General features: G+C 71.0%; 27 protein-coding genes and 3 pseudogenes (1 of these 30 running past the window's edge). 13 read left to right on the top strand and 17 right to left on the bottom strand.

Going from position 1 to position 57,671, the window contains the following annotated elements:
• A protein-coding gene (gene fadD8 / locus EBN03_RS00150) for a fatty-acid--CoA ligase FadD8 (RefSeq protein ID WP_122185808.1) crosses the window boundary here: on the top strand, positions 1-540 show its 3' end. The gene continues 1,068 nt to the left of window position 1, outside the view; only the last 540 of its 1,608 coding nucleotides appear in the window; the start codon falls outside the window, past its left edge; its stop codon occupies positions 538-540.
• A 40-nt stretch (positions 541-580) separates the two neighbouring features.
• On the opposite strand, the gene EBN03_RS00145 is transcribed toward fadD8, so the two are convergent.
• Entirely contained in the window at positions 581-895 is a 315-nt protein-coding gene (locus tag EBN03_RS00145; RefSeq protein WP_122185807.1) for a hypothetical protein, read from the bottom strand.
• Positions 892-2,064, bottom strand: coding sequence for a hypothetical protein (locus tag EBN03_RS00140; protein ID WP_147471416.1), 1,173 nt, complete (start codon positions 2,062-2,064; stop codon positions 892-894). The genes EBN03_RS00145 and EBN03_RS00140 overlap by 4 nt, the downstream gene beginning before the upstream one ends.
• A gap of 150 nt (positions 2,065-2,214) precedes the next feature.
• Here EBN03_RS00140 and EBN03_RS00135 point away from each other — a divergent pair, with 150 nt between their 5' ends.
• Positions 2,215-3,594, top strand: a complete 1,380-nt coding sequence (locus EBN03_RS00135) for a serine hydrolase domain-containing protein (RefSeq protein WP_122185805.1) — start codon at positions 2,215-2,217, stop codon at positions 3,592-3,594.
• A 108-nt stretch (positions 3,595-3,702) separates the two neighbouring features.
• Here EBN03_RS00135 and EBN03_RS34795 read toward each other — a convergent pair whose 3' ends face one another.
• On the bottom strand, positions 3,703-4,761 hold the full coding sequence (locus EBN03_RS34795) for a GNAT family N-acetyltransferase (RefSeq protein WP_233608004.1): 1,059 nt from the start codon (positions 4,759-4,761) through the stop codon (positions 3,703-3,705).
• 64 nt (positions 4,762-4,825) lie between these two features.
• Here EBN03_RS34795 and EBN03_RS00125 point away from each other — a divergent pair, with 64 nt between their 5' ends.
• Complete coding sequence (locus tag EBN03_RS00125; RefSeq protein ID WP_122185804.1) at positions 4,826-5,833, top strand: crotonase/enoyl-CoA hydratase family protein; 1,008 nt, start codon at positions 4,826-4,828, stop codon at positions 5,831-5,833.
• Positions 5,834-5,973: 140 nt separating this feature from the next.
• A complete protein-coding gene (locus EBN03_RS00120) occupies positions 5,974-7,014 on the top strand; it encodes an extracellular catalytic domain type 1 short-chain-length polyhydroxyalkanoate depolymerase (RefSeq protein WP_122185803.1) in 1,041 nt (346 codons plus the stop codon).
• A gap of 18 nt (positions 7,015-7,032) precedes the next feature.
• Here the strand turns inward: EBN03_RS00120 and EBN03_RS00115 are convergent, their stop codons facing one another.
• Together EBN03_RS00115 and EBN03_RS00110 are read right to left on the bottom strand one after the other, a co-directional pair.
• Entirely contained in the window at positions 7,033-7,515 is a 483-nt protein-coding gene (locus EBN03_RS00115) for a hypothetical protein (protein WP_122185802.1), read from the bottom strand.
• Positions 7,516-7,654: 139 nt separating this feature from the next.
• A complete protein-coding gene (locus EBN03_RS00110) occupies positions 7,655-8,179 on the bottom strand; it encodes a VOC family protein (RefSeq protein ID WP_122185801.1) in 525 nt (174 codons plus the stop codon).
• A 93-nt stretch (positions 8,180-8,272) separates the two neighbouring features.
• Between EBN03_RS00110 and EBN03_RS00105 the strand changes: the two genes are divergently transcribed.
• Positions 8,273-9,241, top strand: coding sequence for a helix-turn-helix transcriptional regulator (locus EBN03_RS00105; RefSeq protein WP_122185800.1), 969 nt, complete (start codon positions 8,273-8,275; stop codon positions 9,239-9,241).
• Here the strand turns inward: EBN03_RS00105 and EBN03_RS00100 are convergent.
• A complete protein-coding gene (locus tag EBN03_RS00100; protein WP_122185799.1) occupies positions 9,238-12,324 on the bottom strand; it encodes an AfsR/SARP family transcriptional regulator in 3,087 nt (1,028 codons plus the stop codon). The genes EBN03_RS00105 and EBN03_RS00100 overlap by 4 nt on opposite strands.
• Positions 12,325-12,440: 116 nt before the next feature.
• On the opposite strand from EBN03_RS00100, the gene EBN03_RS00095 reads away from it, so the two are divergent.
• From EBN03_RS00095 to EBN03_RS00085, 3 genes are all read left to right on the top strand, one after another.
• Complete coding sequence (locus EBN03_RS00095) at positions 12,441-12,719, top strand: hypothetical protein (RefSeq protein WP_122185798.1); 279 nt, start codon at positions 12,441-12,443, stop codon at positions 12,717-12,719.
• Positions 12,720-12,804: 85 nt separating this feature from the next.
• Positions 12,805-14,586, top strand: coding sequence for an ABC transporter substrate-binding protein/permease (locus EBN03_RS00090; RefSeq protein ID WP_122185797.1), 1,782 nt, complete (start codon positions 12,805-12,807; stop codon positions 14,584-14,586).
• 2 nt (positions 14,587-14,588) lie between these two features.
• Positions 14,589-15,314, top strand: a complete 726-nt coding sequence (locus tag EBN03_RS00085) for an amino acid ABC transporter ATP-binding protein (protein ID WP_122185796.1) — start codon at positions 14,589-14,591, stop codon at positions 15,312-15,314.
• Between the two features lie 43 nt (positions 15,315-15,357).
• Here the strand turns inward: EBN03_RS00085 and EBN03_RS00080 are convergent, their stop codons facing one another.
• Positions 15,358-16,008: a DUF3304 domain-containing protein gene (locus tag EBN03_RS00080; protein WP_122185795.1), complete on the bottom strand. Its 651-nt coding sequence runs from the start codon at positions 16,006-16,008 to the stop codon at positions 15,358-15,360.
• Positions 16,009-16,192: 184 nt separating this feature from the next.
• Between EBN03_RS00080 and EBN03_RS00075 the strand changes: the two genes are divergently transcribed.
• Both EBN03_RS00075 and EBN03_RS00070 read left to right on the top strand, forming a co-directional pair.
• Complete coding sequence (locus EBN03_RS00075; protein WP_233608146.1) at positions 16,193-16,906, top strand: DsbA family oxidoreductase; 714 nt, start codon at positions 16,193-16,195, stop codon at positions 16,904-16,906.
• Positions 16,907-17,068: 162 nt separating this feature from the next.
• Positions 17,069-18,301, top strand: a pseudogene (locus EBN03_RS00070) (permease); the annotation flags it as partial.
• A gap of 337 nt (positions 18,302-18,638) precedes the next feature.
• Here the strand turns inward: EBN03_RS00070 and car are convergent.
• The 4 genes from car to EBN03_RS00050 all read right to left on the bottom strand — a co-directional run bounded on the left by car (position 18,639) and on the right by EBN03_RS00050 (position 25,099).
• Positions 18,639-22,091 (bottom strand): carboxylic acid reductase, encoded by a 3,453-nt coding sequence (gene car / locus EBN03_RS00065; RefSeq protein ID WP_122185793.1) that lies wholly within the window; start codon positions 22,089-22,091, stop codon positions 18,639-18,641.
• Positions 22,092-22,208: 117 nt separating this feature from the next.
• Positions 22,209-24,281, bottom strand: a complete 2,073-nt coding sequence (locus EBN03_RS00060) for a WD40 repeat domain-containing serine/threonine protein kinase (protein ID WP_147471415.1) — start codon at positions 24,279-24,281, stop codon at positions 22,209-22,211.
• A 126-nt stretch (positions 24,282-24,407) separates the two neighbouring features.
• Positions 24,408-24,773: a DUF5313 family protein gene (locus EBN03_RS00055; protein WP_122185791.1), complete on the bottom strand. Its 366-nt coding sequence runs from the start codon at positions 24,771-24,773 to the stop codon at positions 24,408-24,410.
• The gene (locus EBN03_RS00050) at positions 24,770-25,099 is read right to left on the bottom strand and encodes an ArsR/SmtB family transcription factor (protein WP_122185790.1); all 330 of its coding nucleotides are present in this window, start codon (positions 25,097-25,099) and stop codon (positions 24,770-24,772) included. The genes EBN03_RS00055 and EBN03_RS00050 overlap by 4 nt, the downstream gene beginning before the upstream one ends.
• 147 nt (positions 25,100-25,246) lie before the next feature.
• Here EBN03_RS00050 and EBN03_RS00045 point away from each other — a divergent pair, with 147 nt between their 5' ends.
• On the top strand, positions 25,247-26,278 hold the full coding sequence (locus EBN03_RS00045) for a zinc-binding dehydrogenase (protein WP_233608003.1): 1,032 nt from the start codon (positions 25,247-25,249) through the stop codon (positions 26,276-26,278).
• A gap of 60 nt (positions 26,279-26,338) precedes the next feature.
• Here the strand turns inward: EBN03_RS00045 and EBN03_RS00040 are convergent, their stop codons facing one another.
• Both EBN03_RS00040 and EBN03_RS00035 read right to left on the bottom strand, forming a co-directional pair.
• Positions 26,339-27,505 (bottom strand): acyl-CoA dehydrogenase family protein, encoded by a 1,167-nt coding sequence (locus EBN03_RS00040; RefSeq protein WP_122185789.1) that lies wholly within the window; start codon positions 27,503-27,505, stop codon positions 26,339-26,341.
• 10 nt (positions 27,506-27,515) lie between these two features.
• The gene (locus EBN03_RS00035) at positions 27,516-28,700 is read right to left on the bottom strand and encodes an acyl-CoA dehydrogenase family protein (RefSeq protein WP_122185788.1); all 1,185 of its coding nucleotides are present in this window, start codon (positions 28,698-28,700) and stop codon (positions 27,516-27,518) included.
• A gap of 350 nt (positions 28,701-29,050) precedes the next feature.
• Between EBN03_RS00035 and EBN03_RS00030 the strand changes: the two genes are divergently transcribed.
• The gene (locus tag EBN03_RS00030) at positions 29,051-30,040 is read left to right on the top strand and encodes an AurF N-oxygenase family protein (protein ID WP_122186652.1); all 990 of its coding nucleotides are present in this window, start codon (positions 29,051-29,053) and stop codon (positions 30,038-30,040) included.
• 48 nt (positions 30,041-30,088) lie between these two features.
• A complete protein-coding gene (locus EBN03_RS00025) occupies positions 30,089-30,550 on the top strand; it encodes a hypothetical protein (protein WP_122185787.1) in 462 nt (153 codons plus the stop codon).
• A 4-nt stretch (positions 30,551-30,554) separates the two neighbouring features.
• Here the strand turns inward: EBN03_RS00025 and EBN03_RS00020 are convergent, their stop codons facing one another.
• The 4 genes and pseudogenes from EBN03_RS00020 to EBN03_RS00005 form a co-directional block, all read right to left on the bottom strand.
• Positions 30,555-31,511: a DNA polymerase domain-containing protein gene (locus EBN03_RS00020; RefSeq protein WP_122185786.1), complete on the bottom strand. Its 957-nt coding sequence runs from the start codon at positions 31,509-31,511 to the stop codon at positions 30,555-30,557.
• 68 nt (positions 31,512-31,579) lie between these two features.
• The gene (locus EBN03_RS00015) at positions 31,580-32,335 is read right to left on the bottom strand and encodes a thioesterase II family protein (protein WP_122185785.1); all 756 of its coding nucleotides are present in this window, start codon (positions 32,333-32,335) and stop codon (positions 31,580-31,582) included.
• A gap of 268 nt (positions 32,336-32,603) precedes the next feature.
• Positions 32,604-37,259: pseudogene (locus EBN03_RS00010) on the bottom strand (beta-ketoacyl synthase N-terminal-like domain-containing protein); the annotation flags it as partial.
• A 322-nt stretch (positions 37,260-37,581) separates the two neighbouring features.
• Positions 37,582-57,666: pseudogene (locus tag EBN03_RS00005) on the bottom strand (SDR family NAD(P)-dependent oxidoreductase); the annotation flags it as partial.
• Between the last annotated feature and the right edge of the window lie 5 nt (positions 57,667-57,671).

Below are 57,671 nucleotides of genomic sequence, written 5' to 3'. Positions count from 1 at the left end.
TCGTTGCGCGACAACGAGGACAACGAGGTGGCGCCCGGTGAGGTCGGCGAGATCTGTGTCTCCGGACCGCTGTTGGCCGCCGGCTACCTGAACCTGCCGGAGGTCACCGCCGACACCTTCAAGAACGGCTGGCTGCGCACCGGCGACCTGGCCCGCCAGGACGAGGACGGCTTCCTGTTCATCGTCGGCCGGTCCAAGGACATGGTCGTCACCGGCGGCTTCAACGTGTTCCCGCGCGAGGTGGAAGACGTTGTGTCCGAACACCCGAAGGTGCTCACGGTCGCCGTGGTCGGTGTGCCGGACGCGCAGTGGGGCGAGGCCGTCACCGCGGTGCTGGTGCTCGAGGCGGAGACCGCCGCCGACCCGGCCGCGGTCGAGGTGGTCACCGCCGAGATCCAGGCCGCGGTCAAGCAGCGCAAGGGTTCGGTCCAGGTCCCCAAGCACGTGGTGATCATCGAGGAGCTGCCGCTGACCGGCCTCGGCAAGCCGGACAAGAAGGCGATCCGCGTCATCGCCCAGGAGCGCCTGGGTATCGCGTGACGACTACCGGGTGCGGCCGAGATCGTCGGCCGTACCCGGTTCACGATCTCTGATTTTGTTGTACGACAGGGCTTTTCGGGTCGTGCTTCGATGGTCGCGACAGGAACCGGCCGACCGCCCAGGAAGCGAGCCGATAGGCGACGACCGCCGGAACCACGATCAGCAGTAGTCCCCGCAGCGCCGACACCATTGCCGCGACCGCCAGGAAGGCCAGGGTCGGGCCGTCCGGAGAACCGAACCCGGCTCGCGCCGACAGTGCCGTGAGGACCGCGCGCAGCACGACATACCCCACCACCGCCATCGCAAGGCCGCTGAGCAGCCACTTGCGCGCGGAAACCCATGCGGTGAAGGTCATTTCGCCACCTCCGGGCCCGAGGTCAGAAACGCCAGCAGCAGCGCGTTCCCGATCACCCCGCCGTTCGCGAACCGGACCCGGGATCCGCTCGACACCGGCAGACCGAACAGGTCGGTGGTCCGGAACAGGCCGGTGAACAGATCGCGGTTGCCGAAGACGCGGGCGGGTGCGAACGCGAAAGCGGTGGCCGACACCGAGATTCCCAGGACGACCGGTCCGCTGTCCATATCACCGGAGCCGTCGTAGCCGTGGCCGTACTCGTGGATGGCGGCGAACCCGGCGATGTCGCGCTCCTGGCCGAACAGCGCGGTCGCCAGCTGGCGGGCGACGGACCGGTCGGCGAAACCCGCGAAATAGGCGGCCAATCCGGTCCCGGACGCCCGCGGGGCGTCGTGGGCGTGCCCGTCGATTCCCATCCGCTGCACCACGAGCCCGGTGCCGGGATCGATCTGGATCGCGCGCACCTGCCGTGCCCAATGCGCCAGGGCCGCCGCATGATCGGTGCCGGTGGCGCGGCCGTGCACCGCGATCGCGCCGGCGACGGCCGCCACATCGGTCGGATATGCCTCGCCGGGATAGGTTTCCAGCAACGCGGTCGGCGCGGCGAGCAGCCGTCGCTCGAGTGTAGCGATCAGCGCGTCGTGTGTGGCGGCCAGGTCGGGCGGGAACGCCGGATCGACCAGGCGCGCCATCCCCAGTGCCAGTGCGGGATACGACAGGTACGCGTGTCCGTGCGAGCTCTCCGGCACCGCCGCGCCGTCCTCGTGCCAGGCGGTGGTGAACACCTCACGCAGTTCGGGCCGCAGGCTCTTGGCGGCCGCGCGGGTCGCGACCGGCGCGAGCTGGTTCCGCCACTCGGGGTGCGCCAGGCACACCTGCGCGAGCCCCAGCGCCGTCATCTGATGGGCGAGCAGCCCCCACATGCCGGTGAGCTCGTGGCCGGAACCGTCGGCTCGCTGCCGATCGTCGTCGGCTTCGAAGGCCACCAGTTCCGCGGCGAGCCCGTGCACCCGGGCGGGATCACCGGTGTACCAGGCCGAGGCGTCCCGCCCGCACCACCAGGCGGGCAGGAGCGCGACGACCACCACCGCGGCCACCACTGCCGCGACGATCGCCGTCAGCCGCCGCCACTGTCGCGGTCGGTCCCCCATCTCCGTCGATCTCCCCACTCCTAGAACGTACCGGCCACCACAGAGATATCCAGACCGATTCCACATTCGTGCTTGACCTTGCCCCAAGGGCAGGGTTCGAAACTTTGTTTCAGCACAGCGGAACGGACCACACCGCAGCCGCCGAGAACACACCCGGAGGGAAACATCATGTCCGACAACACCATCGCACTCGCCGAGTTCGTCCGGGCCACAGCAGCCGAGTTCGACGTTCCCGGCGTCGCGGTCGGGATCTGGTCCGGCGGCGCGGAGATCTACGTGTCGCACGGTGTGAACAGCATCGTGGACCCCGAGCCGGTCGACCGCGACACGGTCTTCGTGCTGGGCTCGCTCGCCAAGCCGTTCACCGCGACTGCCCTGATGCGGCTGGTCGCCGACGGCCGGGTGGAGCTGGACGCGCCGGTGCGCCGGTACCTGCCGGAGTTCACGCTCCCGGACGAGCAGGCCGCCGCGGAAATCACTGTGCGGCAACTGCTCAACCACACCGCCGGCCTGGACTGGCGGCTGCGCGACGACACCGGCGAGGGTGACGACGCCCTCGCGAGCTACGTCGCGAAGCTGGCCGACCTGGCGCTGATCGGCAAGCCCGGCGAGCAGGCGTCCTACAGCCAGATCGGCTTCAACCTCGCCGGCCGCATCATCGAGAAGGTCACCGGCGAGACCTTCGAGAACGCCGTCGGGTCGCTGTTGCTCGAACCGGCCGGCCTGGCCCACACCACCTACGCCGACCTGCCCGCCGTCACCCACCGAGTGTCGAAGGGCCACAACCGAAACGAGGACGGCACCCTCTCCGACGCGGGCCGCTGGAAGGACTCCCGCGCCAACAACGCCGGCGGCGCCGCCGCGTCCTCGGTCGCCGATGTCCTGCGCCTGGCCCGGCTGCACCTGCGCGACGGCCGCACCGACGACGGCGTGCGGCTGCTGCCCGCCGACCTGGTCCGGCAGATGCGGGAGCCCACCGTCGAGGTGCCGAACAGCTCGCTCGCCGACGCCTTCGGTATCTGCTGGTTCCTGAAGGAGATCGCCGGCACCGCCACCTTCGGTCACGGCGGCTCGACCAACGGCCAGTTCACCGACCTGCTGATCGTGCCCGGCCACGACTTCGCGATCACGGTGGCCACCAACGAGGGCCCCGACGGCGGCATGGCGGTGATCAAGGCGGTCACCGCCTGGGCCCTCGAGCACTACCTGGGCCTGGTCGACGTCGCCCCGGAGCCGATCCCCTTCGACCCGGCCCGCGCCGCCGAGATCGTCGGCACCTACGGCAACGACGTGATGACCGTCGACATCGCCACCGACGGCACCGGCCTCACGATCGAATGCATGATCAGGCCCGAGATCCGCGCCGCCGCCGGCGCCGAGGTCCCCGCCGACCTCCCCGCTGCCCCCATGGGCCTGCTTCCCGGCGACACCGACGAATACATCGTCACCGCAGGCGGTCTCGAAGGCCAGCGCGGCCGCTTCAGCCGTGCGGCCGACGGCACCGTCACCGGCTTCGGCCTCGCCGGTCGCGCCTTCACCCGCCGGTAGTCTCCGCCGCTCCGACCGTGCCGGCCGCCCCGCACCGAGGCGTGCCCGGCTTACCGCGCTCCGCTTCGCCCCAGCTTCCCGCCCGGATACAGTGTCGAGCTGCGCAATTCAGTCGCCGAGAGCGCGAGTCATGAAGACGCTGTGCGGGTCCGGGCGGTAGTTGCCGAAGGGTTCGCAGTAGTCGAAGCCGTGTTTCAGGTAGAGGCGCTGGGCGGGGGCGTAGAAGTCGCGGGAGCCGGTTTCCAGGCTGATGCGGGTGAAGCCGCGGGCCTTCGCCTCGGACAGGATGTGGCTCAGCAGCTTCGAGGCCAGGCCCGAGCGGGTGCGGGTGCGGGCGGTGCGCATGGATTTGAGTTCGGCGTGGCCGGCGCCCAGGTCGGAGATCGCGCCGCAGGCTACCAATTCGCCGGCCTGCCAAGCGGTCCAGAAGGTCACACCCGGGGCGCGGAGGGCATCGAGGTCGAGGGCGTGCATGCTGCCTGCGGGCGAGTTGGCCGCCATTTCGGTGACGTGTTCGCGCAGGAAGGTGGCGATCTCGGGGCCGGAGAGATCGTCGACGCGGATGTGGAGTTCGCCGGTGTCCGCCAGCAGGATTCGAACGACCGCCGCCCAGCGGTCGAGGGTGAGCCGTTCGGCGTGGGCGGTGGTGCGCAGCGGGCGGGCGGCCGCGATGCCGCGCAACATCGTGACGGTGAGGTCGCGGACCGCCGGATAGCCGGGATGGGCGGTGAGCTCGGCGCCGAACAGCTCGTCCACCACGCGCAGCAGGTCCCGGCCCGCGCGGCGTTCGGCGGAGCGCAGGACACGGGCCAGGTCGGGATCGGTGCGGGCCGCCGCCCACAGCTCCTGTTCGGCCTGGGCCGACGGCGCGGACATGGCCGCGTCGAGCGCGGTGAGCGCGCGGTGGACGGGGTCGGCTGCCGGGCCGAGCCGAGTTACCACACTGCGGGTTTCGGCTTCGTTGCGCTCGACCAGGTGCGCGACCAACGCGGTGGTCAGCTCGTTCGTCGTCGGGAAATGGTGCAGCAGCGCACCGCGGCTGAGCCCGGCGGCGTCCTGCACCGCGACCGTGGTCAGCGCGGAGTAGCCGCGGCCGGCCAGCAGCTCGGCCGCGGCGTCCAGAATGCGCAACCGGGTCGCCCGGCGTTGTTCGTCGCGCTTGGTCATCGTCGCTCCCTTATTTTCACAGTCAACCTTGACTGTGAAGCGGGCTCGAGTCAAGCTCGGCAGCATGACCGAACACGATGGCCAGCGTCCCGCGGCCTGGTACGAGAACTGGACGGAAGCACCCGGCTCCCCGCTCGCCGGGCGCGGCGAACCCGCGGCGGACCGCGAGTACCGGACGCTGACCTACGAGCGCGACGGCCGCATCGCCCGCATCACCTTCGACCGGCCCGAGCACGGCAACGCCATCACCAACGACACCCCGCTCGACCTGGCCCACGCGGTCGAGCGGGCAGATCTCGATCCCCGCGTCCACGTCATCCTGGTGTCCGGCCGCGGCAAGGGCTTCTGCGGCGGCTACGACCTCGGCGCCTTCGCCGAGCAGGGCGGCGCCGGACAACGGGCGGACGAGATCACCGGCACGGTGCTGGACCCGATCGCCCAGGCGGCCAACCACAATCCCTGGGGCACTTGGGATCCGATGGTCGACTACGCGATGATGAGCCGCTTCAACCGCGGCTTCGCGAGCCTCATGCACGCGAACAAGCCGACGGTCGCCAAACTGCACGGCTTCTGCGTGGCCGGCGGCACCGATATCGCGCTCTACAGCGACCAGATCATCTGCGCCGACGACACCAAGATCGGCTACCCGCCCACCCGGGTGTGGGGAATCCCGGCCGCCGGCATGTGGGCGCACCGCCTCGGCGACCAGCGCGCCAAGCGGCTGCTGTTCACGGGCGACTGCATCAGCGGCAAGCAGGCCGCCGAATGGGGCTTGGCCGTGGAGTCCTGGCCCGCAGCCGAACTCGACGACCGCACCGAGGAACTGGTGGCGCGGATCGCGCGCATGCCGGTGAACCAGCTGATGATGGCGAAACTCGCCCTCAACTCGGCCCTGCACTCCCAGGGGGTCACCAACTCGGCGATGATCAGCACCGTGTTCGACGGCATCTCCCGGCACACGCGCGAGGGCTACGCCTTCCAATTGCGCGCGGCCACAGCCGGATTCCGGGAAGCGGTGCGCGAGCGCGACGAGCCGTTCGGCGACCACAAGCGCGCCGCCTTCCAGGAGTGAGCCCCGGATCACGACCAGCTGCCCGAACCGTGCCCCCACCGACCGCGAGTCGTTAGCCGCGCGCAGCACGGTGCCGCGACAATTCTCGGTACCGAGGTCGTCGCCCCGGATCCGACTGCCTCCGCCGCGAAGGAGGACCCGTGTCGCGCTCCCGTCGATCGCTGCTGATCACCGCCCTGGCCGGCCTGCTGGTCGCCACCGCGACCACGGCAGCCGCCGATCCCCCGGCGGATCAGGTGGTCGACGACAGCTTCACCGCGAACGACACGACCTACACCTTCCGCGCGGTGGTGCCGGCGACGGTCTCGGAGCATCCGGCCATGGTCGTGGTGGTCCACGGCTGCCAGACCACGGCGGTTCAGCAGGAGCAGTCCATCGAGCTCGACCCGATCGCCCGGCGGGACGGGTTCGTGGTGCTGTACGTGGACGGCAGCCCGCTCGATACCCGGCAGAACCGCTGCTGGTCGGGAATGCTGAATCCCGATGGCGAGTCACGTGATTCGGGTGACGCCGCCGCCGTCGCGGGCATGACCCGGCTGGCCGCCGACCGCTACGGCGTCGACCCGGATCGCATCTACGCCGTCGGAATGTCCTCGGGCGCATACGAAACCGCACTACTAGGCGGCTGGTTCCCCGACCTGTACGCCGCCATCGGGATCCACTCCGGCGCCCCCTTCGCACACGGCGCGCTCGGCTGCCTGAACCTCTACCTGCCCACCATGTCTCCGGAACAACTCGCCGCGCAGGCCTTCTCGGCTCAGGGTGCGAACACTCGGGTGCTGCCGGTCGTCGACTTCCAGGGCGACGCCGACACCACCGTCCCGCAGCGCTGCGCACAGGACACGGTCGAACAGTGGCGGCTCACCGACAATCTCGCCCTCGCCGCCCACGACGACCCGGACCGCATCCCCGCGCTACCCGCCGACACCCACGACGGTGTCGCCGACACCCCCGGCGGACACCCGTTCACCGTGTCCACCTGGACCCTGGCGGACCGGGATTGTCCTGTCCTGCAAGCCTGGACGATCCACGGCATGGACCACTTCTGGTCGGGTGGCTCTCCCGCCCCGGACGCCGCGCCCTTCACGGATCCGCGCGGCCCGAACGCCGCGGCGCTGGCCTGGGACTTCTTCTCCCGCGTCCAGCGCACCGGCGACGGCTACCGGTGCCTGCCCGGGTAGCCGCCGCCTCGCGTCGGATCAGTTGTAACCGGTGGTGAATCCGAAGCTGAAGTTGTGCTGTCCCGAGGAACACGACACCTCGCCCCGGAATCCGCTGACCACACAGGTCGATCCGCCGTAGCTGATGCTGGCGTCGGGACCGTAAGCCTGACCGGGACCGGGCTGACCGGGCGCCAGCACCTGGCTGTCCTGCCCGTGTGTGCCGAGTGGGCCGACGGCCGGGTGCGGCGGCAGGAACGGCAGGTCGATGCCGATGTTGTTCACCTGGAAGCCGTACCAGTTCATGGGCACACCGACGATGTCGCAGCCGACGTAGCCGTTCGGGCGCATCGCGCAGTTACCCAGGTTGGGGGCGGTGAAGTACACCGTGTCACCCACCAGGTAGCTCGCCGGGTCCACCGCGAAGCTGTCGGCGTTCGCGGCGGGGGTGAAGGCCGACACGGTGGCGGCGGCCAGAACTGCACCGGCGAAGACGGTTCCGGTGCGGACACGTGAGGTCATGCTGCTCCTTTGACTTTTCCGGCCGCCGCGAGCGTGCGGCAACCGGCACCTATCGATAGAGTCGCGCGCCTCCACCGTAGGCGCCGGTCCGCCGGAGGTCGACGCCGGTACAGCTCCCAGACCGGGGAAGCCCGGCGGCTCAGCGCACGGGAGCGCTGCTGCGCCCCCGATCCCGCCCGCTGAGTTCGGCGTCGAGCGTCTCCTGCGCGACGGCCATCTGCGCGGCGTAGCCGGGGTCCTGAAGCCGTTGCCACATCACATCTTCCGGCACGTCCTCGACGTCGCTCACAACCCACCAGATATTGCCGAACGGGTCCTTCAGGCGCCCGCCGCGCTGTCCGAAGGCGCTGTTGTCGATCTCGGTCACCACGGTCGCGCCGGCGGCGAGCGCGGCCGCGAACGCCGCGTCCGCGTCGGGCACCCACACCCGCAGCAGGCTCGGCAGCACCGGCCATTCCGGTCGTCGGTCGAACGCCAGCACGACGGTGTCGCCGACCCGGATCTCACCGTGACCGATCGAGCCGTCCGCCGTGGCGACGCGCGCGAGCTCCTCCCCGTCGAATACCCGCGCAATGAAGTCGAGCAGGGCGCCGGTGTCGTCGGTGACGACCCACGGCGCCACGGTCGTGTATCCGGCGGGGGTGGTGGGCTTCGGGGCGGTCATAGTGGGCTCCTTCTCGACGGGTTGCGCTGTCGTCGGCGACCGTACGCACGATGTAGGACCGTTCCTGTCCTACTTTCGGCGCAGAATGACAACATGCCCGGACCCACCGCACGCCTGCTCAGCCTGCTGTCCCTACTGCAGACCCCGCGGACCTGGGCCGGCAGCGAACTCGCGGATCGACTCGACGTCACCCAGCGCACGGTCCGCCGGGACGTCGATCGCCTCCGGGAGCTCGGCTATCCCGTCGAATCGGACCTCGGCACGCACGGCGGTTACCGGCTCGTCGCCGGGACCGCGATGCCGCCGCTGCTGTTCGAGGACGATGAGGCGGTGGCCGCGGCAATCGGCTTGCGTGCCATAGCCGTTCAGGGGATTCCCGAACTCGAGGATGCCGGTGTTCGTGCACTCGCGAAGCTGAGCCGGTCGCTTCCGGCCCGCCTGCGCCACCGCGTGCGCGTTCTCGGGGCGAGCACGATGACCTGGCGGGCACCGGTCGCCGGGCACGTGGATCCGGATGTCCTCACCGCCCTTGCCGCCGCGGCCGCGAACCGGGAGCGCGTACGGATGGAGTACACGCGCCGCGACGGCACGCGAGGACCACGACATGTCGAACCCTGCAAGCTGGTCAGCACGCGCACCCGCTGGTATCTGGTAGCTTTCGATGTCGATCGACAGGCATGGCGCACCTTCCGTGCGGACCGGATCCACCAGCCGCGGCCGACCGGGTCGGCCGCGCGGCACCACCTCGCCGATCCCGAGATCTACACGCAGCTGCAGGAATCCGAGAGCGCGCTGGCCGCGACCTATCGCGCGGACGTCACGCTGCACCTGCCCCTGGCCACCGCACGGGAACGGCTCCGCGATCATCTCGGCGACGGCGAGCTCACCGCCGACGCCGGCGGTACGCGTTGGCACAGCGCCGAGGACACCGCCGAATGGCTCGCGATCCGGTTGCTGCTGCTCGACTGCCACTTCACTGTGCACGGCCCGCCCGTGCTGCGCGAATACCTCGCGAGTATCCACGAGCGAACCGCCGTGCGGCCGAACAGGTCCGATCGCTAGCTCCCGTCCGGCACCGGGGTCCGCACCGGTGCCCCGTGCGGCTGCGGCAGCCGCGCCGCGCGCTCAGCGAGCAGGTCGTCCCAGGCGTGCTCCCCGGTCAGATCGGCGAGAACCCGTGCCCGGGAGAGCAATTCGTGGGCCTGCTCCGGACGCCCGTGATACGCCTCGATATCCGCGAGCAGGGCGAGGAAGAAGGCCGTCATCACGGTGCTGCCGTCCTCGGTGATGGCCTCGTACGCGGCGTAGGCGGCGGCCGGGTCCACCCCCGCGCCGCAGAGCGTATGCGCCCACACCGCAACGACTTCCGCGCACGCCGCCCACTGTTGCGCACCGGCGGCCGCGAGCGCGGCCGCGACCGAGTCGGCGGCCGGACCGGTGCCCGCGCAGATGCCCAGGACCGCGTCGGCCTCGACCATGCTCAGGCGCGCGGCCAGGAGGTTGAAGACGTCGCCGCGCGAATGCGCCAGCTCCATCGCGATCCGCAGATTCTCCTGTGCCGCAACCCGATCGCCGCGCAACGCCGCCATCAGTCCCATCCAGCAGTACACCCGGGGATGAAAGAAGTGCATCGGATCGGCGACGGTCTCGGGCGCCGGGAACGTCGCGAGCATGGCGCGGGCGACATCGAACATGGCCTCGGACCGGCCGCGCAACGCGTGGATCATGATCTGCACGAAGTGACCCGCGACGCCGACATCCGGATCACCGCACGCCGCATAGCGATCCGCGAGCCCCGCGCAGATCAGTTCGGCCTCGTCGAGCCGGCCGCGCCCGCACAGCATCATGGCCTGCATGGCCATGGCGCCGTAGAACTCGCGGCCCTTGGCCTGCCCGCCCAACTCGAACGCGCGGTCCACCGCGGCCGCGGCCGCCGCACTCACCTGCCCGTGCAGAATCCCGCGGCTGCCGGCCAGATGCAGCCACAGCGTCGCCTCCCGTTCCAGCAGTTCGGGTTCCGCGGGCAACCTCCGGCAGATCTGTACCGCGTGCTCGACCAGCACCACCACGTCGGCGTAGGCCGAGCGGGTCAGCGCCCGCGCGATCACCGCTTCGTGGATCCGCAGCGCCACGGCGGGATCGAGTTCGGTTCCCGCGTTCCAGGCGTGCCCGGCGGCGGCGATCGTGTCCTCGTAGGGCGCGGTGTCGAGCGTGTCAGCGGCCGCGGCCGCGACGGCCGCGTGGATGGTCGTCCGGTCGGTCCCGGAGATCTGCGCCAGCACCGCGTCGCGCACCAGCCCGTGGCTGAAGCGGTAGCTGCCGGGCCGGCCGGGATGCCGGTCGAGCAACCCGGTCTCGTACGCCGGCCGCAGCCGCTCCCGCGCGATGGTCGACGGCTCGCCGAGGATGGAAGCCAGTTCCGGCACCTCGAATTCCGGCCCGAGCACCGCCGCGGCGGCCAGAGTCCGCCGGCTCGGGCCGTCCAGCGCCTCGAGCCGGCTGCCCACCACGCCCGCGATCGCATCCGGCACGGCGTCGAGACCGGGCACGTCGGTGCCCTGCAACCGACCGTCGACGTCGAAGGCGCGCACCAGCTCCCGCACGAAGAACGGATTACCGCCGGCGTGTGCCCACAGGTAGTCCACGATCGCGGGATTCACCGCCGCGCCCGACAGGTCGGCGGCCAGCCGCGCCACCGCGCCCGCGTCGATTCCGCGCAGCCGGATCGTCGTGGTGCCGCCGCTGCGGACCAGCCGATCGAATTCCTGCCGGTTGACGGGCCGGTCGGCACCGAACAGTGTCCAGTTGGCGACCACCTGGACCGGCAGCAGGGGCAGCGCGCCCGAGAGCAGTCCCAGGACCTGCGCGGACATCGTGTCGGCCAGATGCAGATCGTCGAGAACCAGCAGCAGCGGACGCACGGCAGCCAGCTCGACAACCGCGTCGACCACCCCCTGGACGAGCTGAAAGCCCGATGCCGCAACCACATTCGCGCCGACCGCGTCGGCGGTGTGCCATTCCGGCACCAGCGCCTCGACCACGCCCGGCGCCGCCCGCCGCACCCGTTCCCGGCCGGGTGCGCCCAGTTCGCGGCCCAGCCGGCGCAGGATCTGGATCCAGGTCCACAGCCGTGGCACTCGGATCCCGCTGGAATGGGTCGCCCAGGCCACCGTGAGCCCGGCCGGCTCGGCCCGATCCGCGACGACCGCGGTCAGCGACGTCTTGCCGATTCCGCTGTCGCCGGTGATCACCAGCAGGCTCCCGGCGCCGGCCCGCGCCCGCGCCACCATCGCGGCGGCGGTATCCAGCTCCGCGGCCCGGCCGATCACGGTCGGGGGCACGGCGGCCGAGCCGGTGGCGGGCAGCCGGGCCGGTACCGGCGTACCGAGTTCGGCGTCGTGCTCGAGGATCTGCAGGTGCAGCCCCTGCAGGTCGGCACCCGGCCGGGCGCCGATCTCGCGGTCCAGGGCCGCGGCGGCCCGCTCGTAGGCGCGCAGCGCGTCTCCGGTACGCCCGGCCCGGTACAGCGCCAGCATCAGCTGGCCCCACAGCCGCTCCTGCAACGGCTGCCCGCCGAGCGCGACCTCGATCTCGGGAATCAGGGCCGTGCTGTCGCCGCGGCGCAGTCCCGCGTCGAACCGGGCCACCGTCGCCTCGTGCAGCAGCGATTCGCAGCGCAGCACGTCGTTGCGGGCGAACTCCCGGTCGGCGAACGCACCGAAGGGGGTGCCACGCCACAGCGCCAGCGCGTCGGTCAGCAGGTCGAACGCCGCGTACGCGTCGTCGCCGGCCAGGGCCGCGCGGCCGTTCTTGACCAGTTCCTCGAAGCGCAGCAGGTCGACCCGGTCGCCGTCGAGCAGTTCGAGCCGGTAGCCGGGCGAGCGGCTGGTGAGCCGCACGGCCGCGGCGGGGCTCGCGTCGGCCAGGCAGCGGCGCAGGTTGGCGACGTAGGAGCGCACCGACACCAGGGCCTTGGCGGGCGGATCGGCGGGCCAGATCGCGTCGATGAGCCGGTCGGCGCTGACCACGGTGCCGTGTCCGGCCAGCAGGACGGCCAGCGCACAGCGCTGTTTGGGGCCGCCGAGCGCGGCGGGCGCACCGTCGACGCGCGCCTCGACGCCGCCGAAAAGGTAATACTCGACCATCCCACCTACCAGTTGGAGATCGCGATACCGACGATCCAGCGTACCCAGCCCACTACCGGGAACCTGCCGAAATCCGGCGCGATCTTCGCGTCGCTCACCCCCTGTCTGGAGATCCGATGTGCGAAGAGGTCTATCGCGAGCGGGCGCACCTGGTCGCTCACCTGTCCGCGATCTATCCGAGCGTGCGAGTCGACGACCCGGGCGAACCGGAGGCGCCGACCGTGGTGACGGTGTTCCTGCCGACCGGGCCGGTGGGGTGGCATGTGAAGGACCGCGACCTGGCGCTGTTCGCGCACGTGCCTTACGGCGAGAACCACTACGACGGTTACGACACCGCGGAGAAGTACCGCCGCCTCGACGCGGCCACCCGCGACCTCGCCGCGCGACGCGAGTAGGTCCGGCGCGAGTAGGCCCGGGCGGGTATGCGTCGCAGTGCGTCAAATCCTCGGCAGTGGCGCGCGGCGCCGATAGGGTCGAGTCATGGGTGGAACTGGCGCCGCGCCGCGCGGCCCGATCTCGGCACTGGTTCTGGTCGCGCTGCTCGGCATCCTGCTCGGCAGTTTCGCCGGGCCGGCCGCGGCGGCACCGCGCACCGATCTGTGTTCCCCGCCGGGCGTCGCGACGGCCTCGGCCGCGCCGACGAACCTGGCCGCCGCCTCGAGCGGCGGCTCGGACAAGTACACGACCGCGAATACGTTGCCGCTGAATCAAATCGACACCGGTCGACTGGGCCTGGCGAATCCCGGCACGATCAGTGTCGGCACGCTCTCCGACGCCCCGCCGAGCATCTGCGTGAACTCCGCGGGCAGTTTCACCGGATTCGACAACGAGCTGTTGAAGGCCGTGGCCGCGAAGCTGGGACTGCGAATCCAATTCTCCGGCATCGAATTCGCGAGCCTGCTGTCCAATGTGGCGAGCCGGCGGTTCGATGTCGGGTCGTCCTCGATCACCACCACCGAGGATCGCCGCCGGACGGTCGGCTTCACCAACGGCTACGACTTCGGCTACTTCTCGCTGGTGGTGCCGACCGGCAGTTCGGTGCACGGGTTCGGAGATCTCAACGGGGGCACGCGAATCGGCGTGGTGCAGGGCACGGTGCAGGACGACTACGTCACCAATACGCTGCACTTGAACGCGGTGAAGTTCCCCGACTTCAACACCGCCTACGCGAATCTGCGGACCGGGCAGATCGAGGCGTGGGTGGCGCCGTCGCAGCAGGCGATCGGCGCGATCAAGCCCGGCGATCCCGCCGCGGTCGTCCAGAACACCTTCAGCCTGGACAATTTCGTCGGTTACGCCGTGGCCAAGGACAATCAGCCGCTGATCGATGCCCTGAACTCCGGGCTGGACGCGGTGATCGCCGACGGCACCTACGCCAAGCTCTACTCCGACTGGGTACCCAGACAGTTGCCGCCGGGCTGGAAGCCCGGCTCCAAAGCCGCACCGGCACCGCAACTCCCGGATTTCGCCGCCATCGCCAAGGAGCACGCGAGCAGCACTCCGGCACCGTCCGCCGCCCAGCCCTCGACCTTCGCGCAGCTGCGCGCCACCTTCTTCGACTGGTCGTTGTACCGCAAGGCCTTTCCCGATCTGCTGCGCACCGGCCTGCCCAATACCTTGATCCTGGCGTTCGTTTCGGGCGTCGTCGGCACGGCCCTGGGCATGCTGCTCGCGGTGGCGGGCATCTCGCGCACCCGCTGGTTGCGCTGGCCGGCCCGGGTCTACACCGACATCTTCCGCGGCCTGCCGGCGGTGGTGATCATCCTGATCATCGGGTTGGGCATCGGGCCGGTAGTCCGCAACATCACGCACAACAACCCGTACTGGCTGGGTGCGCTCGCGCTGGCGCTCTTGGCTTCCGCCTACATCGGGGAGATCTTCCGCTCCGGGATCCAGAGCGTGGAACCCGGGCAGCTGGAGGCGGCGCGGGCGATCGGGTTCGGCTACCGGCAGGCGATGACGCTGGTGGTCGTGCCGCAGGGGGTGCGCCGGGTGCTGCCGGCCCTGATGAATCAGTTCATCGCGCTGATCAAGGATTCCGCGCTGATCTACTTCCTCGGCCTGCTCGCCTCGCAACGCGAATTGTTCGCGGTCGGACGGGATCTCAATGCCCAGACCGGTAACTTGTCGCCGCTGGTCGCGGCCGGGCTGTGCTATCTGGCACTGACGGTGCCGCTCACCCATCTGGTGAACTACATCGACCACCGGCTGCGGACCGGCAAGACCACACCGGTCGCGCCGCCCGTGGTCGAGGAGGGCTGATCATGGCAGTCTCGTTGACCGGCACCGATATCCACCTCGCCTTCGGCGCGACCCAGGTGCTGCGCGGCGTGGACATCCACGTCGACGCGGGCAAGACCACCACGGTGATCGGCCCGTCCGGTTCCGGGAAGTCGACCCTGCTGCGCGCGCTGAACCGACTGCACGAACCGCAGCGTGGCGACATCCTGATCGACGGCCGCTCGGTGCTGGCCGACGACCCGGACCTGCTGCGCCGCCGGATCGGCATGGTGTTCCAGCACTTCAACCTGTTCCCGCACAAGACGGTTGCCGAGAACGTCGCGCTGGGTCCGCGCAAACTGCGCAAGCTGAGCAAGGACGCGGCGCGCGAGCTCGCGCTGCGCCAACTGGAGCAGGTGGGCCTGGCCGCCAAGGCCGATGTCCGGCCGGGTTCGCTGTCGGGTGGTCAGCAGCAGCGGGTCGCGATCGCCCGGGCGCTGGCCATGCAGCCGGAGATCATGTTCTTCGACGAGGCCACCTCGGCCCTGGATCCGGAACTGGTGAAGGGTGTCCTGGCGCTGATGAGCGATCTCGCCGCCGGCGGCCTGTCCATGATCGTGGTGACGCACGAGATGGCGTTCGCCCGCAACGTCTCCGACACGGTGGTGTTCATGGACCACGGGAAGGTCGTGGAGACCGCCGCCCCGGACCGGCTCTTCGATGCGCCGGAAAGCCCACGCCTGCAACAGTTCCTGTCCCAGGTGCTGTAACCGCGAGTCGGTCGCCGCCGCGGGTGGCCGGACCGCCGCGGACTCACAACTCGCGGCCGCCCACCGCCAGAATGCGCAGCCGGGCGCCGAAGCGTTGGGCGGCATCGACATTCGACAACTGCCAGCGCTGCCGTAGGCCGGGACCGGCGATCTGTAGCTCGGCATCGCCGCCGGCCGTCGGGGTGACGGTGACCGTGAGCTCGTCGTAGCGCCAGGCCGCGAAGCGCCGATCCGATTGCACCAGAACCTGATCCGGCAGGAAGTGCACCCAGCAGCCGGGAGTCTGCAGGCCCGGCACGACCACGTTGGCGGCCAGCCACTTCGGGCCGCGCAGCGTAGGCCGGACCTCCAGCACGCCCGACGAGCCGACCAGCCAGCGATCACCGGTACCGATCAGGCCGCGGAAGGCCGTGACCAGGCTCTCGAAGGCGCGACCGCGGGCATCGGCGAGGTCGTAGCGGACCGGCACCCGGTTGTATCCCGGCCACAGCGAACCCTGGCGCGCGACGTAGTTGAGATCGTCCACCACGGTCGGCGGCGAGGCATGGTCGAGATCGAGCACGGTGGCCGTGCGGCGCAGCACGGTGGCCGTGCGGCGTGACGACAGGCCGCCGCGCCCCATGGGCCGGTGTCGCCGCCGCAGCGCGCCGGAACCGGACAGATCGAACCGGAACGGTCCGGCCGATACGCTCATCCGAGAGAAACCCACCGCAACCCCCTGGCGTTGCACGGAAGGCACGCCACCGCGGGTGTGAGCCGCAAACAGCAGCGCCGCAACGGATCCTACGCCGCAGGCCGCCGCGCTGCGAGCCTTTCCGGGCCACCGGAACAATCCCGGTGACCACAATGTTGCTATACGGGAGAAATCAGACGAGAGGATCCCTGTGCAGGTAGAAATCTGGACCGATATCAACTGTCCCTTCTGTTACCTCGGTAAACAGCGTTTCGAGACCGCGCTGGCCGACTTCGAGCACCGCGACGACGTGCGCGTGGTGCATCGTTCGTTCGAACTGGACCCCACCCTCGCCCCCGGCGACACCGGGGCCGTCATTCCCAAGATCGCCCGCAAGTACGGGATGAGTGTCGAGCAGGCCGCGGCCAACGAGCGCGCCCTCGGCGCCCAGGCCGAAGCCATGGGGCTGCCGTATCTCACCGAGGGCCGCGACTACGGCAGCTCGTTCGACATGCACCGGCTGCTGCACTGGGCGCTCGCGCGCGGCGAGCAGGAGAAGCTGCTCGACGCGCTGTATCACGCCAATTTCGCCGACGAACGGCCCGCATTCGGCGACCGGGAACGCCTGGTGACGATCGCCACCGACGCCGGATTCGACCCCGAGGCGGTGCGTGCGGTCCTCGACGACCCCGCGGCGTACGCCGATGCGGTCCGGGCCGACGAGCAGGCCGCCGCCGACCTGGGCATCACCGGAGTGCCGTTCTACGTCCTCGACGGCAAATACGCCGTCTCGGGCGCCCAGCCGGCCGAGGTGTTCGGGCAGGCGCTGGCCACCGCGTGGGCGAACCGTGCGCCCGCTGTTCAGCTGGTCGGCTCCGGCGACACCTGCGGACCCGACGGGTGCGAGCTGCCGCAATAGGCGCTCGCGTACGCCGCCGATCGGGCTTTGCCAGCCCAGCCGGATACTCTCCCGCCGACGCGCTCACCTTTGACGACAGGGTCACGGCGGTCCGCCGACGGCGACCGCCCGGACGCCCGTCCGCCGCGCCTCTTCGCGGCTTGACCAATACCCCCCAGGGGTATATCTTCGACCCCGACAAGGCGGCGATCCGCCGCCCGCATCGGCTCGAGGGGGCCAACGATGAACGCAATCGGTCACGCGCTCGCACTGACCGGGTCCATGACCTGGGAGATCCTGTGGGCGCTGATCCTCGGATTCGCCCTGTCCGCCGTGGTCCAGGCCGTGGTGCACAAATCGACCATCGTCCGGCTGCTCGGTGACGACCGGCCGCGCACGCTGGCTGTCGCCTCCGTGCTCGGCGCGGCCTCCTCCTCGTGCTCCTACGCGGCCGTCGCCCTGGCCCGCTCGCTGTTCCGCAAGGGTGCGTCGTTCGTGGCGGCCATGGCCTTCGAGATCGGGTCCACCAACCTGGTGCTGGAACTCGGCATCATCCTGACCCTGCTCATGGGATGGCAGTTCACCGCCGCCGAATTCATCGGCGGGCCCATCATGATCGTGCTGGTCGCGGTGCTGTTCCGGATCTTCGTGCGGCGCAAGCTGATCGACGAGGCCCGCGAACAGGCCGATCGGGGTCTGGCCGGTTCCATGGAGGGCCATGCGGCGATGGACATGTCGGTCGCCGACGGCGGCTCGTTCCTGCAACGACTCGGGTCGGCGCGCGGATTCACCGCTGTCGCACACGTTTTCGTCATGGAATGGGCCGCCATCCTGCGCGACCTGGTGATCGGGCTGTTCATCGCCGGCGCCATCGCCGCCTGGGTGCCGGACAGCTTCTGGCAGAGCTTCTTCCTCGCCGATCACCCACTGCTGTCAGCGATCTGGGGTCCGATCGTGGGCCCGCTGGTGGCCATCGCCAGCTTCGTCTGCTCGATCGGCAACGTGCCGCTGGCGGCCGTGCTGTGGACCGGTGGTATCAGCTTCGGCGGCGTGACCTCGTTCATCTTCGCGGACCTGCTGATCCTGCCGATCCTGGCCATCTACCGCCGCTACTACGGCACCCGGATGATGCTGACTATCCTCGGCACCTTCTACGCCGCCATGGTCGGCGCCGGCTACGCGGTCGAGATCCTGTTCGGCACAACCGGTCTCATACCGCGCAGCCGCAGCACCATGGTCATGCAGGAGGGCATCAGCTGGAACTACACCACCTGGCTGAACCTCGCATTCCTCCTGCTGGCCGCGGTCCTGGTGATCCGCTTCTTCCGCACCGGCGGCCTGCCCATGCTGCGCATGATGGGCGGCTCCCCGGACGCGGACCACAGCGGACACGAAGGGCACGGGCACGGCGGCCACGAGGGCCACGAGGGCCACGAGGGCCACGAGGGCCACGAGGGCCACGAGGGCCACGAGCATGGTGGGCACGACCACGGTGCGCACGGAGGTCACGACCAGCACGCCGGTCACAGTGAGCATGCGGCACACGGCAACCCGGCCCACGCCGGTCACAACCACGGTGGCGGCAATGGGCATGCCGACCACGACCAGCACGTGGGTCACAACGAGCACGCCGGTCACGACCATAACGCTCACCACGACGGGAATGCCTGAGCCGCAATCCATCCCGATCATCTGAAAACCCAGCGCGGTCCATCCGTTCGGCCCCCGAGCCGAACGGATGGACCGCACTCGGTTACAGCAACTGCAGCAGCCGCAGATCGGATACGTACTTGTCGATCAGGGCCCGGTTCAGGTGCGGAATCCCCGACCCCGAACGCTCCACGGCCGCACGGAAATTGGCGGTCGGCAGTTCGGATCCACAGCGGGGCTCCGCCGGATCTCGGTACGCGTGCAGCAGCGGCAGCACCGACGCCTTGGCCTGCCACTCCGGCAATTCATGCAGTGCCGCTTCAAATTTCGCGAACCAGTCGGGATAGTCGTCGATGCGTTCGATCGGGTGCCCGGCCTCGATCAGCCAGTCCACGAACTGGTCCAGCGACAGTCCGTCGTCGTGCGGGTTGAACACGTCGAAGGTGGTGTCGCCGGCGGTCGTGCCCGCCCCCAGCTTGGTGATCGCCGCCGCGGTGAAATCGGCGGGCAGGCCGTCGTAGTGCGAACGTTGCCGCTGCCCGAGGGAATCCAAGCGGTAGAACGACTTCGGCGCCAGATGGGTGGCGAGCACGCTGAGGATCAATCGGGTGAAGGCATCGGGCACGTTCAGCTGGCCGGCGTAGTAGCTGTGCGCCAGGATCATGTCCGAACGGAACACCGTCACCGGTAATCCGTACTGCTCGTTGGCTTCCCGCAGCAGGACCTCCCCGGCCCACTTGCTGCCGCTGTAGCCGTTGGCGTAGTCGTCGCCCAGCCTCCAGCGCGGAATCATGGTCCGCACATCGGCGTTCTCGTCGAAGTCCGCGGGGTCGGTCTGCGACGCCACCCCCACCGAAGACAAGTAGGTCACCGGTTTGCGGCGCTCGGTGAGCGCCAGCCGGATGAGCTCGGCGGTGCCCGCGACATTGGGCCCGAACAGCTGGTCGTAGGGCAGCACATGGTTCACCAGCGCCGCCGGGTGCACGATCAGGTCGACCTGCCCGGCCAGCTCCCGCCACTGTTCTTGCGGCAGGCCGAGTTCCGGTTCGCCGATGTCACCGGCCAGCACGCGCAGCCGGCGGCCGGCGAGGCCGCGGTACCGTGCCAGCAGTGTGGCGTCACCGGAGTCGAAGGCCGCGTCCAGTCGGCTGCGGGCGTCGGCGGCGTCGCGGCCACGCACGATGCAGACGAGCTGCCCGCCGACCGCGTCCAGCCGATCCAGCCACTCCAGGCACAGGAACCGCCCGAGGTACCCGTTCGCGCCGGTGAGCAGCACGGTGCGCGGCGGTGAGGTGGCCGCCGGAATCGAATGCGCCGCAACCAGGGTCAGGGCGTCGATGAATTTGTCGAGCGTGAGGTCGGCGGCCTGCAACGGTCCGCTGCCGTGCACCGAGCGTGCGGTCGGTCCGCCGCCGGACGTCATCGCCCGCTCGACGTGGTCGGCGAGCCCGCGCAGATCGACGGCGGGGCTGACGATGTCGCCGACCGGGACCGACACCCCGTAGATCTCCTCCAGCAGCGTCGACAGCGACAGCGCCGACAGTGAGTCCCCGCCCAGGTCACCGAAGCGGGCCTGCGGCGACACCTCGGCCCCGTCCGCACCGAGCAGGGCCGCCGCGGCCCGGCGGACGGTCTCCAGCGGTGGCAGTCCCGCACCGTCGCGGCGCAGCGTGCTCAGTTCGCCGGCCTGCTGGGTCTCCATCGCCTCGTACAGCTGCTCGAGCCGCTCGGCGTACTTCGCCTTCAACTGCGGGCGGGCGAGTTTGCCTACCCCGGAAAGCAATCCGTTCTCCCGGGTGAACGGCTCGGTCTCGATGAGGAAGTCGCGCGGAATCTCGTACGGCGGACGCTCGGCCTCCCGGGCCACTCGCTGCAGTTCGGCGGCGATCGCCTGCTTGGGGTCCCCCGATCGCGCCGCGTCGGTGGGCACCACCACCGCGAGCACGGCGGACCGCGCGCTGGACCCGTAGACGTAGATCTGCCGGATCAGCGGGCTCGTCCCGTACAGCGCCTCCAGCTGCGCCACCGCGACGAACTCGCCCTGCGACAGTTTCAGCACATTGTTGCGCCGGTCGACGTACACCAGCCGGTCCGGGCCGACCTGCGCCATCACGTCACCGGTGCGGAAGTAGCCGTCGGAGTCGAACACTTCGGCGGTGATATCGGGCCGGCGGTAGTAGCCGGCGAACATGTTCTCCGTCTTGACCAGCAGTTCGCCGCGCGGATACGGCCGGTCGGTGCCGAAGTAGCCGAGTTCGGGCACGTCGGCCAGCTTGTAGTCGATCACCTGCGGCCGTTTGATCACATTGTCGGCCAGCACCCCGCCGGCCTCGGTCGACCCGTACCCGTCGTGCAGCGGCAGCCCGAGCACGGACTCCATGAAGGTCCGCATGGCCGCCGACAGCGGCGCCGCACCGCACACGACATAGTCGAGCCGGCCGCCCAGGGTCTGCGTTCGCAGCTCGGTGCGGACCTGCTCCTCGGCCACGGCACGATCGATCCCCGTGGCGAGCAGCCCGTCGACCCGGCTGTGGAACATCTGGTGGATCAGCTCACAGACCCGCGGCACGAACATGATCACGGTCGGGCGGGTCAGCTCGAAATCTTCGAACAGCGAGGACATGTCACTGCTCGCAGCGAACATGCAGCTACCACCGTTGACCAGGGCCGACACCAGCTGGCCGCGACCCGCGAGGTGACTGAGCGGCAGATAGGACAGCGTGCGCACCGGGCCGGTCCGCTCGTCGCCCGGATCGAACACCAACGGCGCCAGCCATTGACCGCACATCAGTTCGTCGGTATACATCACGCCCTTGGGCGTGCCGGTACTTCCCGAGGTATACAGCAGCTGCGCCAAGGAGTCCGCCCGGACTCCCGGCACCGGCACCTCGGGCGCGGGCAGCGACACACCCCGTTCGTCGTCGGTCTGCAGCAACGACACCGTGATCGGGCTGTCGGCCAGGCGCTCGCGGGCGGCCGCGACCGCCGCCAAGTGGGTGTCGTCGTCGGCGTGGGCGCCCAGTACCACCAGGTGCGGTGGCCGGAATCCGGCCCGCACGGCGTCGACGACACTGTCCAGCAGTTCCACGCCGGTGGCCACCAGCTGCGGTTCGATGTCGGCCATGATCTCGGTCCACTGCTGCGGCGGCGCACCGGCCTGCAGCGGGACGGTGACCGCGCCGAGCCGCACGGCGGCCAGCTCGGCGGTGTAGAGGTCCGCGCCGGTGGAGCCGACCAGCGCCACGAAATCGCCGGCCCGCACCGGCTGCGGGTCGTCCCGCCAGGCGGCGGCGATCCGTCCGGCCTGCGCCCACAGCTCGCCGTAGGTGACGATGTCGTAGGCGGGCAGCGGCCGCCGGACCCGGCGACCACCCTGGTCGGTGACCACTTCGGTGGCCCGGACCCCGAGTGCCGGCCGGTCGGCGTATCCGGTCATGATCGTGTCGATGATGCGGCACAGCCGCATCCCGGGCTGCCGAATCGCGGCGGTGACCTGCGGTGACGGGCCCATCGTGATCCCGCTTCGGTCCGCGTCCAGCTGCGCCTGCTCCGCCATACCGCCTCCTGCGTCGATCGGACTGGTGTCACCCCCCACGCATCGAGCAAACTTTCAGCATGCTCAGGTTATCGCGCGTCCGATCTGTCCGGATAACGGCTTGTGGTCAGACCCGCCTCACCAGTCGGCTTTCCACAGATACAGCGAGCCGTGGGTTCCACCGGAGGCGAGCAGCCGCCCGTCCGGGCTGAACGCGGCCGCGGTGACCAGCGTGCGGTCCGGAATCACCAGCGGCTCCCGCGCGGCCCGCCGGTCCGACACGTTCCACAACCAGATCCGGCCGGCCCCCGACGACACCGTGTTGTCACCACCGAAACTGGCCAGAACCGAGCCGCTGCTGTTGAACACGAGGTTCGCCGCCTCGACCCCGGGCATCTGCATCGACCCGACCTCGGCGCCGGTCCTGGTGTCCCACAACCGGATCGCGCCCTCGGAGTCGCCGGTGGCCAGGATGCTGCTCGACGGCTGGAAGGCAGCGCAGTACACCCCGGCCGAGCCCGCGATCTCCCACTCGCTGATCACATTGCGGGAGTGGACGTCCCAGATGGTCACCACGTTGCGGCCACCGTCGGTGCGCGGCAGCACACCCGCCAGCTGCCCGCCGTCGGGGCTGAACGATAAGCGAGATGCCTTCTGCCCGAACGGATCCCCGAACGGGTGCAGATCCGTCGAGTCGTACAACTGCACCGAGCCGTTGGCCACCACCGCCAGCACCGACCCGTCCGGGCTCGCGGCGACCCGCGAGACCGCGGCCTTGGTGAACGCCTGATCTCCGACCGGCTGCAGCACGCCGCCCTGAATTCCCCAGTGGCGCACCGTGCCCAGGATGTCGCAGGCGGTCAGCCGGTCACCCGCCGCCGAATAGCCCAGGGAGGCGATCGTGCCGCCCTCCGGCGGGACCTCGGTCCGCTGCCGGTCCCGCACCCCGAAGATCTGCAGGACGCCCATGTCCGCGCCGACCGCCAGCTGCGTACCGTCCGGACTGTAAGCCAGCGCGCGAATCCCTTGCGTACGACCGGTATCCAGCTTCACCGGGGCGAGCGCCGGCGCGGTCGACACCGGCTCGGTCCCGGCGGAAGACTTGCCGCGCACCACGATCGCGCCCACCCCGCCGACCGCGGCGATCGCCCCCGCGGCCAGCGCCGCCCGCAGCAGATTGCGCCGGCCCAGCTGGGAGCGATGCCGGCCCCCCTCCGGCGGCCGGCTGCGGGTGCGCTCGGCCGACACCCGCGTCCGCTCGGACCGCAGCACTTCCACCCCGCTCGGCACGTCGAATCCCCCGGGCGGCAGCAGATATCGGCCGGTGTCACCACCCGTGTTCGGCCGAATCGGCGGGCTGCCGGTCACTTCCGGCGACGGCGTGACGGCTTCCAGTACAGCCCGGGCCATTTCGCCACAGCTGGCGAACCGGTCCAGCGGATCCTTGGCGAGCGCGGTGACGATCACCTCGGTCAGCCCCACCGGCAGCTCCGGCCACAGATCGCACAGTCGCGGCGGCGACTCCTGCAGATGAGCCGCCATCAGCGCCGCCTGATCCACATAGGTGTACGGCAACTCGCCGGTGAGCAACTGATAGAGCGTGACACCGAGCGAGTAGACGTCCGACCGCTGATCGACGATCTCGCCGCGGAACCGCTCGGGTGCGGTGTAGGCGAAGGAACCGCCGATCGAGGAGGCGGTGGCCGCGGCGTGCAGACTGGTGGCGAGACCGAAATCGCTGACCAGCGCCCGCTCCACGCCGTCAGGGTCGACGGTGACGAGAATGTTGGCGGGCTTGACATCTCGGTGGATCACACCCATCCGATGGGCGTGGTCGAGGCCGCGCGCGGCCTGCTCGATCAGGTCGGCCGCGCGGGCCGGGTCCATGCCGCCGCAGCCGGGCGGCACCAGCGCCGCGGCGTCGCAGCCGTCGACGAAAGGCATGGACAGCCAGAGATATTCGTCCTCGGGGCTGTTACGGTCCAGGACCGCAACGATATTGGGGTGTTCCAGCCGGGCCGCGACCGCGGCTTCGCGGTCGAATCGGGCCCGGGCGGCCGGTTCGGCGGCCAGACTCTCGTTGAGGACCTTCAGCGCCACCCATTTCTCGAGCCGTGGATGCTGCGCCAGATACACCACGCCCATGCCGCCCACCCCGAGCAGCCGTTCGATCCTGTACCCGGCGAATGCCGAGCCCGGCGCCAGCCGCACCACGCCTCCTGATCCGACGCCCGGGCAACGCCGTTCGAAACCCGGCTACCGCCGGCCCCCAGCCGTATCCACTTCTGCAGTAGCGCTCCGCATGATATACAGCTCGACGGCGACGTGCGAGCGGATCTACCGGCCGTGACGCCGCTCATAAGCGGCGCGCTCGGCGGCGGCGCGCTCGCGTTCCCGGGCGTCCGCCAGAGCCGGATCCAGACCGTGCGCCACGAGCCGATGCCGGCGGTACACGTACATCAGGGCCACCGCGAAATAGATCAGCGGCAGATACAGCAGCGCCATCATGGCCAGGCCCATCCACAGCGGACCCGGGATCAGCAGGAACAGGCACAACGGCGCGAGAATCGGGATGAGCAGCCGCATCAGGTACCGCCGGGCGGCACCCGGGCCGGTGAGGTCGCGCAGGACCCAGTCCGACATCGAGGCCGGCAGGGTCCCGCCGCAGATGTAGCGGATGCGCTGCGGCAGTGACGGCTTCATGCCGGGCTGCCCAGCGCCTCGGCCCGGCCGGCGACGACGCCGGTCAGGATCGTGCGCGCGGTGGCGAGCAGTTCGGCGACCTCGGGCGAGGTGAGCTCGTAGGTCACCGACAACCCGTCCCGGTGCGCGATCACCAGGCCGGCGCGGCGCAGCACCGACAGTTGCTGGGACAGATTCGCGGCCTCGATCTCGATGTCACCGAGCATCTCGGACACCGCGTGTGGCCGCCGGCTGAGCAGTTCGAGGACCCGGATGCGCACCGGATGCCCCAGCGTCTTGAAGAACTCGGCCTTCATGCGATACAGCGGCTGTTGCGACGACGGCATCTCACTCCTCCCGCCGGACCCGTGCCCGAATAGCGTACTTGCATAGATTAGCAAGCAGGCGACGCAGCCGCGCCGCCGGGAATGCCGGGGCACCGGCCGCGGGTTGATCTCCGCTGACCGACCCTGCCACCCGGGAAGAAGGCCGCCATGCCCACGCCCACCACGATGCGCGCCGTCCAGCTCACCGCGCCCGGACCCGTCACCAACCTGCGACCGACCACGCTGCCCGTCCCGCCGGACCGGGACGGCTGGGTCCGCATCCGTGTCGAGGCGTTCGGCCTCAACCGCTCCGAACTGAAGCTGCGACTCGGCGTCAGCGTGGGCGTCACCTTCCCGCGGGTGCCGGGCATCGAGGCGGCGGGCGTCGTCGACGCGGCGCCCGCCGGCAGCGGACTCGCCGTCGGGCAGCGCGTCGTCGCCATGATGGGCGACATGGGCCGCACCTACGACGGCGGCTACGCCGAATACACCTCGGTACCGCTGTCCCAGGTCATCCCCGTCGATACCGATCTGCCGTGGGAAGTGTTGGGCGCCTTGCCCGAAATGGTGCAGACCGCTTACGGCTCGCTCACCGTCGGCCTCGATCTGCGGCCCGGCCAGACCGTCCTGATCCGTGGCGGCACGTCCTCGGTGGGTCTGGCCGCCGCCGCCCTCGCCCGCTGGCGCGGCGCCACGGTCCTGGCCACCACCCGGCGGCCCGAGCGGCTGCAGACGCTGCGCGAGCACGGCGTCGACCATCCCGTCCTCGACACCGGTGCGGTCGCCGCCGCTGTGCGCGAGCTGTACCCCGACGGCGTGGATACCGCCCTCGACCTCGTCGGCACCCCGACCCTGCCCGATACGCTGCGCGCGGTCCGCGTGCACGGCACGGCCTGTTTCGGCGGCAGCCTGTCCAACCAGTACACGGTCCGCGACTTCTCCCCCAACGAGTACCTGCCCCGAGGCGTGCGGCTGGCCGGCTACTTCGGCGACGCCACCGACCTGCCACCGCACGTGTTCCAGGAGATCCTCGACGCCGTCGCCGCCGGCGAACTCACCTTCCCGGTGGACCGCGTCTACGACGGCCTGGAGCAGGTACCCCGAGCCCACGACGATATGGAGAACGACCGCGCCACCGGCAAACTCGTCGTCCGCGTCCGGCACTCGCCCGACACCGCGGCGTCGATCACCGAGAACTGATCGGCGACAACGAATCCGGCGGCCTCCGCAGAGACCGCCGGACGACAACCACCGCCGGAATCAGCCAGCGACCGGAATCTCGTTGTGCAACAGCGCACTCGGCGCCGCCAGCACCCGGTCGGAGACCAGCGCGCGGCGCCGGGTGGCGGCGATCCCGCCGAAACTCTGGGTGATCGCGGTCAAACGGGCCGCGTAGTGGCTGATCGGCGATTCGAACGTGACCCCGATACCGCCGTGCAGCTGGATGATCTCCTCGGCGACCCGGCGGGCATTGGTGGCCACGTAGACGAACGCGTCGTCGAGCGCGCCGTGCACGTCGACGGTGCGGTCTTCCTCGTAGGCCTCCACCATGGCGGTCGCCCACAGCGCCATCGAGCGGGCCATCTCCGCGTCGGCGTACAGGTCGGCGGCCCGGAAGTTCAAGGCCTGGAAGGTCGACAGCGGGACACCGAACTGTTTGCGCGTCTTCAGATAGGCGACGGTGTCGCGGATCCCGGACTCCATCAGGCCTACCGCCTCGGCGCAGATCGCCGCGCGCGCCCGGGCGTAGGCGATGCCGAGCAGGGCCAGCGGATCGCCGGGGGTACCCATCAAACGTGCCGGGGTGCGGTCGAATTCGATCCGCGCCGCCCGCGACCAGTCCACCGTACGGCCGCCGGTGCGGGTCGAGCCGGCCGCGCCGGGCTCCACCACGTAGACCCCGGTCCCGTCCGGGCCGGTCGCGGTGACCAGCAGCACCGTCGCCTGCTCACCGTGCGCCACCGGCGATTTCACGCCCGTGAGCACGAATCCGGCGCCGTCGGGTTCGGCTGTCACCGTCCGATACGAGTTCCAGGACCGGCCCGGTTCCGCGTGCGCGACCGCGAAGATCTCGCCACCGGCGGCCAGGCGCGGCAGCAGCTCCGAGCGGTCCTTGACCCCGCCGATCTCGCCGATCAGCCACGCCGGCAGAAAAGTGCCCTCCAGCAACGGTTCCAGCGCGGCGTGCCGGCCCAGCGCCTGCATGGCGACGTACGCCTCGACCGGGCCCGCCCCGACCCCGTCGTACTCCTCGGCGATCGGCAGGGCGGTCAGGCCCAGGTCGATCATGGCCCGCCACACCACATCGCTCCAGCCGGACGGTGTGTCCGCCGACGCGGCCCGGAAGCCGGGGACGTAGTGCTTGGCGAGCATCGCGTCGGTGCTGTCCAGCAGCAGGTTCTGATCTTCGTCGAGTTCGAGATTCACGCCGCCTCCGTCACAGTCCGAGGATGGTCTTGTCGATGATCTGCCGCTGGATCTCGTTGGTACCACCGAAGATCGACAGCTTGCGCATGTTCAGGTACTCGGTGGCGGCCACCGCGTCGGCGACCAGATCCACGCCGCCGGGGGCGAGTGCCTGGGCCAGGTCGACGAGCAGCGAGTCCGAGCCGGCGGCGTAGACCTGCAGCGCGGTCACTTCCTGCAGCAGTTGGGTGCCGCGCAGTTTCAGCAGCGACGACACCGGGCTGGCGACACCGTTCTCGGATTCGCCGGTGACCCGCAGCTGGGTGGCCTCCAGCGCCAGCATGCCCAGCTTCACATCGTGCAGCCGGGAGCGGAACTCGGTGTCGTCGGCCAGTTTCGCCTCCAGCAGGTCGCGCACCCGCGCCTGCCCGACCAGGTCGGTGAACATGGCCTGGCTGGTGCCCATCTGGGCAATGCTGTTGCGCTCGTTGCCCAGCAGGAACTTGGCGTAGGTCCAGCCCTTGCCCTCCTCGCCGACCAGGTTCTCGGCGGGGACCCGGACGTCGTCGAAGAAGAACTCGTTGACCTCGACACTGCCGTCGATCAGTTTGATCGGCCGCCGTTCGATGCCGGGAGTCTTCATGTCCAGCAGCAGGAACGAGATGCCCAGCTGCTTGCGCGGCGCCTTGGGATCGGTGCGGGCCAGCAGGAACATCCAGTCGCCGTACTGGCCGAGCGTGGTCCACGTCTTCTGGCCGTTGACGATGTATTCGTCGCCTTCGCGCCGGGCCGTGGTCTTCAGCGAGGCCAGGTCGGAGCCCGCTTCGGGTTCGGAGAAGCCCTGTGACCACCAGATGTCGAGGTTCGCGGTGGCGGGCAGGAAGCGTTCCTGCTGCTCCTGCGAACCGAATTCGGCGATGATCGGGCCGACCATGCTGACGTTGAACGCCAACGGCAGCGGCACGCGGGAGCGCTGTAGTTCGAGGGTGTAGATGTGCTGCTGGGTCGGATTCCAGCCTCGGCCACCCCACTTTTCCGGCCACAGGGGTGCCGCGAGCCCGTGCTTGTTGAGGATGCGCTGGGAGTCGATGTGGTCCTCGCGAGTGGTCAGCCCGAGCTGACTGCGCCGCCGCACCTCGGCGGGCACCTCGTTGTAGAGCACCTCGCGGATGCCGTCCCGGAACTTGGCTTCTTCGGCGGTGAGCTCGAGATCCACTGCTGGGCCTCCTCGGCGGTCGTCGACTTCCATGCAGCTCAACAAACAGTGCATTCGTATCGTGTGCTCTGAATCCGTACAGCGGGGACCGCACCCCTGGAGCAAACAATCGGGCGCTGTGGCCGCGACCTCCATGGTCGCCGGTCGACCATTCGATACTACTCATTCACGACAAACGCCGAGTAGATCTCGGTGCGGCGCGGTGCGATCGAGCATCCACTAGGCAACCGACCAGGAGTGCCGCGAAGTATTGCCGATACCGTGGGTATCAGTTACCGTGGATCGCAAGGGTGACGTGCGGCACATGCCCGATCGCCGCCGCGTCCCGGGCGATTCACCAGGAGGCACCGATGACGCTGTCTGTTCCAGACCGTTCCACATTCTTCGGCGCGGACTACCGCGACAAGCTCGAACTGCTGTCGGAAGGGTCCGTCAACCGCAAGTTCGACCCCTACCTCGACATCGATTGGGACAGCGAGGCCTTCCGGATCGACCGCGACGACCCGCGCTGGGTCCTCGACCCCGAGCTCGACCCGCTGGGCGCGACGCAGTGGTACCGCAGCCTCCCGCAGTCCCGCCAGATCGAGATCGGCCGGTACCGGCTGGCCAACGCGGTCCGCGTCGGCGCCGCGTTCGAGAGCATCCTGATCCGCGGCATGATGCAGTACATCTTCAAACTGCCGCACAACACACCGGAATTCCGGTACTGCCTCCACGAGATGACCGAGGAGTGCAACCACATCCAGATGTTCCAGGAGCTGGTCAACCGGATCGGCGACGACGTCGAGGGCATGCGGCCGATGTTCCGGCGGCTCTCGCCGTGGATCGGGGTGGCGGGCGGCTACGCCCACACCATCCTGTTCATCGGCATCCTCGGCGGCGAGGAACCGATCGACCACTACCAGAAGGCCCTGATCCGGCAGGGCGTCGACCTGCCGCCCGCCGTGCTGCGCACCATGCAGATCCACATCGCCGAGGAGGCGCGGCACATCAGCTTCGCGCACGAATTCCTCAAGGTGCACATCGAGCGGATGAGCCCGGCCGGCCGTGCGGTCTGCTCGGTCGCGTTCCCGATCGCCATGGCCTGGCTGGTGAACGAGATCATGGCGCCGTCGAAGTCGTTCGGCGAGAAGTTCGGCATCCCGCGTGAGGTGATGCGGGAAGCGTTCTGGAAGTCGCCGCAGGCGCGCAAGATTCGCGCCTCGTACTTCGACGACGTGCGGACCCTGGTCGACGACCTCGGTCTGCTGAACCGGCCGGCGAAGCTGCTGTGGAAGGCCTTCGGGTTGAGCGGGGACACCTCGCGCTACCGCAGCGAGCCCGCCCGCCGGGCGGCCTGACGCCATCACACCCTTGCGTGACGTCGATAGTGACATCACCATGGTGTCATGGATCTGAGCGACTACACCACACGGCTACGCGAGAACCTCATCGCCGGAGCGGCGGTGGGCGACGAGAACACCCAGCGCGCCGCCGCGGCACTGGCCACCGCGACGGAGAACTCGTCCCGGCTGGTGCTCATGTCGGCCCTGACCGACCTGGCCACCGAGATCAACGCCGCCGTCGGCACCGACCTGGTACAGATCAGCGTCGACGGCACCGACGTGCGGCTGCGGGTCCGCACCGACGACCGGGCCACCGGCGGCAACCAGTTCGACCGGATGGCCCGCGACCTCGGCGACGCCGCGAAGAAGGTCGCCGACGCGGTCTCCGAACGGGTCGCCCAGGCCGGCGACAACAACTCGTGGGGCTTCGTCTGGCCCACCCCGGAAACCGTGGGCGAACTGCGCAAACAGTGGCGCACCGCCACCTCGCCGCCCGAACCGGCACCCGGCGAACCCGGCGCCTGACCCGTCAGCTCTCGGCGCGCTTGGCCCGCGCGCGGCGCTTGCCCTCGTGCATCGCCTGCACCCGGGCCACCGGGATGGTATGCCCCTCCGCCACCAGATCGGCCGGAAGAGGCTGCGGCGCGGGCATTTCCGCATCACCCGCGGTGGCCGTGTCGAGCCGGGACAGCGCGGTGCGCACCGTGAAATCGGCGGGAGTCACCTCGGACAGCGCCGCCCACGAGACCGGGAACGACACCGTGGTGCCCGGCCGGATCCGCGGACTGTACGCGGCCGCGAGCGTGGCGCCGCCCGCCCGAGTGGAATCCAGGAACACCTTGCCGCCCCGGTCTTCCCGGATGAACGCGGTCGTCGCCACGTCGGGGTCCAGGCGCTCGGCCCGCGCGGCCAGCGCGCGCGTGGCGGCCGCCGCGTCCGCCATATCGATGCCCCCCGCCACGGGGATCAGGATGTGCACCCCTTTGGCCCCACTGGTTTTCACCCCACCGGCCAGACCCGAATCCGCCAGCGCGGTCCGCACCAGCTCGGCGGCACGCACCACGGCGGCGAACGAATCACCCTCGGGCGGATCGATATCCAGCACCAGCGCGGTCGGATACTCCGGCTGATCCGCGGTCACCAGCGGCACATGGAACTCCACCGCACGCTGATTCCCGAACCACAGCAGCGTGCGCAGATCGTCACACAACGCGTAATCGATGTTCCGGTGCGAGGTTTCGGCCCACCACCGCACCCGCGGCACCCACTCCGGGGTGTACTTCGGCAGATTCTTCTGCATGAACGGCGCCTGCCCCGGGCGCACCCGCAGCACCGAGAGCGGCCGCCCGCGCACCGCGGCGAGCAGCCGGTCCGCGACCGCCTCCAGATAGTCGATCAGGTCCCGCTTGGTCGCGCCGGCCCCGTCGAACAGCTCCGCGTCCAGATTGGTCAGCTCGACCCCGGCACGTACTTCGTCCGCTGGCATGGGTCCACCCTGCCCGGTCGGCCACCCGGGGTCAACGCGATCCGCGTCCCGGGCGGCCGGCGACCAGGTCAGGCCATGGTGCCGCCGCTCACCGTCTCCAGGACCGTGATCAGCGCGGGGATGTGGTCGGCCAGATAGAAATGGCCGCCCGAGTAGGTGCTCAACCGGAACTCGCCGCTGGTGTGCTGCTCCCAGGCAGCGGCGTCCTCGACCGGCGCCTTCGGGTCGCTGGTGCCGATGTGCGCGGAGATCGGCGTGCGCACCGGGTCACCGGCGACGTACCGATACGTCTCCGCCGCAACGTAATCGCTGCGGATCGCCGGCAGGCTCATCCGCAGGATGTCGGGGTCCGACAGCGCCGCGGCCGCTGTCCCCTCCAGCGACCGGATCTCGGCGATCAGGCCCTCGTCGTCGCGCAGGTGCACGCCCTCGTTGCGGTGCCGCGAGGGCGCCCGCCGGCCCGACACCACCAGCGCCCGCGGCTCGATCCCCCGGGCTTCGAGCCGCCGCGTGACCTCGAACGCCAGAGTGGCGCCGAGGCTGTGCCCGAACAGCGTCACCGGCTTGTCGGTCAGCGGGACAAGCTGTTCGGTGACCAGGTCGGCCAGCTCGGGCATGTTCTCGATCCGCGGTTCCAGCCGGCGGTCCTGCCGGCCGGGGTACTGCACCGAGAGCACATCGATGCGCGGCGCGAGCGCCCGCGAGATCGGCAGGAAGTAGCTCGCCGCACCACCCGCGTGCGGCAGGCACACCAGGCGGGCCGGCGCGTCCGGCGCGGGGGTGAACCTGCGCATCCAGAGGTTCGTCGATTCCGTTGTCGTCATTACCTTCTCCGGTTCATGCCGATGGTTCTGCGATGTTCGTACGATGCTGCCGGTCCGACCGCTGCAGCCAGGATTCCAGCGCCTCGGCGGTCACGCCGGAGTCCGCGCCCACCATCGAGAAGTGGTCGGCGTCGACCGGCAGCACGGTGACCTGCGGTGACAACGGTTGTGCCAGCAGGGGTTCGGGGACCTCCGCGGCGGCGGTACCGTCGGTGAAGAAGGGCTTGCGGCACTGCACGAGCAGGGTGTCGCACCCGACGTCGTCGCGGATGAACCCCAGGACCAGGGAGAACCAATACTGCATCGCGGTCAGGTTCACACCGTTCATCGAACCGGTCGCGGCGATGTTGTCGACCATCGCTCGTTGCAGCTGCCGGCGTTGCAACGCCCACGATTCGACCGTGAAGGTATCCAGCAACGCGACCCCCGCCGGGGTCAGGCCGTGCGCGGCACCGAGCACGGCCGCCGTGGCGTTCGCGACATGTCCACCCGCCGAGTGCCCGGCCAGCACGAAGGGCTCGTCGCCGACGATCTCCGCGACCCGGCGGGCGAGCATCTCCAGCGCGATCTCCGGCGACTCGGGCAGCACCTCACCGGGCAGGAACCCGTGCAACGGAACGCTGGACACCCTGCGGATCCCGGCGAAGTGCGCGGCGAGCCGCATGTGCTCCTGCACGCCGCCGGTGTACACGGGAGTGCACAACAGCACCAGATGGGTGGGCGCCGGCCCCGACGCGAGTTCGATCGTCCGGGCCGGCGGCAGGTCGTCGAGACCGAAGGTGGGGCGCTGCGCCGCGACCGCGGTCAGCAGGTGCTCGGCGTCGTCGACCTGCCCCGATTCCACCGCCTTCCGGTAGATCTCGACCAGCACATCGGCGGCCGGATTCGCCGGCCCCGGTGTGAAACCGGCTCCCGCGGTCAGACTTTCGCGCAGGAAACGGGCCAGCGTCGCGGTGTCGCGGCAATCGAAGATCGCCACGATCGAGATATCGAGGCCCAGAGCGGCATTCAACCGGTTACGCAACTGCACGGACGTGAGGGAGTCGAACCCGGCATCGAACAGGCGGATCGTCTCGCCGGTAGCGGGTAGCGCCAGCACTGCGGAGATCTGTTCCAGGACCAGCGCTTCCAGTGCCTGCTCCTGCTCGGCCGCCGGCAGTGCGGCGAGCCCTCGGACGAACTCGCGCGGGTCGGCGGCGCGGGCCACTCGGCGCCGCGTGCCGGTCACCGCCCGGCGCTCCGGCGCCGCACTGTCCGGCGGCCGGAGATCGTCGGCGGTGCTCGCCACGACCACCGGCCGGCAGCGCACCGATCCGATCGACAGGACCGGATCTCCCGCTCGATCCACGACGTCGACCGCGACTCCGGATTCCCCGGACACGATCCGGGCCCGCACCGCGTCCGCCCCACCGGCGAACAGGCGCACGTCGGCCCACTCGACCGGCAGCAACGGCGCATCGCCCGCCTCGACACCGGCCACCGTCGTCGCGACCTGCAGCACCGCGTCCAGCACCGCCGGGTGCAAGCCGTAGCGGTCGGCGCCGCTGTCGGCGGGAACGGACACCTCGGCGAACACCTCGGTGTCGCGGCGCCACAATGCCCGCACGCCACGGAACAACGGCCCGTAACGGCGCCCGGTCGCGGCCATCCGATCGTAGAAGTCGTCCACCGGCAGCTGCTGGGCATCGGCCGGCGGCCACGCCACGGGCTCGGGTGCGGTGCCGTCCGCCGCCGCGCCCAGCACTCCCCGGGCATGCGGTGTCCAGGCGCGCGCGGCACCGGTCTCGGTGCGGGAGTGGATCGCGACGGTGCGGTCCCCCCGGTCGCCGGCCGGGCCGACGATGATCCGCAGGTGCACGCCGTCGGTCCGAGGAAGCACCAGCGGTGTCTCCAGGATCAGTTCCCGCAGCACACCGCAGCCGACCTCGTCACCGGCCCGCACCGCCAGCTCCACGAACGCGGCGACCGGCAGCACCGCCGCCCGGCCGAACCGGTGGTCGGCCAGCCACGGCTGCGCCGGTAGCGACACCCGGCCGGTCACGATCAGGCCACCGGAATCCGGTGTGGAAACCACCGCGCCGAGCAGCGGGTGGTCCACGCCGTCCAGGCCCAGCGAGGCAGCGTCACCGGAGTGGGCGGTGGCGTCCAGCCAGTACCGGCGATGCCGGAAGGCATACGTCGGCAAGTCGACTCGCCGCGGCGCACGACCCGGCCACAGCTGCTTCCAGTCCAGGTCCACACCGGCAGTGAACAACTCGCTCAGGGCGCGCAGCGCGGCACGAATCTCCGTCCCCGCCTGCGGAACCGATGCCTCGTCCGAACCCTGACCGGCCGGGTCCGTCGACGCGGGAACGGCCGCCCGCGGCTTGCGCAACACCGGCACCACGAGGGCGGGACCGGCCACGCTCTCCGAAATCAGTGCGCTCAGACCACCATCCGGCCCGGCCACCACGAAAGTGCCTGCACCCGCGGCCTGCAACGACCGCATGCCGGCGGCGAACCGGACCGTCTCGCGCACCTGGCGCACCCAGTACTCCGGCGTCGATACCTCCGCACCCGCCGGCGCACCGGTCACAGTGGAGATCAACGGAATCCGCGGTTCGGCGAAGGACAGTCCGGCGGCAACCGCACCGAACTCGGCCAGCATCGGTTCCATAAGCGGTGAATGGAACGCGTGCGACACCCGCAACGGCGTCACCCGGTGCCCGGCCGACCGCAGGGCTTCCGCGGCGGCTGCGATCGACGCGGCGCGACCCGAAACCACCACCGCCCGTGGACCGTTCACCGCGGCGATCGCGGCGTCCGAGCCCAGATCGGTCAGGACACCCTGTACCGCTGCTTCGCCGGCGGTGACCGCGACCATGGCCCCGCCCGCCGGCAACGCCGCCATCAACCGGCCGCGCGCAGCCACCAGAACGACAGCGTCCTCGAGCGACAGCACTCCTGCCGCGTGAGCGGCCGCGATCTCACCGATCGAATGACCGGCCACCAGAGCCGGGGTGACGCCCCACGCCGACAACAGGCGGTGCACACCGACTCCGACCGCGAACAATCCGGCCTGCGCGACCATCGTGTCCTGGACCAGCGATTCGTCGCTGCCCCACAACACTTCCCGCAGCGCCGCACCGAGCTGCTTCTCCAGCAGGGTCACCGTCTCGTCGAATGCCGCGCCGAATACCGGGAAGGCTTGCGCCAGCTCGCGGCCCATACCGGCCCACTGCGCACCCTGACCCGGGAACACCAGCGCTACCTTGCCCGCGGCAGGGGCCGAGCCTCGAACCACCGCAGCGTCGTCACGTCCCGCGGCGAGCGCGTCCAGCCCCCGCAGCAACTCCGTCCGATCAGCACCGAGCACCACCGCACGATGCTCGAACCGCGCCCGGCTCGACACCAGCGACCACGCCACCGACGCGGCAGCCAGCTCGGGACGTGCCGACACGGACGCGGCGAGCCGGGAAGCCTGCTCCACCAACGCCTCCGGAGAGCGCGCCGATATCACCCAGGGCGTCGTCCCGGCGCTGGGGATGTCCGCGACGACCCCGTCCGGCGCCGCACCGGCTTCCTCCTCGACCGGGCCGTATTCCGGCGCCTGTTCGAGGATGACGTGCGTGTTGGTCCCCGAGATACCGAAGGACGACACACCGGCCCGCCGCGGACCCTCGCTCTCCCACGGCCGCTGCTCGGTCAGCAACTCCACCGACCCCGCGGACCAATCCACATGCGTCGACGGCCGATCCACGTGCAACGTCTTCGGCAACACACCGTGCCGCATCGCCTGCACCATCTTGATCACACCACCCACACCAGCCGCAGCCTGGGCATGACCGATATTCGACTTCAACGACCCCAACCACAACGGCCGCCCCGCTGGACGGTCCTGACCGTAGGTCGCCAACAAGGCCTGCGCCTCGATCGGATCACCCAACGTCGTGCCGGTCCCGTGTGCCTCCACTACATCGACATCCGCCGCCGACAGACCCGCATTCGCCAGCGCCTGCCGGATCACCCGTTGCTGCGCAGGCCCGTTCGGCGCCGTCAAACCGTTCGACGCACCATCCTGATTGACCGCCGAACCACGCACCACCGCCAGCACTCGATGGCCGCGACGCCGCGCGTCCGAGAGCCGTTCCACCACCAGCACACCGACACCCTCGGACCACCCGGTCCCATCCGCCGCCTCCGCGAACGATTTGCACCTGCCGTCGGCGGCGAGCCCACGCTGCCGCGAGAACTCGACGAACACTTCGGGAGTACTCATCACGGCGACGCCACCGACCAGTGCCAGCCCGCATTCACCGGACCGCACCGCGGCCGCAGCCTGGTGCAGCGCAACGAGACTCGACGAACACGCGGTGTCCACCGACACCGACGGCCCCTCCAGCCCCAACGTGTACGAGACCCGGCCCGACACGATCGAACCGGTCGCGGCGTTCATCGGATAGTCGTGATACATGGCGCCGACGAACACGCCGGTATTACTGCCCTGCAACGACTTCGGATTGATGCCCGCGTCCTCCAGAGCTTCCCACACCGTCTCCAGCAGCAGGCGCTGCTGCGGATCCATGACGATCGCCTCACGCGGACTGATCCCGAAGAACCCGGCATCGAACAGGCCCGCGTCGTGCAGGAAACCACCCTCGCGCACATACGATTTCCCGACCGCGTCCGGATCCGGATCGTAGAGCCGCGCCACGTCCCAGCCACGATCCGACGGGAACTCGCTGACCCCGTCCCGGCCGTGCAGCACCAGATCCCACAGCTCCTGCGGGGAGGTCACGCCACCCGGGTACCGGCAGCCCATACCCACGATCGCGATCGGCTCGGATCGGGCCGCGATCAGCTCCTCGTTGGAGCGCCGCAGGACGGTGTTCTCCTTGACCGACTTGCGGAGCGCCTCGACCACTTCGTTCATAGACAAAGACATGTGAACTCTTCCGTCAATCGAGGTTTCCGAGGACCTGCTGCACGAGACTCTCCGCGTCCATGAAGTCGACGGCGTCCTCGTCGCCCGGGTCCGGCATATCCTGCGGCGCGGCACCCGGGGACGCCAACCGGAGCAGGATGTCGAGGATGCCTGCTTCCCGGAAGCGCTCCATGGGCAGCACCGTCAGCAGCCGGCGGACTTCCTGTTCGTCGGAACCGGCTGCGGCACTGTCCGGTTCGTCGCCGGTCACCAGTTCCGCCGCGAGGTATCCCGCGACGGCCCGGGGTGTCGGATAGTCGAACATCAGCGTGGCGGGCAGCGTCAGCTCGGTCGCGGCCCGCAGCCGGTTGCGTGCCTCCACGGCGGTCAGCGAATCGAAGCCCAGCTCCTGGAAATTGGCGTCCGCGGGCACCGCGTCCGGGCCGGGATGCCCGAGGACCACCGCCACCTGGGCCCGGACCACGTCCACCAGCAGCTGCCGCTGCTCGTCTGCGGACCGCCCGGCCAGGCGTTCCCGAACACCGGCCACCGGGACCGCGGCCGAGTCCGCACCCGCGGCGGCCACCCGCGCGGATCCCGGTGCCAGCTCGCGCAATACCGGTGGCAGCTGGCCGGCCCGGGCATACGCGGCCAGCGTGGCGGGGTCGAACCTGGCCGCCACGACCGTGGCCCGATCGGCGGCCACCGCCGCGTCGAGCAGCGCCAGGCCCTGCTCGTCGGTCAGGGCGAGCACACCGCCCCGGCCGACCCGGGCGTGGTCGGCGCTGCTCAGCTGCCCGGACATTCCGGTCGAGGACGCCCACAGCCCCCACGCCACCGCGGTCGCGGCTCGGTCGTGCGACCGCCGCTGGTCCGCCAGCGCGTCCAGGAACGTGTTGGCCGCGGCGTAATTGCCTTGGCCCGCAGTACCTATCGTGCCCGCGATCGAGGAGAAGAGCACGAACAGCGCGAGATCCAGATCCCGCGTCGCCTCGTGCAGGTACCACGCGCCGTCGGCCTTCGCCGCCAGCACCACGTCCAGCCGGTCCGGGGTCAGGGAGCCGAGCACACCGTCGTCGAGCACACCCGCGGCGTGCACGATGCCCGTGAGCGGAAGCCGCTCCGGCACCTCGTCGAGCAACTGCGCCACGCCGGACGGAACCGACACATCGCAGGCCACGATCCGGACCTGCGCACCGAGACCGGTCAGCTCCGCGGTCAGCTCCGCGGCCCCGGGAGCATCCGGACCGCGACGACCGGCCAGCACCAGCGACCGGACACCGTGCTCGGACACCAGATGCCGGGCCACCAGCGTGCCCAGTCCACCGGTGCCACCGGTGATCACGACCGTACCGGCCGCGGCGCGCGACCAGGCGGTCCCGGCCCGATCGGACTCGGCGGGCATCCGCGCCAAGCGCGCGGCGTACCCGATGTCGCCACGCACCACCAACTGTGGTTCCGCGGCACCGAGCACCGCCGCCACCGTCGCGGTGACCCCCGCGTCGATGTCGGTGTCGGCCAGCATGATCCGGCCCGGATTCTCAGCTTGCGCCGACCGCACCAGCCCCCACGCCGCGGCACCCGCCAGGTCGGTGACCGGCTCCCCGGCCGCGGCTGCGGCACCGGCGGTGACCACCAGCAACCGGCTCGACGCGAACCGCTCGGACGCCGTGAACGTCTGCAGCACAGCGAGAACCCGGTGGGTCAGCGCCCGGACGGCCGCTGGGGTCGCGCGGTCGTCGCCGGTCCGGCGGCAGTCCAGGACCACCACGGCCGGCGCGGTCCCCGACTCGGAAACCTGGGTCCAGTCGAGGTATTCGACCGCACCGGAGCTCGCGATCGGTACCGGAGTCCAGCGGATCGCGTGCAGCAGACCGCCCGCACCCGGCGACACCAGCCGATCGGCCGGTACCGGCCGGAAGGTCAGCGAGCCCACCGACAGCACGGGGCGGCCGGTCCGATCGGCGACCGCCACGGCGACCGAACCCGGTGCGGCCGGGGCGATCCGGGCGCGCACCGCGTCGGCGCCGGCCGCGTGCAGGGTGACGTCCGTCCACGCGAACGGCAGCACCGGGCTGCTCCCGGCCGCGCCGCCCGCCGAGGCCGCGTGCAGCACCGCGTCCAGCACCGCCGGGTGCAGGCCGAACCGCTCGGCCCCCGGGTCGGTGGCCGAACCCGCGGGCAGCACGACCTCGGCGAACAGCTCGTCACCGCGCCGCCAGACCGCGCGCAGGCCCCGGAACACCGGGCCGTACCCGTAGCCGGACTCGTGCAGCTGCTCGTAATGGCCGTCGATCGGCACCGCGACGGCGCCGGCGGGCGGCCACACCACCAATTCGGTTCCCGCCGTGTCCGATCCGGTGCCGAGCACGCCCTGCGCGTGCAGGGCCCACGCCTGGCCGGTATCGGCCTCGGACCGCGAATACACCGCGACCGTGCGGGTCTGCGGCCCGGCGATCCCGGTGGCGTATTCGGCCGCGCCGACGACCACCTGGATGTGGGCACCACCGGTCGGCGGCAACACCAGCGGCGCGGCCAGCGTGAAGTCCCGCAACACACCACAGCCGACCTCGTCGCCGGCGCGGATCGCCAGCTCCACGAAACCGGTGCCCGGGAACAGGATCACGCCCCCGATCGCGTGATCGGCCAGCCAGGGTTGCGCCGGCACCGACAACCGGCCGGTGACGACCACGCCACCGGACTCGGGTGCCGCCACCACCGCACCGAGCAGCGGATGGTCCACACCGTCCACACCCAAGGCCACCGCGTCCCCGGACACCGCGGTGGTGTCCAGCCAGTACCGGCGGCGCTGGAAGGCATAGGTGGGCAGGTCTACCCGCGGCCGGGCACCCGCCCACCATGGCGTGAGGTCCGGATCCACACCGGCGGTGACCAACTCGCTCACCGCGGCCAGCAGGCCACGAATCTCGCTCCCGGCCGGGGCAGTCGGCGCCGAGTCCGATTCCCGCCCGGCCGGCAACTCGTCCACCGCCGCGGCGGCCGACTGCGTGCGCGGCTTGCGGAGCACCGGAACCACACGGGCGGTACCGGAATCCTCCAGTGTCTGCGAGATCAGCGCGCTGAGCCCGCCGTCCGGCCCCGCGACCACGAACGTGGCCGCACCGGCCGCGTGCATCGCACGTACCCCGTCGGCGAAGCGGACCGTCTCACGCACGTGCCGCACCCAGTACTCCGGGGTGGCCAGTTCGACGCCCACCGCCGCACCGGTCACGTTGGAGATCACCGGAATTCGCGGCGCGAGGTAGGTCAGGCCCGCGGCGACCGCACCGAATTCGGCCAGCATCGGTTCCATCGACGGTGAGTGGAACGCGTGCGAGACCCGCAGCGGTGTCACTCGGTGCCCCGCGGTCCGCAGTCGGTCCGCGGCCGCCGCCACCGGCTCCCCCGCTCCCGAGATCACCACGGCCAGTGGACCGTTCACCGCGGCGATCGCCACATCGGGGCCGAGATCGCGCAGCACGGCGAGGACCGCGTCCTCGCTCGCGGCCACGGCCACCATCGCCCCGCCCGCCGGCAGCGCGGCCATCAACCGGCCACGGGCGGCGACCAGGATCGCCGCGTCCTCGAGCGAGAACACACCCGCCGCATGGGCGGCGACGATCTCGCCGATCGAATGACCCGCCACCACAGCGGGTTCCACGCCCCACGCGCTCAGCAGGCGGAAGACCGCGACTCCGACCGCGAACAGGCCGGCCTGGGCGAACATCGTGTTGTCCACCCGCGCTTCGTCGTCGCCCCAGAGCACGTCGCGCACCGCGACACCGAGGTGCTTCTCCAGCAGGGTCACGGCCTCGTCGAAGGCCGCGCCGAAGACCGGAAACGCCTGGGACAGTTCGCGACCCATCCCGGCCCACTGCGCGCCCTGCCCCGGGAAGACGAGCGCCACCGGCCCCGCGGTCCGCCCGGCGCCGCGGATCAGCGCGGGATCGTCCACGTCCGCCGCGAGCGCATCCAGGCCCCGCAGCAGCTCCGCCCGGTCACCGCCGAGCACCACGGCACGATGGTCGAAGCGCGCCCGGCTCGACACCAGAGCCGACGCCACATCCGCCACGGCCAGCTCCGGCCGCGCCGTCACGAACGCCGACAGGCGAGCGGCCTGCGCCGACAGCGCTTCCGGCGTCCGCGCCGACAGCACCCACGGCACCACACCCGGTCCGGAATCGGCCGAGCGCGGGGCGGCGGGTGCCGGCTGCGGCGCCTCCTCCAGGATGACGTGCGCGTTGGTCCCGGAGATCCCGAACGAGGACACACCGACCCGGCGCGGACGGCCCGGCGATTCCCATGCCCGCTGCTCGGTCAGCAGTTCCACCGAGCCGTCCCACTCCACATCGGTGCTCGGCCGGTCCACATGCAGCGACCGCGGCAGCACACCGTGCCGCATCGCCTGCACCATCTTGATGATCCCGGCCACGCCCGAAGCCGCTTGCGTATGACCGATATTCGACTTCAGCGAACCCAGCCACAGCGGCCGGTCCGGGGCCCGGTCCGGGCCGTAGGCGGCCATCAGGGCCTGCGCCTCGATGGGGTCACCCAACCGGGTACCGGTACCGTGCGCCTCGACCACGTCCACCTCGGCGGCGCTCACACCGGCGTTGGCGAGCGCCTGCCGGATGACCCGCTGCTGCGACGGGCCGTTCGGCGCGGTCAAGCCGTTCGAGGCACCGTCCTGGTTGACGGCGCTGCCGCGCACGAGCGCGAGTACCCGGTGCCCGTGGCGCTGCGCGTCCGAAAGCCGCTCCAGCACCAGCACGCCCGAACCCTCGGACCATACGGTGCCGTCGGCGGCAGCGGCGAACGGCTTGCACACCCCGTCGGGAGCCAGGCCACGCTGGCGGGAGAACCCGATGAACAGCCCCGGGGTCGCCATGACGTTGACACCGCCGACCAGCGCCAGACCGCATTCGCCCGCACGCACCGCGGCCACGGCCTGATGCAACGCGACCAGACTCGACGAACACGCGGTATCCACCGACATCGCCGGGCCTTCCAGGCCGAGCAGATACGAGACCCGGCCCGACGCAACGCTGTTCGCCGTTCCGGTGACCTCGAAACCGTCGGCACCCTGCGGGGCGTCGCCGATCGAACCGTAACGCTGGTCGACCACACCGAGGAAGACACCGGTGTCGCTGCCCCGCAACGACTTCGGGTCCACGCCCGCGTCCTCCAATGCCTCCCATACGGTCTCCAGCAGCACCCGCTGCTGGGGATCCATCGCGGTCGCCTCCCGCGGACTGATCCCGAAGAACCCCGCATCGAACCACCCCGCGTCGTGCAGGAAACCACCCTCGCGCACATACGATTTCCCGACCGCGTCGGGATCGGGGTCGAACAGGTCCGCCAGATCCCAGCCCCGATCGACCGGGAATTCGGTGATCCCGCTGCGGCCTTCGGTGACCATCTCCCACAGATCCTGCGGCGACGCGACGTCACCGGGGAACCGGCAACCCATACCCACGATCGCGACCGGCTCGTCCACCACGGCCCGGACCGGCGCCACCGCGACGGCCGCCGGAACCACACCGTCCAGCTGCTCGAGCAGGAATTCCGCCACCGCCCGCGGGGTCGGGTAGTCGAAGATCAACGTGGCCGGCAGGGCCAGTTCGGTCGCCGCCTTCAATCGGGTCCGTGCCTCGACCGCAGTCAGCGAGTCGAAGCCCAGATCGGAGAAATTGCGCTCCGCCGGAACGGATTCCACATCGTCGTGCCCGAGTACCGCCGCGACCTGCGCGCACACCAGCTCCAACAGCACCCGCAGCCGCTCGTCCGGCCCGAGACCGGCCAGCCGCTGCCGCAAACCCGACACCGGGACCGCACCGGCGGCCGCGACGGCGCGCGCCGATCCCGGCACCAGGTCCCGCAGCAGCGACGAGACCCGGCCGGCCCGGGCCTGCGCGGCGAGGGCGGCGGTGTCGAACGTGGCCGCGACGACGGTGGCGTGGCCGGTCGACACCGCGGCGTCGAACAGTGCCAAGCCCTGCTCGTCCGACAGCGGCAGCAGACCACCACGACCGAGCCGAGCGGTATCGCCCGCACCCAGTTGACCGGCCATCCCGGTCGACGACGCCCACAGCGCCCAGGCGATCGAGGTCGCGGCCAGACCACCCGCTCGGCGCCGGACAGCGATGGCGTCGAGGAAGGCGTTGGCCGCCGCGTAATTGCCCTGCCCAGGCCCGCCGATCGTGCCCGCCAGCGACGAGAAGGCCACGAACAACGCGAGATCCAGGTCCCGGGTGGCCTCGTGCAGGTGCCAGGCCGCATCCGCCTTCGCGGCCAGCACCGCGTCCAGACGGTCCGGTGTCAGCGAGGAGATCACGCCGTCGTCGAGCACGCCCGCGGCGTGCACCACACCCGTCAGCGGGAACCCGTCGGGCACCGCGGCCAACAGCGTGTCCACACCGGCCCGGGTCGACACGTCACAGGCCACCACGCGCACCCGTGCGCCCAGCGCGGTCAATTCCTCGACCAGCTCCGGTGCGCCCGGCGCCGCCGGACCACGGCGGCTCGCCAGCACCAGCGACGAGACCTGTTGCCGCGCAATCAGATGCCGCGCGGTGAGCGCACCCAGACCGCCGGTGCCGCCGGTGATCACCACCGTGCCGGCGGCCACCGGCGGCACCGGCACGGTCAGCACGATCTTGCCGATCTGCCGTGCCTGGCTGAAGAACCGGAAGGCCGCGCGCGCCTGGTCCACCGGCCAGGTGTGCACCGGCGGGCAGGTGAACCGGCCCGCCTCGATCAGTGCGACGATCTCCGCCAGCATCTGCTGGACCCGGTCCGGACCGACATCGACCAGGTCGAACGCCTGGTATGCCACACCGGGATACCGGGCGGCGACCTCCGCGCTGTCCCGAATGTCGGTCTTGCCCATCTCCAGGAAGCGGCCGCCCCGCGGCAGCAGCCGCAGCGACGCGTCGACGAATTCGTCCTTCAGCGAGTCCAGCACGATGTCCACACCGGCGCCGCCGGTCGCGGCGAGGATCTCCGCCTCGAAAGCCAGCGTGCGCGAATCCGCGATGTGCGCCTCGTCGAAGCCCATGCCGCGCAACGTGCCCCACTTGCCCCGGCTGGCGGTCGCGAACACCTCCAGTCCCCGATGCCGAGCCACCTGCACCGCGGCCTGACCCACACCACCGGTCGCCGCGTGGATCAGCACCCGCTCTCCCGGCTGTGCGCCGGCCAGGTCCAGCAGACCGTAGAACGCGGTGAGGAAACCCACCGGGATCCCCGCGGCCCGGCTGAACGACAGGCCCGCCGGAATCCGGATGACCATGCGGTGATCCGCCACCACGACCGGCCCGATCGCCCCGTTCACCAGACCCATCACCCGATCGCCCGGGACCAGGCCGTCGACCTCGGCACCGACCTCGAGCACCACACCCGCGGCCTCACCACCGACCGCCGGGTTCGCGCCCGGGAACATGCCGAGCGCAATCACCACGTCCCGGAAGTTCAGTCCCGCTGCCCGCACGGAGATCCGCACCTCGCCCGGAGCCAGGGGATCCTCGGCACGCGGGTACTCGACCAGGGCGAGACCGTCGAAGGTCCCGGTGCGCACCGCTTCCAGCCGCCACGCGCCGTGCCGTGGCACGACCAGCCCGCCCGGCTCCGGCAACCGCGTCAGGCGCGCGGCGAACAGCGTCCCCGCCCGCGACAGCAGCTGCGGCTCTTCGGACGCGACCACCGCGGCCACGACCTCGTCGAACTCACCATCGGTGTCCAGCAACAGGATCCGGCCCGGTTCCTCGGACTGCGCCGACCGCACCAGACCCCACACCGCGGCAGCGGCCAGGTCGCCGATCTGCTCGCCCGCCGCGGCGACCGCACCACGCGTGACCACCAGCAACCGGCTCGACACGAACCGCTCCTGAGTCGAGAACTCCTGCAGCACACCGAGAACCCGATGCGTCAGGGCGTGCAGCGCAGCCGGGCCTTCCGGTCCGCTGTCGTGGGCACGGCAGTCCAGCACCACCAGCGGCGGCACCGACTCGGAAACCGCTGCCCAGTCGACGTATTCGATCGGGTCGCCCGCCACCACGGACGGTAGCGGTGACCAGCGCACCGTATGGACCCGGTCCGTGCCGCCCGACGCGGCCGTCACGTCGGCGGCCGCCAGCGCCCGCGAGGTCAGCGACCGCACCGACAGCACCGGCGCGCCGGCCGGATCGGCGACCTCGATCGCCAGCACGCCCGACGCACCGACGGTGAGGCGGGCCCGGACCGACGACGCGCCGGATGCGTGCAGCCGCACGCCCTCCCACGCGAACGGCAGCATCGGCACCGCACCGGCACCAGCCTTCCCGTCGGCCATGGACGCGTGCAACACCGCGTCGAGCAGCGCCGGGTGCAGGCCGAACCGGTCCGCATCGGTGTCCTCGGCGGCGGCCGGCAGGGCCGCCTCGGCGAACAGTTCGTCGCCACGCCGCCACACCGCCCGCAAGCCCCGGAACACCGGTCCGTACCCGTAGCCGGACTCGGCCAGCCGCTCGTACAACCCGTCCACCGGGACCGCGACCGCACCCACCGGCGGCCATTCCGTCAGCTCGACACCGGGCAGGTCAGCGGTCCCGCTCAGCTGTCCGCGCGCATGCAGCACCCACGGCTGATCGGATTCCGCCTCGGCGCGGGAGTACACCGACACCGCGCACGTTCGGTACTCGTCCACGGCACCGACCACGACCTGGAGCTGCACCGCGCCGGTCACCGGCACGGCCAGCGGTGCCACCAACGTGAGTTCCTGCAGCACACCGCAACCGACCTGATCACCGGCAGCCACGGCGAGCTCGACGAAGCCGGTCCCCGGGAACAACACCACCCCGCCGACCGCGTGATCGGCCAGCCACGGCTGCGACTGCAACGACAACCGGCCCGACACCACCACGCCACCGGAATCCGCCGCCGCCACCACGGCACCCAGCAGCGGATGATCGATACCACCCACGCCCAGCGAGACCGGATCGGCGGCGGTGACGGCGTCCAGCCAGTAGCGACGCCGCTGGAAAGCGTAGGTGGGCAGGTCGACCCGCTGTGCGGTACGGCCGGACCACAACGCGGACCAGTCCACACCGGCCACACCGGCGACCTCGAGGGCCGCCACCGACGACAGGAACCGCCCGACCGCGGCCCGCTCGTCGCGGCGCAGCGTCCCGGAGATCACCAGCTCGGCCCGCGGGGCACCCGACGATGCGCCGATCTCCTCGGTCAGCAGCGGTTCCGGACCCGCCACCACGAACACAGAGCAACCGTCGGCGACGAGCGCCCGCACCGCGTCCTCGAATCGCTCTGTCCCACGCAGATTCCGGAACCAGTACCCGGCGTCCAGTGCGGCGGTGTCGAGCGCGGCGCCGGTCACGGTCGAGTAGAACGCGACCTCCGAAGAGCGCGGGGCGACCCCCGCCAGTCCGTCCAGGGCCTTGGACCGCAGGATCACCACGCGCGCAGCATCTTCCAAGGTCAGCGCACCGGCCACGTAGGCCGCTGCGATCTCACCCTGCGAATGACCCACCACCGCATCCGGTTTCACGCCCACCGAACGCCACAGCTCCGCCAGACCGACCGTCACCGCGAACAGCACCGGCTGTGCGACGTCGTCCCGGGCCGGCGACGGCGCGCCCTCGGCACCACGCAACACATCCAGCAGCGACCAATCGACCAGCTCCGCGAAGACCGCATCGCACTCGGCGATCTTCGCCGCGAAAACCGGTGCGGTGTCGAACAACTCGACACCGATACCGGCCCATTGCGCCCCCTCACCCGGGAACACCAGAACCGTCCGACCCCGCTCGCGGGCAACTCCCGTCACCACGGCGGCGTCGTCCCGCCCTTCCGCCACGGCGGTCAGACCCGACAACAGTTCCGCACGATCGGAACCCACGACCACCGCACGATGGTCGAACCGGGCCCGGGTCGACACCAGTGCCGAGGCCACGTCCGCCGGGTGCAGCTCCGGACGGTCGACGACGAACGCAGCGAGTCGAGAAGCCTGCTCCGCCAACGCTTCCGGTGTCCGTGCGGACAGCACCCACGGCGTCACGGCGTCGGCACCGGTCAGGTCACCGCCGGAACGCGGGTCGGACGGGACCGGCCGCGGCGCTCCCTCCAGGATGACGTGGGCGTTGGTACCCGAGATGCCGAACGCCGACACACCCGCACGCCGCGGGCCGGTGCTGTCCCAATCCCGTTGCTCGGTCAGCAGTTCCACCGAGCCGTCCCACTCCACATGACCGCTCGGCCGGTCCACGTGCAGCGAGCGCGGCAGCACGCCGTATCGCATCGCCTGCACCATCTTGATGACCCCGGCCATACCGGCCGCCGCCTGCGTGTGACCGATATTCGACTTCACCGAGCCCAGCCACAGCGGGCGGTCCGCGGGCCGGTCCCGGCCGTAGGTCGCCAGCAACGCCTGCGCCTCGATCGGATCACCCAGCCGGGTACCCGTACCGTGCGCCTCCACCACGTCGACATCGCCGGCCGTCAGTCCGGCATTGGCCAGCGCCTGCCGGATCACCCGCTGCTGCGACGGGCCGTTCGGCGCCGTCAGACCGTTCGAGGCACCGTCCTGGTTGACGGCACTACCACGCACGATCGCCAGCACCCGGTGCCCGCGCCGCTGCGCCTCCGACAGCCGCTCCACCACAAGGACACCGACGCCCTCGGACCAGGCGGTCCCGTCGGCGGCCGCCGCGAACGGCTTGCACAATCCGTCCGGCGCCAGCCCGCGCTGCCGCGAGAACCCGACGAACAGCCCGGGCGACGCCATCACCGTCACACCGCCCACGAGCGCGAGACCGCACTCACCGGCACGGACCGCGGCCACGGCCTGGTGCAGCGCGACCAGACTCGACGAACACGCCGTGTCCACCGACACGGCCGGACCCTCCAGTCCCAGCGCGTACGAGACCCGGCCCGACACCACACTGGTCGTCGACCCGGTCACCTCGAACCCGTCGGCACCCGCCCGGGTACTCCCCGCCGCCCGGTAGTGCTGGTCGACGACACCGACGAACACGCCGGTATCGGTGCCCCGCAACGACTTCGGGTCGATGCCGGTGTCCTCCAGCGCCTCCCACACCGTCTCCAGCAGCACCCGCTGCTGGGGGTCCATCGTGGTGGCCTCGCGCGGACTGATCCCGAAGAAGCCCGCGTCGAACAGCCCGGCGCCGGGCAGGAAACCGCCCACGCGCACATACGATTTCCCGACCGCTTCCGGATCGGGGTCGAACAGTCCCGCGAGATCCCAGCCCCGGTCGTCCGGGAATTCGGTGATGCCGCTGCGGCCTTCGGTCACCAGGTCCCACAGATCCTGCGGCGAGGCCACGTCTCCCGGGAACCGGCAGCCCATACCCACGATCGCGACCGGCTCGTCCACCGCGGCCCGCACCGGCGCCGCGGTGACGGCCGCCGCGACCGTACCGTCGAGCTGCTCGAGCAGGTACTCGGCCACCGCCTGCGGGGTCGGGTAGTCGAAGATCAAGGTCGCCGGCACCGGCAGTTCGGTCGCCGCCTTCACCCGGTTGCGCGCCTCGACAGCGGTCAGCGAATCGAACCCAAGGTCGGCGAAATTACGGTCCGCCGGAACGGATTCCATGCCGTCGTGGCCGAGCACCGCGGCGACCTGTGTGCGCACCACCTCCAGCAGCGACCGCAGTCGCTCGGCCCGATCCAGGCGGGCCAGCCGGTGCCGCGTGCCCGACGCGGCGACCGCCGGGGCAGCCGTCGTGCGCGCCGAACCCGGCACCAGGTCCCGCAGCAGCGGCGAGACCGTGCCGGCCCGCGCCTGCGCCGCCAGGGCGGCCGGATCGAACCGCGTCCCGACGACGGCGGCCCGGCCCGCCGATACCGCGGCGTCGAACAGCGCGAGACCCTGCTCGTCCGAAAGTCCGACCAGGCCACCGCGTCCGATGCGGGCGGTGTCACCGGCGGCCAGCGCGCCCGTCATCCCGGTCGAGGACGCCCACAGGCCCCAGGCGACCGCGGTCGCGGCCAGTCCGGTGGCACGGCGGTGCGCCGCGAGGGCGTCGAGGAAGGTGTTGGCCGCCGCGTAGTTGGCCTGCCCGGGCGCACCCATCGTGCCCGCCAGCGACGAGAACACCACGAACAGCGCCAGATCCACGTCGCGAGTGGCCTCGTGCAGGTGCCACGCCGCATCGGCTTTGGCCGCGAGAACCGGGTCGAGGCGATCGGGAGTCAGGGCGGTGAGCACACTGTCGTCGAGCACACCGGCGCAGTGCACCACACCGGTGAGCGGGAACTGGTCGGGCACCTCGGCCAGCAGCGCGTCGACACCGGCTCGGGTCGAGACGTCACAGGCCACGACCCGCACCTGCGCGCCGTATGCGGCCAGCTCCGCCACCAGTTCCGGCGCGCCGGGCGCGGCGAGTCCGCGCCGGCCGGCCAGCACCAGCGACGGCACACCCTCCGCGACGACCAGATGCCGGGCGGTCAGCGCGCCCAGACCGCTGGTGCCGCCGGTGATCACGACCGTGCCGGCCGCGACGGGCGGCACCGGAACCGTGAGCACGATCTTGCCGATCTGGCGCGCCTGGCTGAAGAACCGGAACGCCGCGCGGGCCTGATCCACCGGCCAGATGTGCAGCGGCGGGCAGGTGAGGTGCCCCTGGTCGAACAGCGCGCCGATCTCCGCCAGCATCTCCCCGATGCGATCCGGACCGGCATCGACCATGTCGAAGGCCCGGTAGTCGACGCCCGGATGCCGGGCCGCGACCTCGTCGGCGTCCCGGATATCGGTCTTGCCCATCTCCAGGAAACGACCGCCGCGGGGCAGCAGCCGCAACGACGCGTCGACGAATTCGGCGGTCAGCGAATCCAACACGATGTCCACACCGGCACCGGCGGTGGTCGCCGAGAACTCGGTCTCGAAATCGAGGGTGCGCGAATCCGCCCGGTGGGCCGCGTCGAAACCCAGGTCCCGCAGCGTGTCCCACTTCGGGCGGCTCGCGGTGCCGAACACCTCCAGGCCCCAATGGCGGGCGAGCTGCACCGCCGCCTGTCCCACACCACCGGTCGCGGCATGGATCAGCAGCTTCTCCCCCGGCTGCGCGGCGGCCAGATCCCGTAGCGCGTAGTAGGCGGTGAGGAACGCCACCGGGATCGCGGCGGCCCGGGTGAAGGTCAGGCCCGCCGGAATCCGGGTCAGCACCCGGCGATCGGCCACGGCGACCGGGCCGATCGCCCCGTTCACCAGACCCATCACCCGGTCACCGGGGACGATGTCGTCCACCTCGGCACCGACCTCGAGCACCACGCCCGCGGCCTCACCACCGATCGCGGGGTTCGCGCCCGGGTACATGCCCAGGCTGATCAGGACGTCGCGGAAGTTCAATCCGGCCGCCCGCACCGAGATCCGCACCGCACCCGGTGCGAGCGGATCGTCGGCACCGGGGTACTCGGCCAGGGCGAGACCGTCGAAGGTCCCGGCCCGCACCGCTTCCAGCCGCCACGACCCAGGCGGTGCGATCAGCGCATCGGGCTCCGGCAGCCGGGCCAGGCGAGCGGCGTGCACCACGCCGGCCCGCGACAGCAGCTGCGGCTCCCCGGACGACACCACCGCGGCCACGGCCGCATCGAGCTCACCATCGGTGTCCAGCAACAGGATCCGGCCCGGCTCCTCGGCCTGCGCCGACCGCACCAGACCCCACACCGCGGCAGCGGCCAGGTCGTCGGCCGACTCACCGGCCGGGGCGACCGCACCACGGGTCACCACCAGCAACCGGCTCGACGCGTACCGCTGCTGAGCCGAGAACTCCTGCAGCACACCGAGAACCCGATGGGTCAGCATGCGAACCGCGGCGGGGAGGTCCGAACCGCCTTCGTGGTCACGGCAATCCAACACCACCAGCGGCGGCACCGACTCGGAAACCCCTGCCCAGTCGACGTATTCGATCGGATCGCCCGCCACCACGGACGGCAGCGGCGACCAACGCACCGCGTGCAGCCGGTCCGTGGGCCCCGCTGTGGTCGCGTCGGACCCCACAGCCCGTGCGGTCAGCGACTCCACCGACAGCACCGGCCGGCCCGCCGGGTCCGCGACCTCGATCGCCAGCACGCCCGGCGCGCCGAGCGTGATCCGGGCCCGGACCGACGACGCCCCGGACGCGTGCAGCCGCACGCCCTCCCACGCGAACGGCAGTACCGGAACATCGTCGGCACCGGCCGCCCCCGCCGCCATCGACGCGTGTAACACCGCGTCCAGCAGCGCCGGATGCAGACCGAATCGATCCGCGCCGGAGATCCGCGGCAGGGCCGCTTCGGCGAACAGTTCGTCGCCGCGCCGCCACACCGCCCGCAGGCCCTGGAACATCGGACCGTACCGGTATCCGGCTTCCGCCAGCCGCTCGTAGAGCCCGTCCACCGGGATCGCGGCCGCGCCGACCGGCGGCCATTGCGTCAGGTCGACACCCGGGCCACCGGTGCCCGCGCTCAGTTGTCCTTGCGCGTGCAGCACCCACGGCGTGTCGGAGTCGGCTCCGCTGTGCGCGTACACCGAGACACCGCGCCCGCCCCGCTCGTCGGCGGCGCCGACCACGACCTGGATCCGCACCCCGCCGGACGACGGCAGGGCAAGCGGCGCGACCAGTGTGAGGTCCTGCAGCACACCGCAACCGACCTCGTCGCCCGCCCGGATCGCGAGCTCCACGAACCCGGTACCCGGGAACAGCGGCGTCCCGCCGATCACGTGATCGGCCAGCCACGGCTGCGACCGCAACGACAATCGGCCGGTCACCACCACGCCACCGGATTCCGCCGCCGACACCACGGCACCCACGAGCGGATGCTCGATCGCGGACTGTCCCAGCGCCGCCGGGTCGGTGGCGGCGGTGGTGTCCTGCCAGTACCGGCGGCGCTGGAACGCGTACGCCGGCAAGTCGATCCGCCGCGGCGTGCGACCACCCCACAGCTGCGCCCAGTCGAGTTCCATACCCGCGGCGGACAGTTCACCGCCGGCCAGCAGCAGCGTCCGGACCTCCGGACGGTTCCGCCGCAACATCGGAACAATGTGCGCCGCAGTCGATTCGGCGGCGGCTTCCAGGCTCTGCGCGATGAGCGCGCTCAGCCCGCCGTCCGGCCCCGCGACCACGAACGTCGTCGCACCGGCCGCGGCCAGCGTCCGCATACCGTCGGAGAACCGGACCGTCTCCCGCACATGCCGCACCCAGTACTCCGGTGTCGCCACCTCCGCACCGGCGAGCTCACCGGTCACATTGGACACCAACGGAATTCGTGGCTCGGCGAACGACAGCCCCGCCAGCACCGCGCCGAACTCCGCCAGCATCGGATCCATCGACGGCGAATGGAACGCGTGCGACACCCGCAACGCCACCACCCGGTGACCCGCCGCTTCCAGGGCCGCCACCGCCGCATCCACCGGGCCACTTTCACCCGCGATCACTACCGCGGCCGGACCGTTCACCGCGGCGATCGCCACCCCGGCGGTCGAGCCCGCGGCATCGGCGACGCCGCCGAGGTCGCGCAGCACGTCCCGTACGACGTCCTCCGCCGCGGCGACCGCGACCATCGCACCGCCCGCCGGCAGCGCCGACATCAACCGGCCCCGCGCCGCGACCAATGCCACCGCGTCCGCGAGCGACAATACCCCCGCCACATGTGCGGCCACGATCTCACCGATCGAATGACCCGCCACCACGTCCGGGGTCACACCCCACGACTCCAGCAGCCGCGAAACACTCACCCCGACCGCGAAGAGCCCGGCCTGGGCGAACATCGTGTCGGCCATCAGTACTTCGTCGCTGCCCCACAACACATCCCGGACGGGACGGTCCAGCGCCTGCTCCAGCAGCGCCACGATCTCGTCGAACGCTGTCAGGAAAACCGGGAACGCCGCGCACAATTCGCGGCCCATCCCCGCCCACTGCGTCCCCTGCCCCGGGAACACCAAGGCCAGCTTGCCGGCCGGCCGGACCACGCCCTGGACCACCGCCGCGTCGTCGCGTCCCGCGGCGAGCGCGGCCAGCCCCGACAGCAACTCGGCCCGGTCGCCACCCACGATGATCGCACGGTGCTCGAACCGCGCCCGGCTCGACAGCAGCGACCACGCCACCGCCGCGGGATCCAGCTCGGGACGCGCCGACACGAAGGCCGACAACCGAGAAGCCTGGCCCGCCAACGCCTCCGGTGTGCGCGCGGACACCAGCCACGGCACCATTGCGCCGCGGATTCCCGCATTCCCGGTGTCCGGCTCGGCTACCGCCGGTCCCTCCTCCAAGATGACGTGCGCGTTGGTCCCCGAGATACCGAAGGACGACACACCCGCACGCCGCGGACCCTCGCTCTCCCACGGCCGCTGCTCGGTCAGCAACTCCACCGACCCCGCGGACCAATCCACATGCGTCGACGGCCGATCCACGTGCAACGTCTTCGGCAACACACCGTGCCGCATCGCCTGCACCATCTTGATCACACCACCCACACCAGCCGCAGCCTGGGCATGACCGATATTCGACTTCAACGACCCCAACCACAACGGCCGACCTTCGGGCCGGTCCTGACCGTAGGTCGCCAACAAGGCCTGCGCCTCGATCGGATCACCCAACGTGGTCCCGGTTCCATGCGCCTCCACCACATCGACATCGGTAGCCGACAAGCCGGCATTCGCCAGCGCCTGACGAATAACCCGCTGCTGCGCAGGACCGTTCGGCGCCGTCAAACCGTTCGACGCGCCATCGGAATTCACCGCGGTGCCCCGCACCACCGCCAGCACCCGATGCCCCAGGCGCAGCGCGTCCGAGAGCCGTTCCACCACCAGCACACCGACGCCCTCGGACCACCCGGTCCCGTCGGCGGCCTCCGCGAACGACTTGCACCTGGCATCGCGGGACAGCCCACGCTGCCGCGAGAACTCGACGAACACCCCGGGAGTACTCATCACGGTGACGCCACCGACCAGCGCCAGCCCGCATTCACCGGACCGCACCGCGGCCGCGGCCTGGTGCAGCGCAACGAGACTCGACGAACACGCGGTGTCGACCGACACCGACGGCCCCTCGAGACCGAGCGCGTAGGACACCCGGCCCGACAGGATCGAACCCGCCGACGCGCTACCCGGATAGTCGTGGTGCATCGCACCGACGAACACACCGGTGTCGCCACCCTCGAGTGTGTGCGGGTCGATACCGCTGTCCTCCAGGGCTTCCCACACCGTCTCCAGCAGCAGGCGCTGCTGCGGATCCATGACGATCGCCTCACGCGGACTGATCCCGAAGAAGCCCGCGTCGAACAGGCCCGCGTCGTGCAGGAAACCACCCTCGCGCACATACGTTTTCCCGGCCGCATCCGGGTCGGGATCGAACAGCGCGTCCACGTCCCAGCCGCGATCGGCGGGGAACTCGGTCACGGTGTCCCGGCCGGCCACGACCAGGTCCCACAGATCCTGGGGGGAGGCCACGCCACCGGGGAACCGGCAGCCCATGCCGACGATGACCACCGGCTCGTCGGCACCGGGACGCGCCGCGGCGACCACCGCGGGCTGCCCGGCGCTGCCGTCCAATTGGTCGAGCAGGAACTGCGCGACCGCCAGCGGGGTCGGGTAGTCGAAGACCAGCGTCGCCGGCAGGGTCAGCTCGGTGGCCGCCTTCAACCGGTTGCGGGCCTCGACCGCCGTGAGCGAATCGAAGCCGAGGTCCTGGAACTTGCGGTCGGCCGGCACCGCGTCGGGACCGTCGTGTCCCAGGACGGCCGCCACCTGCGTTCGCACCACGTCCGACAGCATCCGCAGCCGCTCGGCAGCCGCACGACCGGCCAGTTGCGCGCGCAAGCCCGTGACCGCGGCCGTACCGGTCGCAGCGGACGCGCGCACCGACCCCGGCGCCAGTTCCCGCAGCAGCGGCAGCAGTACTCCGTCCCGGGCCGCGGCCGCCAGGGCGGCGGTGTCGAACCGAACCGCCGTCACCGCCGCCTGGTCGGCGACGACCGCGGCGTCGAACATCGCCAGTCCCTGCTCGTCCGACAGGCCGAGCACACCGCCCCGGCCGAGGCGGGCCAGATCGTCGCCGGCCAGATGATCGGTGAGGCCGGTGCTCGACGCCCACACACCCCACGCGACGGACGTCGCGGCCAGACCGGCCGCGCGCCGCTGGACGGCGAGCGCGTCGAGGAAGACGTTGGCCGCCGCGTAGTTCCCCTGACCGGCCGCGCCGAAAGTGCCCGCCGCCGAGGAATACAGCGCGAACAACGCCAGATCGAGATCGCGGGTGGCCTCGTGCAGGAACCACGCCGCATCGGCCTTCGCGGCCAGCACCGCGTCGAGGCGATCCGGGGTCAGCGAGGCGATCACGCCGTCGTCGAGGGCGCCGGCAGCATGCACCACACCCGTCAGCGGGAGGTCGGACCCCTTGCGCCGGAACAGCTTTCGCCGCGCCGGGGCGGACGCCGCATCCAGCAACTCCGCGACACCGGTGCGCGTCGACACATCGGCCGCCAGGACGCGGACCTGGGCGCCGGCGGCGGTGAGCTCGTCCACCAGCAATTGCGCGCCCGGCGCGGCGAGGCCACGCCGGCTCGCCAGCACCAGCGACGAGACTCCGCGTGCGGTCACCAGATGCCGCGCCAGCAGCGCGCCCAGACCACCGGTACCGCCGGTGATCACCACCGTGCCCGCGGCGATCCGCGACCACACCGCGTCGTCGTCGCCCGGCGCCGGCAGCCGGATCAGGCGCGCGGCGTGCACGACCGAACCGCGCAGCGCCACCTGCGGCTCACCGGCCGCGTGCGCCACCGCCACGACTCGAGCCGGAACCGCGGTATCGGCCTCGATGTCGATGTCGGCCAGTACGATCCGGCCCGGATCCTCCGACTGCGCCGACCGCACCAGGCCCCACACCGCGGCACCGGCCAGATCCGGCACCGACTCCCCGGCCACCGCGACCGCACCGCCGGTGACCACCACCAGGGTGCTCGAGCCGAACCGCTCGCTCGCCGAAAACTCTTGCAGCACAGTGAGAACCCGATGCGTCATCGCACGCACCGCGGCCGGCACCTCGGGCTCGCCGTCGTCGGTCACCCGGGGACGGCAGTCCAGGACGACCAGCGGTGGCACCGGCCCCGACTCGGGTACCCGCTCCCACTCGACGTAGTCGACGGCCGCCGTCTCGGGCCGGGGCAACACCGGCCAGTCCAGTACGGCAAGGGATCTCGCGCCGGCGGCGCCGGCCGAGCGGTCGAGCCGCACCGGCCGGGAGCTCAGCGACCCCACCGACAACACCGGACGACCCGCCGAGTCGGCCACCTCGACGGTGAAGGCATCCGCACCGACCGGTGCGACGCGGGCCCGCACCGTGGTCGCTCCGGTCGCGTGCAGAACCACGTTCTCCCATGCGAACGGCAGCGCGGGGGTCTCCCCCGTTTCCCCGGCACCGGCCAGCAGGCTGTGCAGCACACCGTCGAATACCGCCGGATGCAGGCCGAACCGCTGGGTACCGGCCTCCTGCGGTAATTCGACCTCGGCGAACAGTTCCGCGCCGCGCCGCCATACCGCCCGCAGACTCCGGAACGCCGGGCCGTAGCCGTATCCGGACTCGGCCAGCCGGTCGTACAACCCGTCGACCGGGACCACGACCGAGTCGGCGGGCGGCCACTGCGTCAAGTCCGCTCCCGGCGCCGGCACGCGGCCGCTCAGCACGCCTTGGGCGTGCAGCACCCAGTCCGCGCCGGTCTCGTCCTCGGCGCGCGAATACACCGCGACCGGGCGCTGCTCCACGCCGGCGGCCTCGGCGCCGTCGACCACGATCCGGATCCGGACCGCGCCGGCGGCCGACAAGATCAGCGGCGCAAGGATCGTCAGCTCCTGGAGGACGCCGCAGCCGACCTGGTCACCGGCCGCCACGGCGAGCTCGACGAACCCGGTTCCGGGGAACAGCACCACCCCGCCGACCGCGTGATCGGCCAGCCACGGCTGCGTCTGCAACGACAACCGGCCCGACACCACCACACCGCCGGAATCCGGTGCCGCCACCACGGCACCCAGCAGCGGATGCTCGATTCCGTCCACGCCCAGCGACGCCGGGTCGGCGGCGGCGGAAGCCTCCAGCCAGTACCGGCGGTGCTGGAAAGCGTAGGTCGGCAGGTCGACCCGCTGTGCCGGGCGCCCGGACCACAACGCGGACCACGCCACGGCGGCCGCACCGGTCACGTCCACGTCGGCCACGGACAGCAGGAACCGGGCGACTGCGCTCTCGTCGCGGCGCAACGTCCCCACGACGGTCGGCGCGGGCCGGTCTCCGGTCCCGTTCTCCCCGATCTCCTCGATCCCGGCCGTCAGCAGCGGATGCGGGCTCGCTTCCACGAACACGGAGTAACCGTCGGCGACCAGCGCCCGCACTACCGGCTCGAATTGCACTGTCTCCCGGAGGTTCCGGAACCAGTACCCCGCGTCCAGCCCGG

Origin of the sequence: Nocardia stercoris, from assembly GCF_003696265.1 — a bacterium.
GTDB lineage: Bacteria > Actinomycetota > Actinomycetes > Mycobacteriales > Mycobacteriaceae > Nocardia > Nocardia stercoris.
The sequence above is the reverse complement of the archived record's forward strand: the minus strand, read 5'-3'. Positions and strand labels throughout refer to the sequence as shown.

What these genes read in the sequence shown, in the direction of transcription:
- EBN03_RS00085 (WP_122185796.1), top strand. Translation starts at nt 14,589, where the DNA reads ATGGCAGTCTCGTTGACCGGCACCGATATCCACCTCGCCTTCGGCGCG.
- EBN03_RS00020 (WP_122185786.1), bottom strand. Translation starts at nt 31,511, where the DNA reads ATGCCAGCGGACGAAGTACGTGCCGGGGTCGAGCTGACCAATCTGGAC.
- EBN03_RS00145 (WP_122185807.1), bottom strand. Translation starts at nt 895, where the DNA reads ATGACCTTCACCGCATGGGTTTCCGCGCGCAAGTGGCTGCTCAGCGGC.
- EBN03_RS00095 (WP_122185798.1), top strand. Translation starts at nt 12,441, where the DNA reads ATGTGCGAAGAGGTCTATCGCGAGCGGGCGCACCTGGTCGCTCACCTG.
- EBN03_RS00090 (WP_122185797.1), top strand. Translation starts at nt 12,805, where the DNA reads ATGGGTGGAACTGGCGCCGCGCCGCGCGGCCCGATCTCGGCACTGGTT.
- EBN03_RS00135 (WP_122185805.1), top strand. Translation starts at nt 2,215, where the DNA reads ATGTCCGACAACACCATCGCACTCGCCGAGTTCGTCCGGGCCACAGCA.
- EBN03_RS00115 (WP_122185802.1), bottom strand. Translation starts at nt 7,515, where the DNA reads ATGACCTCACGTGTCCGCACCGGAACCGTCTTCGCCGGTGCAGTTCTG.
- EBN03_RS00055 (WP_122185791.1), bottom strand. Translation starts at nt 24,773, where the DNA reads ATGAAGCCGTCACTGCCGCAGCGCATCCGCTACATCTGCGGCGGGACC.
- EBN03_RS00110 (WP_122185801.1), bottom strand. Translation starts at nt 8,179, where the DNA reads ATGACCGCCCCGAAGCCCACCACCCCCGCCGGATACACGACCGTGGCG.
- EBN03_RS00050 (WP_122185790.1), bottom strand. Translation starts at nt 25,099, where the DNA reads ATGCCGTCGTCGCAACAGCCGCTGTATCGCATGAAGGCCGAGTTCTTC.
- EBN03_RS34795 (WP_233608004.1), bottom strand. Translation starts at nt 4,761, where the DNA reads ATGACCAAGCGCGACGAACAACGCCGGGCGACCCGGTTGCGCATTCTG.
- EBN03_RS00105 (WP_122185800.1), top strand. Translation starts at nt 8,273, where the DNA reads ATGCCCGGACCCACCGCACGCCTGCTCAGCCTGCTGTCCCTACTGCAG.
- car (WP_122185793.1), bottom strand. Translation starts at nt 22,091, where the DNA reads ATGGCGGAGCAGGCGCAGCTGGACGCGGACCGAAGCGGGATCACGATG.
- EBN03_RS00045 (WP_233608003.1), top strand. Translation starts at nt 25,247, where the DNA reads ATGCCCACGCCCACCACGATGCGCGCCGTCCAGCTCACCGCGCCCGGA.
- EBN03_RS00030 (WP_122186652.1), top strand. Translation starts at nt 29,051, where the DNA reads ATGACGCTGTCTGTTCCAGACCGTTCCACATTCTTCGGCGCGGACTAC.
- EBN03_RS00080 (WP_122185795.1), bottom strand. Translation starts at nt 16,008, where the DNA reads ATGAGCGTATCGGCCGGACCGTTCCGGTTCGATCTGTCCGGTTCCGGC.
- EBN03_RS00100 (WP_122185799.1), bottom strand. Translation starts at nt 12,324, where the DNA reads ATGGTCGAGTATTACCTTTTCGGCGGCGTCGAGGCGCGCGTCGACGGT.
- EBN03_RS00125 (WP_122185804.1), top strand. Translation starts at nt 4,826, where the DNA reads ATGACCGAACACGATGGCCAGCGTCCCGCGGCCTGGTACGAGAACTGG.
- EBN03_RS00015 (WP_122185785.1), bottom strand. Translation starts at nt 32,335, where the DNA reads ATGACGACAACGGAATCGACGAACCTCTGGATGCGCAGGTTCACCCCC.
- EBN03_RS00025 (WP_122185787.1), top strand. Translation starts at nt 30,089, where the DNA reads ATGGATCTGAGCGACTACACCACACGGCTACGCGAGAACCTCATCGCC.